The 40,749-nt window shown below is 58.1% G+C and carries 32 protein-coding genes, 11 pseudogenes and 1 riboswitch; of the genes and pseudogenes, 29 read left to right on the top strand and 14 right to left on the bottom strand.

From position 1 onward, the window contains the following. Positions 1-101 precede the first annotated feature (101 nt). Positions 102-1,583, top strand: a complete 1,482-nt coding sequence (locus B4967_RS04905; protein ID WP_083023958.1) for a glycoside hydrolase family 32 protein — start codon at positions 102-104, stop codon at positions 1,581-1,583. Between the two features lie 21 nt (positions 1,584-1,604). Here B4967_RS04905 and B4967_RS04900 read toward each other — a convergent pair whose 3' ends face one another. From B4967_RS04900 to edd, 4 genes and pseudogenes are all read right to left on the bottom strand, one after another. Further along, the gene (locus B4967_RS04900; RefSeq protein ID WP_083023956.1) at positions 1,605-2,570 is read right to left on the bottom strand and encodes a carbohydrate kinase family protein; all 966 of its coding nucleotides are present in this window, start codon (positions 2,568-2,570) and stop codon (positions 1,605-1,607) included. A gap of 44 nt (positions 2,571-2,614) precedes the next feature. Continuing rightward, the gene (locus tag B4967_RS04895) at positions 2,615-3,484 is read right to left on the bottom strand and encodes an aldo/keto reductase (protein ID WP_083023955.1); all 870 of its coding nucleotides are present in this window, start codon (positions 3,482-3,484) and stop codon (positions 2,615-2,617) included. Positions 3,485-3,499: 15 nt separating this feature from the next. Continuing rightward, a pseudogene (gene glk, locus B4967_RS04890) lies at positions 3,500-4,465 on the bottom strand (glucokinase). Next, positions 4,465-6,353, bottom strand: a pseudogene (gene edd, locus B4967_RS04885) (phosphogluconate dehydratase). Before edd ends, glk begins: the two co-directional pseudogenes overlap by 1 nt. 348 nt (positions 6,354-6,701) lie before the next feature. Here edd and cobT point away from each other — a divergent pair. The 11 genes and pseudogenes from cobT to B4967_RS04830 form a co-directional block, all read left to right on the top strand. Continuing rightward, positions 6,702-7,705: pseudogene (gene cobT, locus B4967_RS04880) on the top strand (nicotinate-nucleotide--dimethylbenzimidazole phosphoribosyltransferase); the annotation flags it as partial. After that, positions 7,702-8,691, top strand: coding sequence for an adenosylcobinamide-phosphate synthase CbiB (gene cbiB / locus B4967_RS04875; RefSeq protein ID WP_243470327.1), 990 nt, complete (start codon positions 7,702-7,704; stop codon positions 8,689-8,691). The pseudogene cobT and the gene cbiB, both read left to right, overlap by 4 nt. After that, entirely contained in the window at positions 8,688-9,779 is a 1,092-nt protein-coding gene (gene cobD / locus B4967_RS04870; RefSeq protein WP_083023953.1) for a threonine-phosphate decarboxylase CobD, read from the top strand. Before cbiB ends, cobD begins: the two co-directional genes overlap by 4 nt. Beyond that, positions 9,763-10,329 carry a bifunctional adenosylcobinamide kinase/adenosylcobinamide-phosphate guanylyltransferase gene (locus tag B4967_RS18760; protein ID WP_083023951.1) on the top strand — a complete coding sequence of 189 codons (567 nt, stop codon included), beginning with the start codon at positions 9,763-9,765 and terminating at the stop codon, positions 10,327-10,329. The genes cobD and B4967_RS18760 overlap by 17 nt, the downstream gene beginning before the upstream one ends. Before the next feature lie 46 nt (positions 10,330-10,375). Then, positions 10,376-11,101 carry an adenosylcobinamide-GDP ribazoletransferase gene (gene cobS, locus B4967_RS04860; protein WP_243470326.1) on the top strand — a complete coding sequence of 242 codons (726 nt, stop codon included), beginning with the start codon at positions 10,376-10,378 and terminating at the stop codon, positions 11,099-11,101. Beyond that, positions 11,056-11,691, top strand: a complete 636-nt coding sequence (locus B4967_RS04855) for a histidine phosphatase family protein (RefSeq protein ID WP_243470328.1) — start codon at positions 11,056-11,058, stop codon at positions 11,689-11,691. Before cobS ends, B4967_RS04855 begins: the two co-directional genes overlap by 46 nt. Further along, entirely contained in the window at positions 11,643-12,074 is a 432-nt protein-coding gene (locus tag B4967_RS04850) for a bifunctional adenosylcobinamide kinase/adenosylcobinamide-phosphate guanylyltransferase (protein WP_083023946.1), read from the top strand. The genes B4967_RS04855 and B4967_RS04850 overlap by 49 nt, the downstream gene beginning before the upstream one ends. Before the next feature lie 32 nt (positions 12,075-12,106). Further along, positions 12,107-12,341, top strand: a riboswitch (cobalamin riboswitch). Between the two features lie 141 nt (positions 12,342-12,482). Further along, positions 12,483-14,297, top strand: coding sequence for a TonB-dependent receptor domain-containing protein (locus B4967_RS04845; protein WP_083023945.1), 1,815 nt, complete (start codon positions 12,483-12,485; stop codon positions 14,295-14,297). 4 nt (positions 14,298-14,301) lie between these two features. Next, positions 14,302-15,209, top strand: a pseudogene (locus B4967_RS04840) (cobalamin-binding protein). After that, positions 15,209-16,181, top strand: a pseudogene (locus B4967_RS04835) (FecCD family ABC transporter permease). The pseudogenes B4967_RS04840 and B4967_RS04835 overlap by 1 nt, the downstream one beginning before the upstream one ends. Further along, a pseudogene (locus tag B4967_RS04830) lies at positions 16,181-16,952 on the top strand (ABC transporter ATP-binding protein). Before B4967_RS04835 ends, B4967_RS04830 begins: the two co-directional pseudogenes overlap by 1 nt. A 9-nt stretch (positions 16,953-16,961) precedes the next feature. On the opposite strand, the gene B4967_RS04825 reads toward B4967_RS04830, so the two are convergent. Continuing rightward, positions 16,962-17,846: an NAD-dependent epimerase/dehydratase family protein gene (locus tag B4967_RS04825; protein WP_083023943.1), complete on the bottom strand. Its 885-nt coding sequence runs from the start codon at positions 17,844-17,846 to the stop codon at positions 16,962-16,964. Positions 17,847-17,989: 143 nt separating this feature from the next. Between B4967_RS04825 and B4967_RS04820 the strand changes: the two genes are divergently transcribed. From B4967_RS04820 to rho, 6 genes are all read left to right on the top strand, one after another. Continuing rightward, complete coding sequence (locus tag B4967_RS04820; RefSeq protein WP_083023942.1) at positions 17,990-19,297, top strand: cobyrinic acid a,c-diamide synthase CobB; 1,308 nt, start codon at positions 17,990-17,992, stop codon at positions 19,295-19,297. A 251-nt stretch (positions 19,298-19,548) separates the two neighbouring features. Further along, on the top strand, positions 19,549-19,989 hold the full coding sequence (locus B4967_RS04815; RefSeq protein ID WP_083023940.1) for a YtoQ family protein: 441 nt from the start codon (positions 19,549-19,551) through the stop codon (positions 19,987-19,989). Between the two features lie 19 nt (positions 19,990-20,008). Further along, positions 20,009-20,620: a cob(I)yrinic acid a,c-diamide adenosyltransferase gene (gene cobO / locus B4967_RS04810; protein ID WP_083023938.1), complete on the top strand. Its 612-nt coding sequence runs from the start codon at positions 20,009-20,011 to the stop codon at positions 20,618-20,620. 964 nt (positions 20,621-21,584) lie between these two features. After that, the gene (locus B4967_RS04800) at positions 21,585-22,337 is read left to right on the top strand and encodes an endonuclease/exonuclease/phosphatase family protein (protein ID WP_083023935.1); all 753 of its coding nucleotides are present in this window, start codon (positions 21,585-21,587) and stop codon (positions 22,335-22,337) included. Positions 22,338-22,597: 260 nt separating this feature from the next. Then, the gene (locus B4967_RS04795) at positions 22,598-23,290 is read left to right on the top strand and encodes a Fic family protein (protein WP_192859196.1); all 693 of its coding nucleotides are present in this window, start codon (positions 22,598-22,600) and stop codon (positions 23,288-23,290) included. A 50-nt stretch (positions 23,291-23,340) separates the two neighbouring features. Beyond that, complete coding sequence (rho, locus tag B4967_RS04790) at positions 23,341-24,297, top strand: transcription termination factor Rho (RefSeq protein WP_083023933.1); 957 nt, start codon at positions 23,341-23,343, stop codon at positions 24,295-24,297. Positions 24,298-24,356: 59 nt separating this feature from the next. Here the strand turns inward: rho and B4967_RS04785 are convergent, their stop codons facing one another. Beyond that, positions 24,357-25,556 (bottom strand): DEAD/DEAH box helicase, encoded by a 1,200-nt coding sequence (locus B4967_RS04785; RefSeq protein ID WP_083023962.1) that lies wholly within the window; start codon positions 25,554-25,556, stop codon positions 24,357-24,359. A gap of 231 nt (positions 25,557-25,787) precedes the next feature. On the opposite strand from B4967_RS04785, the gene B4967_RS04780 reads away from it, so the two are divergent. Then, positions 25,788-26,210: a Replicative DNA helicase gene (locus tag B4967_RS04780; RefSeq protein ID WP_083023931.1), complete on the top strand. Its 423-nt coding sequence runs from the start codon at positions 25,788-25,790 to the stop codon at positions 26,208-26,210. Positions 26,211-26,220: 10 nt separating this feature from the next. Beyond that, positions 26,221-26,689 (top strand): annotated as a pseudogene (locus B4967_RS04775) (YehS family protein). 12 nt (positions 26,690-26,701) lie between these two features. Here the strand turns inward: B4967_RS04775 and B4967_RS04770 are convergent. Next, positions 26,702-27,442: pseudogene (locus B4967_RS04770) on the bottom strand (class I SAM-dependent DNA methyltransferase); the annotation flags it as partial. A 219-nt stretch (positions 27,443-27,661) separates the two neighbouring features. Between B4967_RS04770 and B4967_RS04765 the strand changes: the two are divergent. Then, positions 27,662-28,069 (top strand): annotated as a pseudogene (locus B4967_RS04765) (DUF4019 domain-containing protein). A 63-nt stretch (positions 28,070-28,132) separates the two neighbouring features. On the opposite strand, the gene B4967_RS04760 reads toward B4967_RS04765, so the two are convergent. The 4 genes and pseudogenes from B4967_RS04760 to B4967_RS18750 form a co-directional block, all read right to left on the bottom strand. Then, a complete protein-coding gene (locus B4967_RS04760; RefSeq protein WP_083023929.1) occupies positions 28,133-28,735 on the bottom strand; it encodes a YqaA family protein in 603 nt (200 codons plus the stop codon). 7 nt (positions 28,736-28,742) lie between these two features. Continuing rightward, a complete protein-coding gene (locus tag B4967_RS18755; RefSeq protein ID WP_340638686.1) occupies positions 28,743-29,054 on the bottom strand; it encodes a DUF1206 domain-containing protein in 312 nt (103 codons plus the stop codon). After that, positions 29,052-29,144 (bottom strand): annotated as a pseudogene (locus tag B4967_RS20080) (DUF1206 domain-containing protein); the annotation flags it as partial. The gene B4967_RS18755 and the pseudogene B4967_RS20080, both read right to left, overlap by 3 nt. A gap of 15 nt (positions 29,145-29,159) precedes the next feature. Continuing rightward, the gene (locus B4967_RS18750) at positions 29,160-29,552 is read right to left on the bottom strand and encodes a DUF1206 domain-containing protein (RefSeq protein ID WP_243470323.1); all 393 of its coding nucleotides are present in this window, start codon (positions 29,550-29,552) and stop codon (positions 29,160-29,162) included. Between the two features lie 212 nt (positions 29,553-29,764). Between B4967_RS18750 and B4967_RS20660 the strand changes: the two genes are divergently transcribed. Beyond that, positions 29,765-30,211 (top strand): AraC family ligand binding domain-containing protein, encoded by a 447-nt coding sequence (locus B4967_RS20660; RefSeq protein ID WP_340638684.1) that lies wholly within the window; start codon positions 29,765-29,767, stop codon positions 30,209-30,211. A 20-nt stretch (positions 30,212-30,231) separates the two neighbouring features. After that, complete coding sequence (locus B4967_RS20655) at positions 30,232-30,672, top strand: helix-turn-helix domain-containing protein (protein WP_340638685.1); 441 nt, start codon at positions 30,232-30,234, stop codon at positions 30,670-30,672. Here B4967_RS20655 and B4967_RS04745 read toward each other — a convergent pair. After that, positions 30,567-31,175 carry a LysE family translocator gene (locus tag B4967_RS04745; RefSeq protein WP_083023927.1) on the bottom strand — a complete coding sequence of 203 codons (609 nt, stop codon included), beginning with the start codon at positions 31,173-31,175 and terminating at the stop codon, positions 30,567-30,569. The genes B4967_RS20655 and B4967_RS04745 overlap by 106 nt on opposite strands. Before the next feature lie 168 nt (positions 31,176-31,343). Here B4967_RS04745 and B4967_RS04740 point away from each other — a divergent pair. After that, positions 31,344-32,199 (top strand): annotated as a pseudogene (locus tag B4967_RS04740) (bifunctional transcriptional activator/DNA repair enzyme AdaA). 9 nt (positions 32,200-32,208) lie between these two features. Here the strand turns inward: B4967_RS04740 and B4967_RS04735 are convergent. Continuing rightward, positions 32,209-33,129: a glutaminase gene (locus B4967_RS04735; RefSeq protein ID WP_083023925.1), complete on the bottom strand. Its 921-nt coding sequence runs from the start codon at positions 33,127-33,129 to the stop codon at positions 32,209-32,211. Between the two features lie 196 nt (positions 33,130-33,325). On the opposite strand from B4967_RS04735, the gene B4967_RS04730 reads away from it, so the two are divergent. From B4967_RS04730 to B4967_RS04720, 3 genes are all read left to right on the top strand, one after another. Further along, positions 33,326-34,687, top strand: coding sequence for a cytochrome P450 (locus tag B4967_RS04730; RefSeq protein ID WP_083023924.1), 1,362 nt, complete (start codon positions 33,326-33,328; stop codon positions 34,685-34,687). A gap of 14 nt (positions 34,688-34,701) precedes the next feature. Next, the gene (locus B4967_RS04725) at positions 34,702-35,568 is read left to right on the top strand and encodes an alpha/beta hydrolase (protein WP_083023922.1); all 867 of its coding nucleotides are present in this window, start codon (positions 34,702-34,704) and stop codon (positions 35,566-35,568) included. Positions 35,569-35,700: 132 nt separating this feature from the next. Next, positions 35,701-37,200: a cobyric acid synthase gene (locus tag B4967_RS04720; protein WP_083023920.1), complete on the top strand. Its 1,500-nt coding sequence runs from the start codon at positions 35,701-35,703 to the stop codon at positions 37,198-37,200. Here the strand turns inward: B4967_RS04720 and B4967_RS04715 are convergent. Next, the gene (locus B4967_RS04715) at positions 37,157-38,062 is read right to left on the bottom strand and encodes a LysR family transcriptional regulator (RefSeq protein ID WP_192859195.1); all 906 of its coding nucleotides are present in this window, start codon (positions 38,060-38,062) and stop codon (positions 37,157-37,159) included. The two genes, B4967_RS04720 and B4967_RS04715, sit on opposite strands and share 44 nt — an antisense overlap. A 148-nt stretch (positions 38,063-38,210) precedes the next feature. Here B4967_RS04715 and B4967_RS04710 point away from each other — a divergent pair, with 148 nt between their 5' ends. Then, entirely contained in the window at positions 38,211-39,335 is a 1,125-nt protein-coding gene (locus B4967_RS04710; protein WP_083023919.1) for a 4-oxalomesaconate tautomerase, read from the top strand. Between the two features lie 52 nt (positions 39,336-39,387). After that, positions 39,388-40,494, top strand: a complete 1,107-nt coding sequence (locus B4967_RS04705; protein WP_083023917.1) for a type 2 periplasmic-binding domain-containing protein — start codon at positions 39,388-39,390, stop codon at positions 40,492-40,494. Positions 40,495-40,749: the final 255 nt, after the last annotated feature.

Genomic DNA, 40,749 nt, shown 5'->3' with positions numbered 1-40,749 from the left:
AGGCGACTCCCCTTCCTACTTGATTCTACACCTAAAGGGGATGGTTCAGAACATAAGCAGTCGTGATACGCTAACTTAAACGATTAAGTTAAGGTTTAAGCATGACGTTAGTGGATTTTGAGCCCCAGCGCCCGGCGGTGCATTTTGCGCCGCCGATGGGGTGGATGAACGACCCCAATGGGCTGGTGTTTTTCGATGGAGAGTACCATCTGTTTTATCAGTTTCACCCGTTCAGCACCGTTTGGGGGCCAATGCACTGGGGACATGCGGTAAGCCGTGACCTGTGCCACTGGCAGCATTTACCCATTGCGCTGGCACCCAATGAAGAGGGTGCCTGCTTTTCGGGTAGCGCCGTGGTGGATGAGCACGATGTCACGGGGCTGTTTGACGGCCAGCCGGGGCTGCTGGCGTTTTACACCTGCCACCGGGTGCTCTCAGATGACCCAGAAGATTACCAGCAGTCCCAGTGCTTGGCGTATAGCCGCGATAAGGGCCGTACCTGGCAGCGCTACGAGGGGAGTCCGGTTCTGCCACCGCCTGGATTTAAAGATTTCCGCGACCCTAAAGTGGTTTGGCATGGCCCTAGCCAGCGCTGGGTGATGGCGCTGGCCTGTGGGCAGGAGATTCACTTCTATCCCTCCCACAACCTGCTGGAGTGGCAGTTTGCCAGCGCCTTTGGCGAAGGCGAGGGCGCGCATACTCAGCACCCCTGGGAGTGCCCGGATCTGTTTGAGCTGCCGGTGGACGGCGCTGGGCCGGATGAGCCCGCCACGCGCTGGGTGCTGGTGGTGGGGATTGGCGCCACGCCGGATAACCCGTTTGGCTCGTTTACCCAGTACTTTATCGGCGAGTTTGACGGCCAGCGTTTCACCAATGACAACGCTTCTGACGCCGTGCTGATGATGGACGAAGGGCGGGATTTTTACGCGGTGCAGAGTTGGTCTAACACGCCTGGTCGGCAGCTTGCGCTGGCGTGGTTGAACAACTGGCAGTACGCCAATCATGCCCCCGAAACGGGCTGGCGAGGCACCATGAGCCTGCCCCGAGAACTTACCTTGCGCGCGACTTATTGTGGGGTGCGGTTACATCAGCGTTTTGCTCGCGAAGCAGCTCAAGCGCTCAGCGCCCTAAGCCACATATCGCCTCGCTCGCTTCAAACGGCAGGGGAGCACTGCATTGCTTTGCCAAAGGGCGCGGCGGTTTACGGCCAGCTGACGCTGGTGCTTAAAGCAGGCACAAGACTGGCGCTATCGCTGCAGCAGGGCTATCAGCAGCGGCTATGGCTGACCGCAGGTGAATCAACAACGTCGCTACACTATGAGCGTCAAGGGAGTAACGGTCAGGCCGCCTTTGATGAGCACTTTGCCTGCGATCACGCGGCGGGAAGCGTCGATGGGTTAACGGTGACGGTGAGGTGGTGGTGCGATCATGGCACGCTGGAAATGTTGATCGAAGGAGCCACCGAGCAGCGCAGCATCACCCAGGTGAGCTTTGTCGATCATCGCCGTCAACCGGTTATGCTGGAAGTCGTCAGTGGGCGGGTGGATGTGGCGGAAGGGGTTACCCAGAGCGTCGTCGAGTAGCGAACTCGACGACGCTGAGTGCTAGCCTGCCGAACTGCGCAGGGCTTCAATATCAGCGTGGGTGGGCAGTGCGGCATACGCGCCGGGGCGGGTGACCGCGTGGGCGCCGCAGCGGCAGGCAATGTCCACTGCGCGGGTGAGAAACGCGCTGTCCTGGTGCCAGCTCTCGCTGATGCCGTAGCTTGAAAGCTCCGCGAGCAGGCCGCCAATAAAGGCATCGCCACCGGCGGTGGTGTCCACCGCCGTGACGCTGGGCGGCGTCACGGTTTGGTCAATGCCGATGCCTTTGAGTACCACATTATTGGGGCCGTCGGTAATCACAATCACCTTCACCCCTGCGGCCATGCGCTCGGCGAGCCACGCCTCCTTTGGGTGGTCGCCGCGCAGGTAGTCCAGCTCTTCGAGAGATACTTTCACCAGCTCGGCGCTGTCGATCAGCTCGGTGACCAGCCAAGTATCCGCAGCGCCCTCTGCCCATAGGTTGTGGCGCAGGTTGGCGTCCACGCTCACAAGGCAGCCTGCGCGCTTGGCCATGGCGGCAATCGCGAGAGTGGTCTCGGCAATTTCGGGGTCGGTCAGGCTGTTGCTGCACAGGTGAACGATGGCGGGCTGCTCGAACACGCCGTGGGGAAGGTGTTCCAAGCGGTAGAGCAGGTCGGCGGCCGGTGGGCGGTAGAAATCGAAGGTGCGCTCGCCGCTGCTGTCGCGGGAAACAAACGCCAGCGCCGTGCGCGCCTCTTTGGTGAGCACCACGCCCTGGGTATCTACACCGTGGCTTTTCAGCTCACGAATTAGAAAGTGCCCAAAGGTATCGTCACCTACCATGCCCAAAAACTGGCTGGGCACGTTGAGCCGCGCGCAGGCCACCGCCACGTTGGCGGGCGCGCCGCCAGCGTAGGGGGTAAAGGTTTCCGGCCCTGTGTTATCGCCCAAGCGGCTCGAAAGCATATCAATCAAGGCTTCACCGAAAGCAATCACCGGCGTCATAGGTCTTTCCTTGTCATTATTAGCATTAATGTTGAGTGGGCGTACTAAGCGACGCAGTGGCCGCGGGCGGCCTCCAACAGTTCATACCAGGCTTCTCTGGGCAGCGTTTCCGGGCCGTTCAGCATATCGGCGATACGCTCTGGTTTCACGCTGCCTACCACCGGTGCCGGGCGGCCGGGCAGGGTGCGCAGCCATGCCATCGCCAGCGCGCCGGGGGTGCTGTTAAGCTCGCCTGCTAAACGGTTCAATACGCGGCTCACCTCGCCCTGCATCAGTTGGCCGCCCGCCAGCGGGGACCACGCCATGGGCGCATGGCTATCGGCACCCAGGTCGTCAAAGCTGCCGTCAAACAGCGGCGCGCTATGGGCAATGGAGAGTTCGATCTGATTGGCCTGAAGCGGGTGATGCATATGGCGTTGCAGCCGGCGCCACTGGCGGGGAAGATGGTGGAAACCCCCCGCCGCGCCAATTTTACCCGCCTCGATGGCGTCATCCAGCGCGCGACCCGTGGCAGCGGCATCCATCAGCAGGTCCGGGCGGTGAATCAGAAAGTGATCCAGGCGCTCGACGCCCAAGCGGCCCAGCGCATCGTCAATGGCGCGGCCTAGGTAGTCCGGGCTGGCATTGTAGTGCTTTACCTTGCCGGAACCCGGTGCCGGGTTGTCGTTGGCGATGCTGGCTTTGGTGACGACATTTAGCCGCTTAGCCAGTGCCGGGCGGGCGCGCAGCGCTTGGCCAAACAGTGTTTCGCATGCTCCGTTGCCGTAAATGTCGGCATGGTCGAACCAGTGCAAACCCTGCTCTAAGCGAGCTTCGATCCAGTCGGCCAAATGGCTCGCTTGGTGCATCTCTTGTGCTTCATGCAGGCGCATCATGCCGAGTACAAACGGCACGTTGAACGTAACAGCAGCCATGGCGTTTCCCATCAATTAAAAGACTTCTTCGTTATGTAGCGCTTCGGCGGCCACCAGCAGGCCGGTCCACGGGTGAGTCACAATCCACACCGGGATGTCGGCGTTGTAAGCGCCCATGCGCCCTTTATTGACGAAGCTTGCGCGCAGCTCGCACTTGGGCAGCCAGTCCAACAGGCGGGGCAGAATACCGCCGCAGAGATACACGCCGCCGCGCGCACCCATGGTCAGGGTGGCATCGCCGCACACGTCGCCGAGAATTTTCAAAAAGCGCAGCAGGGTAGCCGTGGCCAGGGCATCGCCCTGGTTGGCCGCCTGGGTCACCTCGGCGGGGGTCTCTCAGCGCGGCGTTTGGCCTTCCAGGGTGCAGTGGGCTTGGTATAGCTCTAGCAGCCCCTGGCCGCACAGAATGCGCTCGACGCTCACCCGCTGGTGGCGTTGTAAGAACACGTCCAGCAGCGCGCGTTCGGTGGTGTCGGTAGGCGCAAAGGTGACATGACCGCCTTCGGTGGGCAGCGGAATCCAGGCGTGCTGGCCGGGGAACACCCCGGCCACGCCTAAACCGGTACCAGGGCCAATGAGCAAGCGGGTCGAGTGCGACTGGGCTTCACCAGGCTGCACTTCCACCAGGTTATCTTCCCCCACGTGGGGAACGCCCAGTGCTTGGGCGGTGAAGTCATTGATGACTTTAAACAGCGACAGATTCAGCGCCTGCTGAACGTCGCTTTTCATAAAGTCCCAATGGTTGTTGGTCATTTTCACCCGCTCGGCGTGCACCGGGCAGGCGAAGGCCAGGCACGCTTCTTGCGGGGCGTTATCGCCCGTTGCGCCTACCCGAGCGAGATAGTCCTGAATCGCTTCGATCACGCCGGGGTAATCGGCGCAGGGCAGGTTAAGAATGTCGTGGGGCGTGACCTCACCCGGCGTGACCAACGCCAGGCGAGCATTCGTGCCGCCAATGTCCCCGATTAATGCCGGTCGCATCAGGCGTCCTCTTGAAAAATCTGACCTTCTTGACGAGCGAGATCGTCGGCTTCAAAGCCGCCCAACGAGCCCGCGCCCTCTTCGCCGCGCATTGCCAAGTGGCGGAAGCCCGAGAACAGCTCGCGGCCCAGGCCAACGTGGTAGTGGTCAAGGTTCGCCACTACGCGCTCGCGGTCGGCCCAGGTGGCCGCATCCACTTTGGCTTCCAGCGTGCCGGCGTTGGCATCCAGGCGCACCACGTCACCATCGCGCAGCTTGGCCAGCGGGCCACCGTCCAGCGCTTCCGGGCTCATGTGGATGGAGGCGGGCACTTTGCCCGACGCGCCGGACATGCGGCCATCGGTAACGAGAGCGACCTTGAAGCCACGGTCCTGGAGTACGCCCCGGAAGGGGGTGAGTTTGTGCAGTTCGGGCATGCCGTTGGCTTTGGGGCCTTGGAAGCGAACCACCACAATGACGTCGCGGTCCAGGTCGCCCGACTCAAACGCCGCTTTCATTTCGTTCTGATCCTCGAAGATCTCCACCGGCGCTTCTACTACACGGTGCTCTTCGGCTACCGCCGAGACTTTGATGACGCCACGTCCCAGGTTGCCTTTCATCACGGTCAGGCCGCCGGTGGGGGCGAAGGGTGTAGCGACCGGGCGCAGCACTTCTTCGTCCAGGCTGTTTTCCGGGCCTTCGCGCCATACCACTTTGCCATCTTCCAGGAAGGGCTCTTGGGTGTAAGCGGTCAGGTCGGTGCCAAACACCGTGGGAATATCGCCGTGGAGCAGGCCCGCGCCCAGCAGCCCGCGGAACAGGTAGCTCATGCCGCCCGCTGCCTGGAAGTGGTTAATATCCGCCTGGCCTTTGGCGTACACCTTCATGATGCTGGGCGTGACCGCTGACAGATCGGTGAAGTCGTCCCAGTTGAGGGAAATGCCCGCCGCTGCCGCCATAGCAATCAGGTGCATGGTATGGTTGGTAGAGCCGCCAGACGCAAGCAGGCCGACCACGGCGTTGACGATGGCGCGCTCGTCGATTTGCTTATAGAACGGACGGTACTCGCCGCCGGGTTCGGTGTTGCGAATGGCCTGCTCGGTGGCGTAGCGGGTGAGCGCTTCGCGCATCTCGGTGCCCGGGTTGACGAACGAGGTGCCCGGCAGGTGCAGGCCCATCACTTCCATCATCAACTGGTTGGAGTTGGCTGTGCCGTAGAAGGTGCAGGTGCCGGGGCTGTGGTAAGAGTCGGACTCCGCCTGCAGCAGCTCCTCGCGGCCCACTTTGCCTTCGGCGTAGAGCTGGCGAATGCGCGCTTTCTCTTTGTTCGGCAGGCCGCTGGGCATTGGGCCAGCGGGTACGAACATGGCGGGCAAGTGACCAAAACGCGCCGCGCCGATGAATAGTCCGGGGACGATTTTATCGCATACGCCGGGGGAAAGAGCGGGATCAAACATGTTGTGCGATAGGCCCACGGCGGTGGCCATGGCAATCACGTCGCGGGAAAACAGCGAGAGTTCCATGCCCGGCTGGCCTTGGGTTACGCCATCGCACATGGCGGGTACGCCACCGGCAAACTGCGCGGTAGAACCCATGGCGCGGGCGGCCGCTTTAATGGTTTCCGGGAAGGTTTCAAACGGCTGGTGGGCCGGGAGCATGTCGTTGTACGAAGAAATAATCCCTAGGTTGGCGCTGTTCATCAGCTTCAGGGAGTCTTTCTCCTGGGCGCTACAGGCAGCAAAGCCGTGGGCCAAGTTACCGCAAGAGAGTTCAGAGCGGTGAACGCCGCGCTTGTGCTGGTCCGCCATGCGGCGCTCATACAGGGCGCGTCGCTCGGCAGAGCGCTCACGAATACGTTGGGTAACCTTGCAACCGTAGGATTGAGTGTGGCGGGTGTTGAACCAGGCATAGAGACCTCTGCATGTGTAGAGACGGTGAATCCAGATTTGTAGTTATTTTACATCTTATGGCGTCGATATAAGAGACTTTACGGCAATAAAAACGCTATTTATAGCTTAAGTTGTAGTTTTATTACCCTAATGGATAACAACTATCGCCGTGGCACATGATGCTTTGATGAATGATAGAAAAAAACGGTGCGCAAGCGCCTGTTTGGCGTTTAAAGCGCAAGTATAGCAGTCCTGCTTTTGCTACTATCTTGCGCCACCAGCCTGGGGGGAATTGCGATGGTTAACGAGCCGACCGCTGAACAGCGGCTTCAAATACTGCTGGCACGCATCAATGCGGTGGACCCGCCGCCGCTGAGTGCAGCCGTGCTTATAGCGATACGCTCACCAAGCCCCCCGGTAGTTTGGGTCGGCTCGAAGCGCTGGCCATTCAGCTTAGCGCCATCACCGGCCAAGCCGCTCCTTTCGTTTCGCCGCCGGGCGTGGCGGTATTTGCGCCGACCACGGCGTGGCTGAAGAAGGGGTGTCGGCTTTCCCTCAAGAAGTGACCGCGCAAATGGTGGTTAACTTTGCTCACGGTGGGGCAGCCATTAACGTCTTCGCCCGCCAAATTGGCGCGCAGGTAGAAGTGATTGATGTGGGCGTGGTGTCATCGCTTTCATTGCCGGGCGTGGTCGATGCCAAAGTGCGCGCCGGTACCGCCAATATGGTGCAGGAAGACGCCATGAGCCGTGAGGAAGCCCTGAGCGCTATCAATGTTGGTGCCGATTCGGTAGGGCGCTTGGCTGAAAAGGGCGCGAAAAGCATCATCGTCGGAGAAATGGGTATTGCCAACACCACCGCCAGCAGCGCGATGCTGGCGGCGTTCACCCAAGTGCCAGTCGCAACAGTGGTAGGGGCAGGAACCGGCATTAATAGCGCCCAGCAGGCGCATAAAGTGGCGGTGATTGAGCAGGCGCTTCACGCCCGCCAAGCCGATAGCAACGACCCTTTAGATGTGCTGAGTAAACTCGGCGGGTTAGAGTTCGCCGCCATGACGGGGGCCTATTTGGCCGCTGCCGCCCATCGGCTACCCGCCATTGTGGATGGTTTTATTGCTACCGTCGCCGCACTAACGGCCTGCCGGCTGTGCCCAGCGGTGCGAGGCTATCTCATTTTTGGCCATCGTTCTGAAGAGCCGGGCCACGCCACCGCGCTAGAAGCGCTTCAGGCCGAGCCGTTGCTGGCGCTGGGTATGCGTTTGGGTGAAGGCAGTGGGGCGGCGCTGGCGTTCCCGCTGGTGCAGGCGGCGGCCGCCATGCTGAAGGAGATGGCCACCTTTACTCAGGCCGGTGTTAGCAGTCACACCGCATGAGTTTTATTACTGATGGGATGCCTGCCGCAGTTATCCTCGTCGCCGTTGCCATTCTCATTGATCTGCTAGTGGGCGACCCGCGCTGGTTGCCACATCCTGTGGTGATCATTGGGGGGATGATTAGCAGCTATGAGCGGCTATGGAATCGGGGCACGGCGCGGCAGCGCAAGCTAAGCGGTGCTTTCCTAACCGTGACGGTAGTGGGGGGCGTGTGGTTGTTTAGCTGGCTGTTTCTCTTAGTGCTTGCCAGGCTTCACCCTGGGTTGGCGTTGATAGCCGAGCTGTGGCTGCTTTCTACGACGCTTGCGATAAAAGGTTTGGGCGATGCGGCCCGTGCGGTGTCAGCACCGCTTAGCAAAGGCGATTTGCCCGCTGCACGCCAAGCGCTGGCAATGATTGTAGGACGCGATACGCAACGCGTAGAGGAAGCAGGCATCACCCGTGGCGCAGTGGAAACCGTGGCTGAAAATACCGTAGATGGCATCACGGCACCGCTGTTTTTTGCGCTTATTGGCGAGGCACCGTTAGCGCTAGCGTACAAGGCGGTGAATACCCTGGATTCGATGGTGGGCTACCGTAACGAACGCTTTAACGACTTTGGCTACGCATCGGCAAAACTGGATGATGTGGCTAATTGGCTGCCCGCACGGCTGACGGCGCTCTGTTTATGGCTAGCGGGCAGCGGCTTGATAGGGCGAGGTGTCACCGTATCACGCTGGCGAGGCGCGCTGGCCGCCACCTGCCGGGAAGCGCCGCGCCACCCCAGCCCCAACGCCGGTTGGCCGGAAGCGATGGTGGCGAATTTGCTGGGCGTACAGTTAGGCGGCACTAATTTTTATCAGGGTGTGGCCTCCCATCGGGCGACCTTGGGGAGCGGGCAAATGCCGCTCAACGTGGCGCATATTTGCATGACGCTGCGGCTGATGCACGGCGGGTGGCTGCTGTTCTTCACCTTAGCCGCGTTGACTCTCTGGGGGCGGATATGACTTCCACTCCCTGGCCAAACCATGGCGGCGACGCAGCGGCGCTATTGAAGCGCTTTGGGCTGCCTGCGGGACACCCGTTCGAGGATGTGAGTGCTAACCTCAACCCGCTGGGGCCGCCGCCCTGGTTGACGGATTGGTTGGCTGATCATATTAGGGGGTTAAGCCGCTACCCAGAGCTCACCTACCACGCCGCACGACAAGCCATTGCCGAGCACGAGGGCGTGGCGCCAGAGCAAGTGCTGCTCACCAACGGCGGGGCGGAAGCTATTTTTCTTGCTGCTGCCCACCACGCTGGCCAGTGCGCACTGATTGTGACACCAACCTTTGGCGAATACGCCAGAGCCTGTGCAGCGCATAGTCTTACTGTGACGGAATATGTGCTTGAGGCACCGCGGTTTGAGGTGCAACCGGCGGCGTTAAACGTGCGGGCTGCTAAAGCAGATGTGGTGTTTCTATGCCGCCCCAACAATCCCACCGGCACGCTGATCTCCGCTGTGGAGATTGAGCGTTTGCTCTCGTGCATGCCTACCACGGCAACGCTGGTGGTGGATGAAGCCTTTATTGATTTAGCCATAGACGCTGAGCCGCTCACGCCGCTGCTAGCCCGCTATCCGCAGCTTATGCTGCTGCGCTCCATGACCAAGTTTTACACCCTGCCCGGGCTGCGCCTGGGTTATGTGTTGGCCAGTGCCGCGCACATTGCCGCCCTGGCACGCCATCAGCCGCCCTGGAGCGTCAATCACCTCGCCGCCGAGCTAGTGGCACCGCTGCTGGCCGATGTGGTATTTGCTCAGCGTACCCGGCAGTGGCTTGCCAGTGAGCAGCCGCGCATGGGGCAAGCGCTGGCCGCCATGGGGCTTGAAGTGGTGTCTAGCCACAGCTGCTTTTTTCTCGTGCGCCCTGGAGCTGAGCTGTGCCAGCGCGGTATTTCCAGCGTGCTGCTGCTTGAACGCTTGCTTTATACCGGTATGCTGGCGCGGCATACCTATAGCTTTTCAGGGCTAAACGGTGGTTGGCTGCGGCTGGCTGTGCGCGATAGTTCGGCAAATGATCGATTGTTAAAGGTGTTACATGATTGTGTTTGTTAGTGGGGGCGCGCGCCCCGGTAAGAGTCACGTCGCTGAACAGTGCGTCCTGCAAGCCGCCAACGGTAAGCCCTGTTTCTATGTGGCCACCGCCAGTGTCTATGATGATGAAATGGCTGAGCGGGTAGCGCATCACAAAGCGGAACGGTCCACCTCCAGCTCGGTGTCTTCTTGGGTAACGCTGGAAGCACCTTTGGCAATTGATCAAGCGGTGTCCCAAGTGCCGGACGGTCACGCTGCCCTGTTAGATTGCCTTACTCTGTGGGGTAGTCAGGTCATGTTTCATGAGGAAGACGACGAGAGCGAGCCGCTTTCCACTACCGAAGGCTTTTCTCTTTTAGTGCGCTGCCTACAAGATGCCCGAGCGCGGAATATTACTTCAGTGATTGTCTCCAATGATCTTAACGAAGCGCCGCTGCCGAACGGGTCCGAAACGCTGCGCTACGTGGAGTTTTTGCAAATGCTTCACCGTTGGTTGGCCACCGAGGCAGATAGCGTCATTGAGGTCGTCGCGGGCCAGCCCATCGAGTGGAAGGCGGTCGCAAATTTGTGAACAACGTCATGTATGGCGGGCGCTCGCCCTACAATTTCTCACTCGCTTGCCCATTCCGGTGGCCTGCCCCTGGGCACCCGATACCCGACGCTGGGCTATTCGCGCCTACCCGCTAGTGGGCCTGCTGGTGGGTGGCGTGCTAGCACTGGCCGCGCTGCTAATAGGGCAGCTGCATACACCTACGCCGATCACCGCGCTGCTGTTGCTTAGCGTGTGGGTGGCGTTAACCGGCGGCTTGCACTTGGATGGCGTGATGGACCTGGCCGATGCGCTGGGCAGCAACCAGCCGCTGGAACGGCGCTGGGAGATCATGAAAGACCCACAAATCGGCAGCTTCGGTATGCTGGCGCTGCTGTTTTTGCTGGCCTGGAAGGGCGTGCTGCTCTGGGCGCTGCTGCAGTATCACGCGCCGCTGTGGTGGCTGGTGATCGTGCCTGCGCTAGGGCGCTGGGCAGGTGTGGCGCTACTCATACTCACCCCGTGTGCCCAACCACGCGGCCTGGCTTGGAGCTGGCAGCAGTCGCTTAGTCGTCGTAATGTTGGGCTAGCGCTGGTGCCGCTTCTACCGCTGGCGTTGGCATGGCCCACGATGGCGCTATGGCTGGTCGCAGTCGCGTGTTGGTTAGCGCTGACGCGTGCGGCACTGCTGCGTCTATTTAACGGCATTAACGGCGATATGGTCGGTGCCACCATTGAAGGAGGAGAGCTTTGGCTACTGGTCTTAATGTGGAGTTGGTGGCAGTTCGTCACGGTATCACCGCCTGGAATTTAGAGCGCCGTTACCAGGGCCAGCGGGATATTCCGCTGCTGTTTCCCGATGCGGAGGAGGGGCTGCTAACGCTTCGGAAAGCCCTGATGGATGAACGCTTTGACGCGATTTATGCCAGTGACCTTGGCCGCTGCCAGCAAACGCTGGCGTGGTCACAAGCAGCAAAACCGGGTATACCCATCTATGCCGAACCGCGCCTACGAGAGCTTGATTTTGGCGAGTACGAAGGCAAGGTTTACGATGAATTAAAAGAATTGCCGCACTATCGCGCCTGGATTGATAGCGCCGGAGAGCTGCAAATTCCCGGTGGAGAGTCTTCTGGCCAGCTGCGCGAACGTCTAGATGCTTGGCTCGACGATGTCGCGGCACACACTCAGCAGTATGGCTATCAAAAAGTGTTAGTGGTGACCCACGTCGGTGTGATTCGTGAGCTACGCCGCCGTTTTGAAACCCTCGATTTTTGGGAGAGGATTGTGCATCAGGCCCAAGGACGGCGCTGGCAGCTCGCGTATCAGGCAGGTGAGGATGGAAAAGGAGAATGGCAATGCAACTATTCATCGGCGGTGCCAGTGCAGGTAAGCGCGATGCTGTAAAACAACGCGTTCCCGGTGCGGGATGGTGGCGCTTAGCCCCTGGCCAGCGCCTTCCCGAGGTCGCCCACGTCATGCTGCCGAATACGCCGCTGGTGCTCCACGGCTTGTTTGAGTGGCTCACCGCCGCGCTGGATTCTGACTTCAGCAGCGACGAGTGGCGAGCCCAGTGGCGGGAAGATTTACAGCGCCTAAACCAAACCGCCGCAGAGGATAACGTCGCGCTGGTGATTATTGCCAACGAACTGGGTCGTGGCCTGGTGCCCATCGCCCGAGACCAGCGCCGCCTGCGCGATTTAAGCGGCTGGTTCACCCAGGATGCCGCCGCCCACGCTGAGCAGGTATGGTACGTGCGCCACGGCCTATTACAGGCGCTGAAAGGCTAAACGGTAAATTGACCAACCTCTAACAAGTTGCTAGTTTACGCGCACTCTCAGGTGCTGGTGGCACTAACGCCATCAGTTAAACGGGAAGTTGGTGAACGCTTTTTGTGAATCCAACGCTGCCCCCGCAACGGTGATCGAGATAAGAACGGCTAGAGACGCCACTGTGCTTACGCATGGGAAGGTGGTCGTTCGGAAAGGTATGGCGCTTACGTTAAGCCGCCCCTTTCGCTCGTCAGCCCGGAGACCGGCCTAAGAGTGATGGCTTAGAGAAGCCACGAATTACCGGCATGCGGAGGGCATGTGCAGGGCGAATACCAGAGGCGTTCAGCCGCTGCTTTCCCTTGTGTGCCCCTGCCCGGTCACTAAAAACACGCTGTGCGGGTGAGCACAGCGAGCAAGGGACCCACCATGTTTAATCGTTTTTACACCCCCGTCACTCTGGCGGCGTTCGCCATGGCCGCTTTGCCAATGGCCGTCCAGGCGCAGGCGCAAACCTCGACGCAAACGGCAGGCACTGTCAGCTCGCTTAATCCAGTGTCCGTTACGGCTGCACTGGCACCGCGCACCGCCAATGAAAGCCTCTCATCGGTCACGGTGATTGATGAAGCCACCCTGCGCCGCCAAGACCCCGTGAGTATTACCGACCTGCTGCGCGGCCAGCCGGGCGTGGACGTTTCCAGTAACGGCAGCTTTGGTAAGAACAGCAGCGTCTTTATTCGTGGCACGGGCAGTGCCCAAAACGTACTGCTGATCGTTGGTATTCGCCTGAATTCAGCCACCAGCGGCGGTGCCGCCTGGCAATCGCTTGAGCCGCGCATGTTTGAGCGCGCTGAAATCGTGCGCGGCCCCCGTGGCAGCCTCTATGGTGCCGACGCCATTGGCGGTGTCATTCAACTTTTTACGCCAGAAGGCCAAGAAGACAGCCCCCAGCCGCGTATCTCCGCAGGCGGCGGCTCGTTCAATACCCAGCGCCTAAGCGCGGGGATTAGTGGGAAAGAGAGCGGCACCCGCTACAGCTTCTCTGGTAGCCACTTCAATACCGACGGCCAGCCAGTGCGTCGTGATGGCGACGACAAAGGCTACGACAACACCTCTGCGCTGGCACGGGTCTCTCACACGTTTGATAACGGGGCAGAAGCGGGCGTATTGGCCCTGCGTGCCCGCGGGCACAACGAGTACGACGGTGGGGAAAACGATTTTGTCCAGCAGGTCGCAGGCGTGTACGGCGAGCTGCCGCTGGCCGACAACTGGCGCAGCCGGTTAACGCTCAGCGAAGCCCGGGATGAAAGCGATAACTTCGCCGAGTTTGGCGACTCCGTTTTTAACACCAAAATTCGCACCGCCCGCTGGGAAAATACCGTGACTGCTGGTGCCCACGAGCTAGTGGCTGGCGCCGAGTACAGTGAAGACCGTGTAGACAGCACCACCTCATACGATGAAACCAGCCGTAGCAATGCCGCCGTCTTCACGCAGGCGCTGCTGAATTTCTCGCCCTTTATGCTACAAGGCAGCCTGCGCTTTGATGATAACGAATCTTATGGTGAAGAAGTCACCGGCAGCGTCGGCGTGGGTTATGAGCTAGATGGCCACCACACGCTGCGCGCCAACTACGGCACGGCGTTTAATGCCCCTACCTATAACCAGCTTTATTACCCCGGTTTTGGCAACCCGGACTTAGAATCTGAAACCTCCGAGTCGGTTGAAGTCGGTGTGCGCGGCCAGTATGCCCGCTGGTTCTGGGATGCGGCGCTTTACCAAACCGATATCGACAACCTGATTGCGGGCCAAGGGCTACAGTTTAACGTGCCGCAATCTCGTATTCGCGGCGCTGAGCTTAGCACTGGCGTAGAAGTGAATGAGTGGACGCTGGCCGCCGCGCTGACCTACACCGACCCTGAAAACCGCCTGACCGGCAAGCGCCTGCAAAACCGCGCGTCACAAAGTCTGCGCCTAGACGTAGACCGCGAGCTGGGGGAGTGGTCCGTGGGTGGCTCTTGGGTCGCGCAAAATCATCGCTACCGCGACGCGGCCAACGAAGATCGCCTGAGCGGGTATGGTTTAGTGAATCTGCGTGCAGGTTGGCAGTTTGCGCCGCTGTGGAGCGCTCGGGTAACGTTAGAGAACGTGCTAGACCAAGACTACGTCACCACGCGCTCGTTTGACGGCGCTGACTACATCAACGCAGGCCGGGCAGGGTTCTTGAGTGTTCACTTTGGCCAATAAGCTAATGCAGTTCGGCGGCGCCCTTGGCGCCGCTTTGTTATGGCTGGGTAGCGGGTTTGCTAACCCGCTGCACGGGGATAACCCCAGCCGCTGCGCGGTAGACGACCGTGGGCGGGAAGTGTGCTTGCACGCTTCGGCCAACCGCATTGCCACGCTTTCACCCGGTGCGACGGAACTCACCTACGCCGCAGGCGCAGGAGATCAGGTGGTGGCCGTAGTGAGTTACAGTGGCTACCCGCCGGAAGCCCAGGACGTGGCCTGGTAGGCAGCCATACCCGAATCGATTTGGAAGCCCTGGTCGGGCTTGCGCCTGATTTAGTCATCGGCTGGGTCACCGGTAACCCCGCCGAGCAGATGGAAACCCTCGAAGCGCTAGGTATGCCGGTGTTCTACATCGAGCCGCGTAGCGTGGAAGACGTCGCCCACACCATTGAGAGACTGGCCCGTTTAGCGGGAAGTGAACCAACGGGGCGGCAGGCGGCTAGCGAGTTTAGAGACGGCATGGTCGCGCTTACCTCTCGCTATAGCGAACGCGATCCGGTCCCAACCTTTTATCAGGTGTGGGACGAGCCGCTGATGAGCGTTAATAACGAACATCTGATTGGTCAGGTAGTAGAGCTTTGCGGCGGCGAGAACGTCTTTGGCGATCAGCACCGTTTAGTACCGCGTTTAGACGATGAAGCCGTGCTGGCAGCCAACCCCGAGGCCATTATTGCCGGAGGCATGGGGGAGGAGAACCGCGACTGGCTCACCCACTGGGAACAGTCCCCCAATCTTGCCGCCGTAACGGGCGATAACCTCTATTTTGGGCCCCCTTCTTTAATTCAGCGGCCCACGCCGCGCCTAATGGAAGGCGCACAGATTCTGTGTGACAAGCTTGAACAAGCCCGCCAAAAGCGCGGGGCCTCTTAATGGTGGCGCGCCTGTGGCAACCCCTAGGCCTGCTGGCGCTGATTGCCGTGGCCGCCATGCTGTTTTCTCTGGCAGTGGGCAGCGCGCAGCTTTCGGCAGCGCAGCTCTGGGCGGTGGTGCAGGGCCAGGGCGATGCGCTGGCGCGCACCATGGTGATTGAACTTCGCCTGCCACGGGCGCTTTCCGCCTTTGCGGTAGGCGGGCTGCTGGCGGTGGCCGGAGCTTTAATGCAGGTACTTCTGCGCAACCCGCTGGCGGACCCCTACGTGCTGGGGCTTTCCGGCGGGGCATCCATCGGTGCGCTGGCGGCCATGCTGGCAGGCGTGGGCGGCGTGCTGATGTCCGGCTCGGCATTTATAGGCGCGCTGCTTTCCACGTTCTTAGTGTTTGGCTTAGCCCACGGCAGCGGCGGTTGGACGCCTTCCCGGCTGTTGCTGACTGGCGTGGTAGTAGCAGCGGGGGGGGGCGCGGGGGTTACCCTGATGCTCGCGCTAAGCCCCGCCGATCGGCTGCCGGGAATGCTCTATTGGCTGATGGGGGATTTATCCTACGCCCGCACGCCATGGCCGCCTTTGCTGCTGTTGATGGCCACCTGCGTGCTACTGATACCGCTGGGGCGCAGCCTCAACGTGCTGGCCCGAGGCCCGCAGCAAGCGGCTGCCCTTGGCGTAGATGTTCGCCCGCTGGAGTGGGGCGTCTACATTGTCGCCAGCCTATTAACCCGCCGCCGCCGTGACCACCGCAGGCAGCATTGGGTTTGTGGGGCTGGTAGTGCCCCACATGCTGCGCCTGCTGTGAGGCAACGCCCAGCGGTTGATTTTACCCGCCTGCGCCCTGGCAGGCGGCACGCTGCTGGTACTGGCCGACACCTTAGCGCGAACGATGATTGCCCCTGAACAGCTCCCCGTGGGCGTGATTACCGCGCTGCTGGGCGTGCCCACCTTCCTCTTTTTGCTCTACCGGAGCCGCTGATGACCCGCTTGGCGACTCAAGACCTGATCATCAACGTGCCGGGGCGCAGCGCAGGCACGGCGCTGAACCTCACCATCGAGCCAGGGCAGGTGTGGGGCGTGCTTGGCCCCAACGGGGCGGGCAAAACCACGCTGCTGCATACGCTGGCGGGGTTAAACGCCCCCCGTTCAGGGCAGGCGCTGATAGGCAACACGCCGCTTAGCCAACTGCGCAGGCGGCAAGTGGCGCAGCAGCTAGGGCTGGTGTTTCAAGAGCGTCTAGACGGCTTTCCCGCCACGGTGCTAGAGACCGCGCTGATTGGCCGCCACCCGTACCTTTCCCTGTGGCAGATGGAAGGTGCCGACGCCTACGCCCGCGCCGAGGCCGCCCTGGAAGCGCTGGATGTGGCGCATCTTCGCCACCGCTTGGTCAACACGCTTTCCGGCGGTGAACGCCAGCGGGTAGCGATGGCGACGGTGCTTACCCAAGCGCCCAATATTTGGCTGGCGGACGAACCCCACCAACCACCTGGATTTACACCACCAAAGCGCAGTAATGGCGCTAATGGCCGAGCAGGCCGCCCAGGGCAGCGCGGTGATGATGTGCCTGCACGATTTGAATTTAGCCGCCCGCTGGTGCGACCACATTCTGCTGCTCTACCCCAGCGGCGAAGCCTGCTGGGGCTCACGGGACACCATGCTGGTGCCCAGTGCGTTAGAAAGCCTCTACCGCCAAAAGCTCGCGGGGGTCGAGGTGGAGGGCGCGCCAGTGTTTGTGCCGATAAAAGGGTAACGCTTAGTGCTATAGCTCTTCCCGCCACGTATGGCGGGGCGCGAAGCCGACTAGTCGACGTGCTTTTTCGTTGCTGTAGAACGTCTCGAATTCGCCCATGTCTTGCTTGATGGGGACGCCAGCATAGAAGCGCTCGATCACTTCAGCGTTGGTTAGGCCAACCGAGAGATCGTCGTTGGCGACGTTGAACACTTGGTAGCCCAGGCCGTCCGTTTTCAGGCAGCAATCGACCATCTGGCCCAGGTCGCGGGCATCTATGTAGGCGAAAATATTGCGGCGACGTAGGGCCGGGTCATCCATGTAGGCCGGAAAATTCTGACGGTACTCGTGGGGCTCAATAACGTTGTTGATGCGTAGGCCGTAGATGTCGATGCCCGAACGCGCCTGGAAGGAGCGTGCGGTCACCTCGTTGACCACCTTGCTCATCGCATAGCTATCTTGAGGCACGGTGGGGTGCTCTTCATCGACGGGGAGGTAGTCCGGTTTCTTCTCGCCATCGGCAAAACAAATGCCATAGGTGGTCTCGCTGGAAGCGAAGATCACCTTAGGAATGCCCAGCTTGGTGGCGGCATCCAGCACGTTGTAGGTGCTCAGCGTATTGATGCGGTAGGTCTCATTATCCGGCCGATGCAGGATGGCGGGAATGGCGGCGAAATGAACAATGGCATCGTAACGCGGCACGCCGGTGCCCGGTTCAAGCACTTCGAAACCTGCGTAGGCCTGGCACGCATTGAACACTTGGCCTGCATCGGTCAGGTCGGTTTTTAGAGTCGTGATGCCGGGCACGTCGGATACTGCCCAATCCAGATTGGTGACGCGATGACCTTGATCGCGAAGATAAGCAGTCGCATGGCGGCCAGCCTTGCCGCTGCCGCCAGTAAACAGAATACGCATGCGGAAAACTCCGGTGAGTGAAACAGAGCGGAACATAGAATCAAACGAAGACCTTCACCTTAGCAAAGAAAGGTTCGACCCGCAGACACTCAGCCGTTAACGCATGGACATGGAATCACCATTAACCGATAAACAGGATCGTTATGTTCCAGGGAAAAGCACACGCAGCGCTCATCAGCGCCCCCGGTTCGGGCCAGGGAAAATCTATGGTGACGGCGGCGCTGGCGCGGCTGCACCGCAACGCCGGGCGCACCGTGCGGGTATTCAAGCACGGCCCCGACTACCTAGACCCCATGGTGCAAGAGGTCGCTTCCGGCCAGCCGGTGTATCAGCTTCACCCCTGGATGACCGGCGAGCATGAGTGCCGCTGGCGCTTAGCCAAAGCCGCCCAAGAAGCCGACGTGATTTTGGTGGAAGGCTCTATGGGGCTATTCGATGGCTCGCCCTCCAGCGCGGACTTAGCCATTCTGGCGGGCATCCCCGCGCTGCCGGTGATCGATGCTTGGGGCATGGCACAAACCTTTGGCGCGGTAGCGCAGGGCTTGGCCAACTACCACCCCGATCTCGCCATTCACGAAGTGATCGCCAACCGCATCGGCAGCCCCGGCCACGGCAAGCTGTTGAATGAGGGCATGCCGGAAGGCATTGCGCTGTTGGGCGCGATTCCCCGTAATGACGCCATGAAAATCCCCGACCGCCACTTGGGCCTAGTGCAAGCCAGCGAGCTGAGCGGCCTGGATGCCCAGCTAGACGCCGCCGCCAACGTGTTAGAAGACGCCGGGCTAGGCCGCCTGCCCAAAGAAGTAACGCTAAGCGCTGATGCCCCCAAGCCCGTACCGGACTATTTGCGCGGCGTGCGCATTGCCATCGCCAAAGACGACGCCTTCGCGTTTATCTACCGCGCGAATCGCGATGTATTAGAAGAGATGGGCGCGACGCTGCACTTCTTCTCACCGCTCAACGACGCAGCACTACCAGAATGCGACGCGCTCTGGCTGCCCGGCGGCTACCCGGAGCTGCACGCCGCCCGCTTCAGCGCTAACCAGCCCATGCTAGAGGCGATCAGCGCCCACCACCGCGCAGGCAAACCGATACTGGCCGAGTGCGGGGGGCTCATGAGCTGTGTTGAGCAATTAGTCGATGGCGAAGGCAGTGCCCACGCCATGCTTGGGCTGCTGCCCGGCACCGCCAAAATGGCCGGTAAGCTGACAGCACTTGGGCTGCAAAGCCTACACACCCAAAGCGGCGAACTGCGCGGCCACACCTACCACCACTCGCTGTTGGAAACCTCCATGCAGCCGCTGGCCCGCACCCGCAAATTGGCAGGCAGCGAAGCCGAACCGATCTACCGTGATGGCGCGCTGGTAGCCAGCTACTTCCACGGTTACTTCCCTTCAGCGCCTAAATTGGTGGCGGATATCTTCACCGGCCAAGCGATAGGCTCTGTCTGAAAACTGGCTGCGCTCGGCCATACGGCGTTAAAAATCGGCTCAAAGTACTCATTTACAACATGTAAACTCCGTCTTTTCGCCGATTTTTGCCTTGTCTGACCTTCGCTCGCCGACTTTTCAGACAGAGCCTAGCGTAGTTATAGATAGGGGAAAGCGCAGCGACCGGCCTAAAAATATGGAAGGTTTTTCCATAAAGCAGCAGTGGGCTATCATAGAGCGGCGAGACACTCCCCAACCCTAAAGGAGCTACCATGAGCTTTTACGTCTACCTTTCCGGCGAGATTCACACTGACTGGCGTGAAGAGATCCAGCGCGGCGCAGAAGCGGCGGGCCTGGATGTGGGGTTTACCGCCCCGGTGACTGACCACGACGCCTCTGATGCCGCAGGCGACCACCTGGGCAAACCGGAGAACGGCTTCTGGCGCGACCACCAGTCCTCCAAAGTGAACGCCATCCGCACCCGCACGATGATCGAACAGGCGGATTTAGTGGTGGTGCGCTTTGGCGACAAGTACAAACAGTGGAACGCCGCCTTTGACGCAGGCTACTGCGCGGCACTGGCCAAGCCCTACATCACGCTGCACAGCGAAGATATTGTTCACCCGCTGAAAGAAGTCGACGCCCAAGCACAAGCCTGGTGCACCACCACCGATCAGGTCGTGGAAACTCTGCGCTACGTGCTGAAAGCGTAAAACACCCCAAGGAGACCCCATGCGCGAAAATGCCAAAACCCCAGAACGCCATGCCCAGCGCATGGCGGCCAAGCAGAAAATCATGAACGAGCGCATTGCCCGCGCCGATAAAGAGCAGGGCATCTTGCTGGTGCTTACTGGCCCCGGCAAAGGCAAAAGCAGCTCCGGTTTTGGCATGCTCGCCCGCGCCCTTGGCCACGGCATGAAGGTCGGCGTGGTGCAGTTCATCAAGGGCGCGTTCAGCACCGGCGAAGAAGCCTTCTTCCGCAACCTGCCCAACGTGGACTACCACGTAATGGGCGAAGGCTACACCTGGGACCCCCAAGACCGCGAACGCGACGTCGCCGCCGCCAACGCCGCCTGGGAACAAGCCAAGCGCATGCTCCAAGACGACAGCTACCACATGGTGCTGCTCGACGAACTCAACATCGCCCTACGCTACGAATCCCCCGACCTAGACCAAGTCCTCGACGACCTACAAGCCCGCCCCGCCATGCAACACGCCATCGTCACCGGCCGCTACGCCCCCCAACAACTCATCGACCTCGCCGACACCGTCACCGAAATGAAAGTGGTCAAACACGCCTTCAAAGACCAAGGCATCAAAGCCCAGAAAGGGATTGAGCTTTAAGGGGCAGTGGAGAATCGTAAGTGGAGAATGGTGAGGGGATGATAATCGAACCCTCATTACCCTGTGCTATGGCTATGGCTATGGCTATGGCGGCCTGAAGTTGTAGGAGGGAGCTTCAGCTCGCGATGATAAAGCCACATAGCCCAATCCTGTAGCGCGGCGTAACGACTGAGCGAGAGCAACGAGCGAAGAAGGCACCCGCGAAGGCGGCGTTCAGCCGCCCATCCACCACGCCATAAGAAACCACCCACCTCAAGTGCCGCACTCACTAAACCATCCACCCCTTAACCCAGCACAATTTCCCCAAAAATCTGCGTGACCAAAGCAAAATTTATGAATAGTGTATGATCAAATCGTAAAAACAAGCGGGTACGCGAATTTTGTATATGCTGATATGCGCGATAAATAGTGTAATTTAAACAGCAGTTTACGGTCGTTAGGGTGGCTATGTAACATCAATTATCATGTTGGTACGTTCATTAGTATTATGCGGAAGGTTATATAATCACTCTTAGCTGGCTAAAGAAGGGGTCGAATATGATCAGAGGAACGATATACCTCGATTACAATGGTGAGCCTCAGTTTAAGGTTGATGTGAATCATTTCATATGGCGGGAGAATGAGGTTGTATTCGATTTTTCGGGTTCTGATGATGGCGCCCAGTACTCGGGTAGCTGTCGGCTGGTACGAAATAGCAAAGCATTTGAGGGCGGCGCATCTTATTGGTATGACGGAGAATCGAATGAGCATAAGGCTAGGGTAATACTCACCTTGGGCGTAGACGATGGCGTAATCTCAGCAACTGGAGCCTGGACCGATGATGGAGAAACTGAGCCATATGATCTTGATGTTGAGCTCCTTAATGACTGTAGCTAACAAGGTCAGTCACGGTGACGTCTTTTTTATTGCGGCTTTGCCTCCATTACAAAGCCGCGCTTGCTAGCGACAATAACTGTCCGAATCTATGAGAATCGTAACCTGGAACTGTAATGGAGCACTGAGGCGGAAACTTGTGCAAGCAGATAGCTTACAAGCTGACATTTTGGTGGTACAAGAGTGTGAAGACCCTGGGCTATCGACTCCCAGCTATAGGGAGTGGGCCGGTTCGTACCTGTGGTTGGGCGATTCAAAAAACCGTGGTATAGGCATTTTTCCCCGTAACGGTCATCGGATTGAAAAGGTAGATTGGAACGGCAGATTTTCTGTACCTGGGCTGTTCAGCGAAAGTGAAAGCCTAAACTGGAGTACGGAAGACCTCAGGCTCTTCCTTCCCTTTACCATCGACGGAGATTTCACTGTGCTTGCTGTCTGGACGAAGGGGCGCAATGAAGAGGTGTTTGGTTACATAGGTCAATTATGGAAGTATCTACAAATCCATCGAAAAGATCTAAGTGGGTCAAAGACAGTTATTCTCGGTGATTTTAATAGCAATGTGCGCTGGGATAAGCCTGACCGTTGGGGGAATCACTCGGACGTAGTTGCCGAGCTTGGTGAGATGGGGTTCAAAAGCCAATATCACCGAGCCTTCGAGGAAGAGCAGGGTAGTGAGACCAGCCCAACTTTTTTCTTGCAGCGAAACCGCCAGAAGGCTTACCACATTGACTACGTTTTTACCTCGGCCGATCTCACGGAAAAGTGTTCTCTGCAGATCGGCCAGCACGATGACTGGATTTCAACAAGTGACCATGTTCCATTGACGCTGTGCATCAATAGTTAATCAAAATTATCTGTAGCTCTCATGGTGCTCATGGTTTTAATGTCAGGGGAAAAGTCAAGGCGGCGTAAGTCGTCTGGGTAAGCTAAGGCGTTAATTGAGATTGCGTTTCGTCATCCTGAAGTTATTCGTGAGGATTTCGGGCTTAGCGCTAACAAGACGCGCAACAGTAAAATTCTCTTTAAACCGTGACCAAAGAGCCGCAAGCCGTCTTGAGAGCCTTAGCGTAAACCACCACCTTATGCCACCCATCAGGAGCTAATATGTGGGACATGAAACCCAATTTACCTCTGGCCGTACAGCTGGCTAAAAGAGATGTGCCTGCTCTGGTTTACGATGCGGTGAATCTGGAAGGCGTTGCCATGACGCTGCCTGAGGTGCAGACCATTCTTGATGGTATTACCGTAGGTGGGCATCGCATCAGCGATCAGAACATGGCGATCAACCAAGCCAAAGCGTGGGCGTTCATTTTTGATTTGGTCGAGCAGGGTGAGTTTACATTCGACAAAAAAACGGCTCTGAGTATTCACGAGATCGCCGGAAAAGAAGAAGCGTTAGAGTGGGGTAAGTTCCGTTCAGGTTATGTCACTATCGCTGGCTCTGAGTATGAGCCGCCTGCTCCCGATGAGTTAGATGCAACATGGCGAGAAGTTGAGCAACAAGTCTACGGTGAGACGGATGTTTACGATCAGGGCATCACGGCATTTTTACAAATGGCTCGCGCTCAGTTTTTTTGGGACGTCAACAAGCGCACTGGCCGTTTCATGATGAACGGTATCTTGTTGGCTAACGGCTTCCCGGTGATCAACGTGCAAGCGAAGCGGCAGCAGGAATTTAATACATTGATGCTCGATTTTTATTCATCGAACGATATGCGAGCGATGAATACATTCCTGCGAAGCTGTTTAGATGAAAAAATTACTCGTAACTTCACGCTAGGCCTCAACATGGGTTAGCACGGGGGTTAATCATGAACACCCAAATTTAAAAGGCAATCCACCCTACCATGACCCGCAAAACCCTAAGCCTAAAAACCAAAAGGCCACCAGAGCCCAAACCCACCAACGACGTCGAAGACCCAACCACCAACGACCCCATAACACGCTTCCTAAACGGCACCGCCATCCATCCTTCCCCACGCCTGTATCTAGCGCCTAGTGATCAGCCGCGCACAGTGCGGGCGATGGATTTGATCACGCCCATCGGCATGGGGCAGCGGGGGTTGATTGTGGCACCGCCCGGTTCTGGCAAAACGACGCTGTTAAAGCATATCTGCCAAGCCGTGGCGGAGGCTTACCCGGATATAAAACTGTACGCCTTGCTGATTGATGAGCGCCCGGAAGAAGTCACCGATTTTAAGCGCAGCGTGTCGGCGGAAGTGCATGCCTCATCGTCCGATGAAAGCTATGCGAACCATGTGCGGATGGCTGATCAGCTGCTGGATACGGCGCGTCAGCAGGCAGGCGAGGGGCATGATGTGATGATCGTGATCGATTCACTCACCAGGCTTTCGCGGGTTCATAACGCCGAGCAGCGGGGCAGTGGGCGCACGATGTCGGGTGGGTTGGATGCCCGGGCGATGGAAATCCCTCGCAAGCTGTTTGGCGCGGCGCGAAAGATTGAAAACGGCGGCTCGCTCACTATTCTGGCCACCGTGCTGGTGGATACGGGAAGCCGTATGGATCAGGTGATTTTTGAGGAGTTCAAGGGCACAGGCAATATGGAGCTGGTGCTATCACGGGACGTGGCTAATCAACGAATTTTCCCGGCGATTGATATTGCAAAAACCAGTCCCCGCCGTGAAGAGCTGTTAATTGATGCAAAGGAGATTGAAAAAGTACGCACGCTGCGCAGAGCGTTGACACCGCTTAAGCCTGTTGAAGGCGCGCAGAAGCTGCTTACGCTGCTGGAAAAATACCCGACGAATGCGGAGCTGTTGAGCGCTTTTTCACCTGCTGAGTAACGTAGAAGCTCACCCATGACTCCTGAATTTAACTAATAGGTGAGCTTCTTGGTTAGCGCTTAACGGCTGCTTTTTTTAACGTGGTTCAAGTTAGACGCGGGCACGGCTTTTTTGACCGGGAAGCCTTCCACTTCTTTACGCTCAATCGTGTTTTTCAAGCGCCTTTCAATCGCACACAGGTTTTTAAAGTCGCTGATATCGACCAACGAGATAGCTTCACCGGAGGCACCCGCTCGGCCGGTGCGGCCAATGCGGTGGATGTACTCTTCTGGCTGGAAGGGTAAATCGTAATTCACCACACGGCTGAGTTCACCAATATCCAACCCCCGCGCGGCGACGCCCGTAGCTACTAGGTACTTCAGCTCGCCCGATTTGAACTGATCCAAAACCTTTTCACGCATGGCCTGGCTTCTGCCGCCATGGATGGAATCCGCTTGAATACCGCGTTTTTCCAACTGAGCCACCAGCTTGGCCGCGCTGTGTTTTTTCTCGACAAAAATCAGCGCCTGATCCCACGCTTGCTCGGTGATTAGGTGGCTCAACAGGGCGGACTTAGTGTCTTTGTCGACTGTGATCAGCCACTGTTTGATGGTGGCGGCGGCGCGGACGTGGGGCGTAATGGAGATGTTCGCCGCCATATCGGTCATTTTGCTGTCTGAAAACGCGTGGGCGATGGCGCGAACGTCGTTGGTCATGGTGGCCGTGAACAGCAGGTTCTGTCGGTTCTCCGGCAGGCGCACGATGATTTTGTGGATATCATCCACAAAGCCCATATCGACCATTCTGTCTGCTTCGTCCAGCACCATGACTTGCAGTTCATCAAAGTGGAGCGCGCGCTGATGCGCCAAATCCAGCAGCCTGCCCGGTGTGGCGACCAGAATATCCACCCCTTCAATCAAGCGCTCTTTTTGCGGAGCGGTATCTACACCGCCATACGCGGCCATTGAGGTGAGCTGGGTATGCTTGGCGTATTGCGCCACGCTGGCTTCCACTTGAACCGCCAGCTCGCGGGTGGGCACAAGGATGAGTGCGCGAATGCGTTTACCGCGCAGCGGCTCTGCGGCTTTACTGAACTGCTCCAGCAGCGGCAGCACAAAGGCAGCGGTTTTGCCCGTGCCGGTTTGTGCGGTGGCGATTAAATCTTTGCCCGACAGAATGGCAGGAATCGCTTGTTCTTGGATGGGCGTTGGCGTTTTGTAACCGAGTTCGGTAATCGCCTGAACGAGAGGGCTGGATAAGCCTAGTTTTGAAAAGGGCATGAGAAGCTCTGACAGAGTGTCGTAAGGGGTGTCGAAAATAAAAAGTGGTGCAGCATAGCGTAAAATCAACCGTTCGTTGCTCGAATACGCGTTTATTTCCATCCAACCTTTCCCCCGTACCCCCATCCCCACAAGGTATAATCCCCCCATTCACCCAGAAGCTCACGCGTGCTGGGTTTGTTATGCGTCTGTTTTGCGTCATCTGTTACTGAGCAATAGGGGTAGTGGTCCATGATTAACACCAAAATTTACAAGGCAGTGTACGAACTCGCCGAAAAGCTGATGAAGGCCGCTGCCAAAGATGACCGTGCCACCTTTGAAGCGCTGTATGCTGAGCTGCAGGCGATCTGCACCGAGCACGAGAACACCGAGAAAGACCACCCGGAGCAGTGGGAAACCCTGGCCGACTTCACCGAAGAGCTAGAAGACGCGCTGCCCATCTACCAAAAAGCGCTGGATAAGGCGGTAGCGAAGCAGTCTAACGACCACATTGCCTCGATTGGTTTTTCCATGGCGGCCCTGCAAGTGGAGCTGGGCGACACCCAGGCGGCGATTGAACGCTTGCAGCAGGCCCAGGCCAGTGCCCACACTATTGAAGATAACGAACTCAAAGCAGAAATTGATGAGCTGCTGGCAACATTAACTACCGGTTAGGAACCTGATTTTGACCAATAACGATATTTTTCGCCGTATCCGCTACACCTTTGATTTAAAAGACAACACCATCGTGGATATCTTCGCGCTAGCAGAAGTGCCCGTTACCCAGCCGCAGGTCACCGCGTGGCTGAAAAAAGACGAAGACGATGCCTTCGTCACGATGAAGAACCGCGAGCTGGCCGCGTTCTTGAACGGTTTCATCAGCTTTAAGCGCGGCAAGCGAAGGCCCGCAGCCTGCGCCACAATCGCAGCTGAACAACAACATGGTGTTCCAGAAGCTGCGCATTGCGCTGAACATGAAGGCCGATGATGTGCTGGAAGTGTTTGAGCAGGTGGGACTGCCGCTAAGCCACCATGAGCTCAGCGCGTTTTTCCGCAAGCCGAGCCATAAGAACTACCGTGAGTGTAAAGACCAAATGCTGCGCAATTTCCTGATGGGCATTCAGCTCCAGCTGCGCCCGAACGATAAAGGCTAAGCGCGGACCTTCGCGCTTCACACACACGAAGATCGCATTACCTGAGACGTTATCCCAGGGCGTGATGGTCTGGTAATCATGCTCGAACACGTGCACCTCGAAGGTAGGCTCCAGCAGGGCCATAAGTTCGCTAAAGCTGACCGCCACCATGGGGTGCTCGTGGTTCCACACCTGCGTTGCGCCTGCCTCTGTTTTCTCAATGCTCAGCCGTAACGACTGCCGTGCCCCTTGCCCGCTGTAGTGCCACCCCGAGCGGAAGGTGAACGCGGCGTCTGCCTGTTTAGCCGTGTGCCTAACGAACAGCTCGTTATCGATCCGCTGTTTATCCACTACGTTGAAGTAGAACACGCCGCCCTCGTTTAAGGCGCGGTGGGCGCTGGCGATGCAGGCGCTAAGCTTTTCCAGGCCATCGTTATAGTGGATGGAGTAAAGAAAGCAGGTGATGAGATCCAGCGGTTCGCTGGCTTCAAAGCTGCACATATCTTGCAGTGAGAAGTGTGCCTCTGGGCAGCGCTGGGCGGCGATATCCAGCATCGGCTGGTTGATGTCCAATCCGCTGCTGGTGAAGCCAGCATCAAGAAAGTGGCGCACGTGGGGGCCGGTGCCGCAGGCTAACTCCAGGTGCTGCTTGCCTCCGTTACCAAACATCTGATGCAGGCGATGGATGGCATTACTTTGGGCGTGGTAGTCGATGTCGACGCACATCAAATCGTAATAGCCAGAAAGGTCGGTGTAGAGTGCGTTGACGGACATAGTGGCCTAATGGTGAGGGCTGAAATAAATTGGGTGGCGCATAGTAAACGAGCGGTTGTGGTTTGAGAAGTTGCTTTATGGCGAGGCGGCTCACCTAGCGATTTTGCATTCTTTAACATTGCTAGGACGACTTTATGGTTATTGTTCCTAAAGAAATAGCGTGGTTATCCGATAACTACTTAAGTCGCACAAGATCCTTTTCCGCAATAAGAGACCGTTATGCCCAAGTTACTTGCCCTGTTTCTCTTTGCCATACTGTTTGCACTCTCTTCCCAGGTTCACGCAGCTTCCGAGTCCGCTGAGGAAGCAGCGCTGGCGTGGCTGGAAGCGATTGACCAGGGAAAGTATGAGCAGGCGTGGGAGGCCGGTTCCCCGCTGCTGAAAACGCCACTCTCCCCGAGCATGTTGCAGCGCGTTGTGGCGCTGGCCCGTGGCGAAGTGGGCAGTGTAGAGTCTCGGCGGCGTATCCGTATGTCGCAATAAACCTCTATGCCGGGCGCTCCCCGTAACGATTACAAAGAGTTCGCTTTCCAAACCCGTTTCTCGGATAACCAGCGAGTGGTTGAGGTAGTAACACCGCATTTGGAAGAGGGCATCTGGCGGGTCAGTGGGTACTATGTTCAATAGCGCTGTTCAATAGCGCTGTTCAATAGCCGCCAGAAGCATGGGCGGCTACCCAGGCTTTCTCTTTTATACTATCAGCCCCGCCAACCCCTGCATCCCCAGCACCAATAGCAGCACTGCACTGCCTAGTGCCAGGCTGGTTTTCAGCGCGTGGCGTTTCCACATGTTTACTACCCGGTATCCAAAGCGGTAGACCAACCAAGCTAAACCGTAGTAACGCAGCCCACGGGCAATAAGCGCAGCAAGCACAAACAACGTAATCGGGTAGCCGGAAAGCCCGGCGGTAATCATCGCGACCTGAAACGGAATCGGCAAAATGCCAATGGCGAGAATGGCGGCAAAGCCGTACTGGTCAAAGAAGCCTTGAAACGCCTGATAGCTCTGCTCCATCCCCATAAATTCGATAAACCACGTGCCGAGGGATTGGTAGAGCACCATGCCCACGCCGTAGCCCACTATCGAAGCCACTAAACAGCCCAGCGTGGTAACGGCGGCAATAGCCCAGATGCGCTGCCGGTTCACTGCCATTAGCGGGATTAATACCAGTTCAATGGGAATCGGCAGAATAATGGTTTCTAAAAAGGAGAGGGTGGCGAGCAGCCACAACATATTTTTCGAGCCGTTAATACGCTCAAACCACTGCTTCGTACGCGTTGACGTAAAGGCCATAGGATCGCTATAGGGAGGGGTTAATACGGCGGTAAACAGCGGTTAATAAGCTATACACGCCAAACGCAAATAGCCCAACAGCCACAAACGCGAGCAGCCACTGGCCGAAGGCTTGGCCCCTTAACGTGCTGAACACTTCGGCCGGGACGCCCGCTTGGTTAGGGTTGAACTGGTAAGCCGCTAGGATAAAGAAACTGCCAACCATGACAAATACCAAGCCACGCACCGCTAACCCAAAGCGGCATACTGGGTAAGCCCAGCGCTGCACTTTGGCAGGCATTGAGAAGTGGCGGTCGAATTTTGCTTTCCAACCTTTAATGGCATGGGCGATGCCCGCGCCAATCAGCGCAACGCCGACTGCCGCCACCAGCCCGCGCCCGAAGGGCTGCTGCATCAGCCAACTGGCCGCACTTTCAGAACCATCTCAAGAGCCGCTAGAGCCGCCGATATGAACAACAAGCTTGGCAGCAAAAAAGGCCAAGAACGTATGCGTAACGGCGCTAACCAGCAAGCCCCCGCGAATCGCCAGCCCTTTAGTGCCGCTGCCGTGGTGATCAGTATCCTGAAGGGCTTGCAGCGTGCGCCATACGGCATAGCCCACTAACCCCAATGCAATAATGCCCAGCAGCACTTTGCCGAAGGGGGCGGTTAGTACGCTTTCAAGCGCGCCGCGGCTGCCTTCGGTTTGGCCGCCTTGGCCAAGCGCCGCCAGTGCCGCTAATCCACCCACCAGCAGATATACCACGCCTCGCGATGCGTAGCCTAAGCGGGCGAGCAGTTTTACCGCATCCCGTTGGTTCGGGGGGTTACTGTCCATGATGTCCTCCTGACGTAAATGGCAATGGCGATCCTTCCAGCGGCCCATACTGTGGGTGTGAAGGGCTATTGTCCAGCGTAGACTATCCGGTGCGCTAGTTTGTGTGTTTGCCATGCGTTGGGCTGAAAAGCAGCTAAAATGGCGTTCAGCTTGGGGTGGTATTTCCACTGGAAGGCAGAGTAATGCGGTATCGCGGGAGTGGATTAGCAAAGATGAATAATAAAGCGCACCCTGTTTTTTGGCGTGATGAGCGAATGCCTCATGTGGAGCTGCGCAAGATAAGCGATGCGCGGCAAGTCTGTTATGCGCCCCATAGCCATTCACACTGGTCGGTAGGAGCGGTGACATCCGGCGCCAGCACCTTTATGTATCGATATACGTCTTATCAGATTCGCGCCGGTGACTTAGTGATGATGAACCCTCACTGGGTGCATGCCTGTAACCCCATTGCTAACCAGCCGTGGGCGTATCTGATGCTCTATGTAAATACACGCTGGTTGAGTGAGCTGCGTTATGAGCTTGGCTTGTTACCCTCGGCTGAGTGGCAGGACATTGCTACGGCGGTGATCCATCAACCGTCTCTCCATTCCCAATATTGTGTCATGGCAGACTGCTTGTTTGATAAGCAAGAGCGATTACCCATAAGCAGCAGGTGCTAGAGGCCTATTTAACGACACTGATGACCCAGTTGGCGGAAGAAGCACCGATAGCGCCAACGCCAACGCCCTATGTTTTAGCGCACGTGGCGCGCCATTTACGTGAGCACTGTGCCAGCGATATTTCACTGGACGATTTATCCCAACAAACGGGATACAGCGCAGGGCATTTGATTCGTGCGTTTAAGCAGCACTATGGCTTAACGCCCCATGCCTATCTGATTAATCAGCGTATTCAGCTAGGGCAAGCGGCGCTAAGACAAGGCCAACCTATTGTAGAAGTGGCTTTAACAGCGGGTTTTAATGATCAGCCTCATTTTCAGCGCACTTTCAGGCGGCTGGTGGCCGCCACTCCGAATCAGTACCGACCCCGTTCCTCAAAAAGTAAAAATAGAGCACTTCCCGCCAAGCCTACCGCTAGGCAGCGATTGATCGTCAGGAGGACGGCGGGGCGGTGCATGTAGCGTTTGAGAAACGCCCCTGCGTAGACCCAGCTTGCCAGCGAGAGCCAGCAAATAGGCAGATAAAGAGCCGCAAACAGACCGATGAGATAAGGATCGTTGCCGTTGGTGTACGCGGCAATGCCCGCCGCCGAGGCCAGCCACGCTTTTGGGTTTAGCCACTGCATCGCAGCCCCTGTAAAAAAGCCAGGGGCTTTATGTGGGTTATATTCCCCCAGGCGGCCATCGTGTTGTATCAGGCGAACGCTGAGATAGAGTAAGAACACGATGCCGGCCCACTTCAGTGCCTCCTCCAGCCATGGCATCACATGGAGCAGCGAGTAGAGGCCCGCGCCAATGCCGAGAAACAGTAAGATAAAGCCTAAGGTTGCCCCTGTAACAAACGTGAGCCCTTTGTGCACGGGGTAGTGCGTGCCGCTGCTCAGACAAACGATATTCACCGGCCCAGGTGAAATAGACGCAGCAAGGGCAAAGGCAGACATAGGTAACAGTAACGATGTGCTCATGATGATCCTCCTGAAGGGAGTGCGCAGTGTGTGATGAGTCACATTCGGCGTATTGCACAAAATTGATGTGTGATTTGCGCAAGATTCGGGTGGGGTTTGGCGCTTTAGCTGAGTAAGCTTGCATGATCATGCACGCGATCCCGTCACTTTCCCCGTGAGATAGAAGCAATGAACGACTATGCCCGCATCGAAAAAGCCATGGCCTTTATGGTGGCGAATGCAGCCCAACAGCCCAGTTTGGACACGATCGCGGCGCAGGTGCATTTGAGCGGCGTTCCATTTTCAGCGGCTGTTTTGCCGTTATGCGGGCGTCAGCCCAAAGCGCTTTTTACAGGCGTTGACGCTGGCGCGGGGTAAGCAGTTGATTGCCTCTGCCCAGAGCCTCACCGATACCGCCCAGGCGCTGGGGTTGAGCGGCGGCTCGCGGCTTTACGATCATTTTGTCACGCTGGAAGCGGTGACCCCTGGGGAGTTCAAGCGCCAAGGGGAGGGCGTGGAGATTGCTTACGGCATTCACCCCACGCCGTTTGGTGAGGTGCTGGTCGCCACCACGCCTAGGGGCATTTGCCGGATGGGCTTTCTGGCCGCTACACCTGAGGCGGATATTCTCGCCCTGTTGGCCGCCGAGTGGCCGCGCAGCACGCTACGCCACCAGCCAGATGCCACCCGTTATGCGGTTGAAGCACTGTTCGAGCCAAGGAACAACGCTGCGCCTGGGGCGCTCTCGTTGCATGTGCGTGGCACTAATTTTCAACTGAACGTGTGGCGAGCGCTGCTGATGATTCCTGATGGCCAACTAGCTAGCTACTCGCATATTGCCCAGCTATTGGGGGCACCGAAATCGTCGCGGGCGGTGGGGAATGCAGTAGGGGCGAACCCGGTGGCGCTGTGGATTCCTTGCCACCGGGTGATTCAGCAAAGCGGCGCGCTAGGCGGCTACCGCTGGGGCCTAGAGGTGAAACGCCAAGTGCAGGCCTGGGAAGCCGCCCAGCACCTTGAATCGCAAGAGAGCGCTCGGAGCTAGTGCCCAAGCCTAGTGACCAAACACAGACCAGCCGGTGCGTTGCACGAACATCTCCAGCGCCCGCGCACCGAGCAAGCTGTTGCCATAACGGTCCAGCCCTGGCGACCATACCGCCAGCGAACCGCGCCCCGGCGCGATGGCTAAAATGCCGCCACCCACGCCGCTTTTGCCCGGTAGACCCACGCGGAAGGCGAACTCCCCCGAGGCATCGTAGTGACCGCACATCATCATGAGTGAGTTGATCCGCCGCGCCCGCTGGGGTGATACCACCCGTAGGTTGCTAGGGCGGTTGACCCCATCGGAAGCCAGAAACAGCCCGGCGTGGGCAAGCTGATCGCTGCTCATGGCGATGGCGCACTGGTGGAAGTAGGTGCCGAGCACTTTATCAACATCGTGTCGCAGCCGCCCGAAGGCTTTCATAAAGTGGGCCAGCGATGCATTGCGGTCTTTGTGCTCCATTTCCGACGCGGCGACTTGATGATCAAAACAGATGCTGTTGTCGTCAGCGATGTAGCGCACAAAGCTCAAAATTTCGGCCAGGGTCTCTTTGGGTTCGTGGCCCATCATAATGGCATCCACCACCGCAATGGCCCCGGCATTGATAAACGGGTTACGCGGTTTGCCGCTCTCATGTTCTAGCTGAACGATGGAGTTGAACGGGTCGCCGGAAGGCTCGCGACCTACTTTCGACCACAGCCCATCGCCCCATTTGCCTAGCGCAATGGTCAAGGTAAATACCTTGGAAATACTCTGAATCGAGAAGGGCGTGGTCGCGCAGCCCGCCGAGAAGCGCTCTCCCTCGACCGTGGCCAAGCTAATGGCGAATTGGCTGGGGTCTACGTGGGCTAGCTGCGGAATGTAGTCGGCCACTTTGCCGCGCTCGGTCTCTTGCGCAAGCTCGGCGACTATCTCGTTCAGTATCTCTTGCATATCGGGCGTAATCGGTTGGTGGCGGGAGCCGCTACCCTAGCGGAATTTGCCGGGCCTGTCTGCCGTGGAGAAACCCACCTTCATTAACCCTTAGCTTGATTTAAGTGCTGGTTGACGCGGGTTGAGGGCTATTCCCTTGCGTATGGGGCGGCGAATTCTAGACTGAAGCGTTAGCCGTGCATTTCAAGGAGCAGGAATGGATAGGAGATCCAACCCAGCGCCGTTACCGACGGCCACGCTGAGCGAAACTATTGCCATTGTTTGCCGTGTGATAGCGCCTAATGTGGCGAAAGGGGTGATACGCCGCCGCCCGAAAATCGTAGGGGTAGTGGAGCGCTTCGCCCTGGATGCCCAAGGTGTGCAGCAGCTTCAAGCGTTAAGCAAAAAGTATGGCCGTGGGCCGCTGATGCTGAAAGTGCCTGGCAAGCCGATGGCGGTGGTGCTGGACCCCGCCGATGCCAACGACGTGTTGGAGCACACCCCCGAGCCGTTTGCGACCAATGAGCGGTTAAAGCGCAGCGCCCTGGGCCACTTTGAACCGGAAATGGCGCTGGTTTCCAGCGGCGAGGCCCGTGAAAAACGCCGCGCCCTGAACGAGCGGGTTCTACAGAGTAGCTGCCCCCGCCATACCCTTGCCGAGGCGTTTACCAGGATTGTGGAAGAGGAGGCCGAACAGCTAGTAACGCGGGTAGGGACGCGCTTCGACGAGCTGGATTGGGCAACCTTTCACGTTACCTGGGAGCGTATTGTGCGGCGCATCGTGCTTGGGGATATCGCCCGCTACGACCGCACGCTCACCAAAGAGCTTGCTGCCCTACGTAAAGCCGCCAACTGGGGTTTTATGCACCCTAAACGCAAGCGGTTGCAGCAGCGTTTTGAACGGCACCTGGCGTTTTACTACCAGCGGGCGGAACCGAACAGCCTGATGGCGATGCTCTCGGCGCAAGGCGCGGAAAACGAGCAGGCGCCGCTGCAGCAGGTGCCCCAGTGGCTGTTCGCATTTGAACCCGCAGGCATGGCGGCGTTTCGTGCGTTAGCGCTACTGTGCGCGCACCCCGAGTTCGCGGCACGGGCGATGGCAGAGGCCGATGGCACGTCGCCGCCCGCCGTGGATCGGTTAACAGCCAGCGTTTTAGAGTCCCTGCGTTTATGGCCCACCACCCCACTGATTTTAAGGCAGTCGACTAGGCTTACCCAGTGGAAGCAGGGCACCCTGCCAGCCCATACATCGCTGTTGATTCATACGCCCTATTTTCACCGTGATGAGCGCTACTTACACGCTGCTCACCAGTTTACGCCAGAGATGTGGCTAACCCCTGACGGACCAGGTCAGTGGCCGCTGGTGCCGTTTAGCGGCGGGCCAGGGATCTGCCCCGGCAGGCATATCGTGCTGCTCGTCACCAGCCGATTGCTCGCCGCACTTCAACGGCGTGCCCGCTGGACGCTGCAGCCACCGGAGAAACTCAACGGCCAAGTTCCCATGCCGAGCTTGCTTAGTCCGTTCCACTTACGGTTTCGGCGGGAGCACCTCCAGCCAAACAGTGCCACCACGGCTTAGAAGGAGACAACGCAATGCCACAAGCGCAAGCTTCCAACGGCTTAAACTTCGATGTGCTGGTGAATATTCTGCCCTCCGCAGAGGATATCCCGCCGCTGCAATCCTACACCGCGCGGGATGGTAGCACCTTGGGTTACCGCTACTACCCAAGTGCCGACGTTGCCGGGCGGGCCACACCGCCCACGCTGTTAGTGCTGTTGCACGGCTCATCGGCCAGCAGCCACTATTTGGCCCCGATGGCGGAATATCTGGCGGAGTTTGCCGGTTTCGACGTGATTACTCCCGATTTACGCGGCCATGGGCCAAACCCTGCGCAGCGTGGCGATGTGGATTATATCGGCCAGCTGGAAGATGACTTGGCCGACCTGATTGAGCACGCTCAACAAGAGCACGCCCCACACGATAGGGTGGCTATTGGCGGGCACTCCTCCGGCGGTGGGCTGGCGCTGCGTGTTGCGGCGGGTAGTCAGGCGGGCAAGCTTGCTGGTGTGGTGCTGTTGGCACCGTTTCTAGCCTATAACGCCGCCACGGTGCGTAAACAGGCGGGATGGGCCACGCCGAACCTTTGGCGCATCGTGCCGCTGGCGCTGCTCAATCAGATGAACGTCACCCGATTTAATCACTGGCCAGTACTGCACTTTAACCTGCCGCTGGCGTACCGCACCGGCTCGGACACCCTGAGCTACACCTATCGAATGATGGAGAGCTTTGGCACCGCACATTATAAAGCCGATCTTGCCAACATCCGCGCGCCGATTTTGGTGCTGGTGGGGGATAGGGATGAGGCGTTTTATGCCAAGCAGTTTAGCCCCCCATACACCCCCACGCGCCCCAGGCGGAGTTTTAATTTATTGCCGGTGTGTCGCATCTGGATATCGTAATGAATACTACCGTAGCCCAGCGTATCGCCCTCTGGGCAGAAACCCTCGGGCTGTAACCGCCTGCGGCGCGACTGGGTTGCGCCGCGCTTGAACGCCCGCTAAGGTTCGTTCTTTTAGCCAGGGCGGCCACGCATGACCACACTGATGATTCAAGGCACCACCTCGGATGCGGGTAAAAGTACCGTGGTGGCGGGGCTTTGCCGTGTTCTCCAGCGCCGGGGTATCTCGGTGGCCCCGCTTAAGCCGCAAAACATGGCGCTGAACAGTGCGGTGACCAACGATGGCGGCGAGATTGGCCGCTCCACCGCGCTACAGGCCCAGGCGGCGGGCGTTATTCCCCATAGCGATATGAACCCGGTACTGCTAAAGCCGGAAACCGACCGGGGTGCCCAGGTAATTCTGCGCGGCAAGGTGTACGGCCATATGGACGCGCTGGACTACCACGTCTTCAAGCGTACGGCCCAAGAGAGCGTGATGGCAGCGTGGCAAGCCCTAGAGCAGCGGTTCGATGTGATTATTGCCGAAGGGGCCGGCAGCCCGGCGGAAATCAACCTGCGCAAAGGCGATATTGCCAATATGGGGTTTGCCGAAGCCGCGGACTGCCCGGTGCTGCTGGTGGGCGATATTGACCGTGGTGGCGTGTTTGCTCAGCTGGTCGGCACGCTTGCGCTGCTGAGTGACAGCGAACAGGCCCGCACCAAAGGCTTTATCATCAACCGTTTTCGGGGCGATATTGCGCTGTTAGAGCCAGGGCTCGAGTGGTTGGAAGCGCGCACCCAAAAGCCGGTGCTGGGCACGCTGCCGTATCTACAAGGACTGCTGCTGGATGCCGAAGATAGCATCGGCACCGTGCAGGCGGAGAAAGAGAGCCAAACGCTCAAGGTCATCGTTCCTGCACTGCCGCGCATCAGTAACCATACCGATTTCGACCCGCTGCGCCTGCATCCACAGGTATCGCTTAGTTTTATCGGCCCAGACCAGCCCATTCCCCCTGCTGATGTGATCGTACTTCCCGGCAGTAAAAGTACCGCGAGCGACTTAGCCTGGTTAAAGCGCCAGGGCTGGGACGCGGCGATTACCCGCCACCTGCGCTACGGCGGCAAAGTGCTGGGCATTTGCGGCGGTTTTCAAATGCTGGGGGAGTGGGTCGATGACCCCGGCGGGCTGGAAGGGGGCCCCGGAAAAATCGCCGGGTTGGGGCTATTACCGCTGACCACGCGCATGGTGCCCGGCAAGCAGCTTCGCAATGTGAGCGGCGTACTGGTAGGGGAAGAGGCAAAGGTAGAGGGGTACGAGATTCATAACGGCGTTAGCGAAGGCCCCGCCCTGAACAAGCCACTCTTCGATGTAGGCACCCACTTGGATGGGGCCATCAGCGAGGACGGCCAAGTGATGGGCACTTACCTACACGGCCTATTCGATCACCCAGAAGCCTGCCAAGCGCTGCTCACCAAGCTTGGCCTAGCCAAAGCAGGCAGCGTCGATTACAACGCCCACCGCGAACAAGCCTTGGAGCGCTTGGCCGATACGCTCGAAGAACATCTGGATATTGACGCGATCCTGGCGCTCATTGCGTCTTCAAGCGTTGCTAAACAGTCTCTTTGCCCCAGTGCTCTAACAGAAGATCGATAAACAGCTGTGCCGTGCTGGATAAGCTGTGCGAGTTGCTGCGCACCAACCCAATTGAGCGCTGAATGCGTGGCTCGGGTAAATCGCGAGAGCAGAGCGTGTCGTGGTCCGGGCCGGGCATGGTCATGCGCGGCAAAATAGCCACGCCAAGGCCCGATTCCACCAGCCCCAACGAAGTAGAGAGATGCTGCACCTCGTAAAAGCTATTGAGATGAATACCCTCCGCCGAAAGCGCGTTATCCAGCAGCGTGCGGTTGCCACTATCGCGGCTCACGGTGATGAGCCGCACATCTTCTAAATCGCTCCACTCAATCTGCTTTTTGCTGGCAAGCGGGTGGTCTGAGCGCAGTGCCAGCACAAAGGGATCTCGCAGCAGCGGCGTAAAGCGCACTTCCGAGCTTTGCGCGCTGATCATGTTGATGCCGAAATCCGCCTCGCCATTAATAACTTTTTCCAGCCCTTCGTTAGCGCTGACATCCAAAATCCGGATGCGAATGCCCGGCCACGCCTCGCTAAACACGCGAATGACACTAGGCAAAAAGTAGAAGGCCGCCGTGGGCAGGCAGGCAATCGTCACCGTGCCTTTTTGGTGGGTGACGAGCTCTCGAATGCCTAAGATGGAGGACTCGTACTCCTCTAGCATGCGTCTGGCGCGGGGCAGAAAATCGGCCCCCATCGGCGTTAACCGAGTACGCCGTGTAGTTCGCTCAAGTAGTTCAACTTCAAGGAGTTCTTCGAGTTTTTGGATACGCCGAGTGAGCGCTGGCTGCGACAAATGCAGGCGCTGCGCCGCCTCATGAAAGGTGCCCAATTCAGCGACCAAAATGAAGGCCTGGAGGTCAAGAAATTCGAGTCTATGCAGCATAGGATTGTTGCGCTAAAAAGTTGGATTCATAACCAAAACACATTAATGCACAAAACGGATTTATAGCAATCCATATTTGCATTTGAGACATTAAACATTGGCTGACATTCTCCGTTCATACAGTCATCGCGAACTATGGCGGAGCGATATGAACAGCATTGCTTGTGTCGTTATGCGGGGCGGCACCTCTCGAGGCCCCTTTATTCGCATGAAAGATCTGCCCAGTGATCAGGCTCAGCAGGCTGATATTCTGCTGAGCCTGATGGGCTCCGGGCATGCGCTACAGATCGATGGTATTGGCGGCGGCGACCCGCTCACTAGCAAAGTGGCCATTGTGGAGCGCTCGTCGCACCCGGATGCCGACGTTGACTACCTGTTTGCTCAGGTGGACGTAGTGAATAAGCGCGTCGACTTTAACCCGAACTGCGGCAACATGCTCTCTGCCGTTGGGCCCTACGCTATCGAAACAGGGTTGGTGGAACCGCAGGACGGGACGACCGTGGTGAAGGTGCATAACCTGAACACCCAGCGGCTGATTGAGTGTCATGTACCCACGCCGGGTAAGCAGGTGCAGTACGAAGGCAGCGTTACCATTAGCGGCGTTCCTGGCACTGCGGCGGGCATCCAACTCAGCTTTTTAGACATCATGGGCAGTAAAACGGGCCAGCTGCTACCCACAGGAAACGCCTGCGATGAGATCGAAGGTGTCGAGGTGAGCTGTATTGATGCCGCCACGCCGATTATGCTGCTGCGCGCGGAGTCGGTGGGGCTAACCGGCCATGAAGCGCCTGCGGAGCTGGACAATAACCCGGCCTTGTTAACCCGCTTAGAAACCCTACGCCGTGAAGCAGGGCGACGGATGGGAATGGGCGATGTAAGCCAGAGCGTGCTGCCCAAGGTGGTACTGATTTCAGAGGCTGAAGCGGCATCGCACACGCTGAATGTGCGCTATTTTGTGCCCCATCGCTGCCATAAAGCGATTGCCGTGACAGGGGCAATGGCCGTGGCGGCGGCGATTAACGTGCCCGGCTCGGTGGCCAATCACATGGCCATAAGCACTCAGAAGCTTTCTGCCGGGCAACTGTTATCACAGATTACATTAGAGCATCCTTCTGGTTCGATTGAGCTAACGGCGGAATATCGCCAGCAGAATGCTTTTGACCTAGCGCGCGTATCGCTTATTCGAACCGCTCGCAAAATTATGAGCGGGCAAATTTTTTACGCGAGCCCTTCAAATGTAGCGGGGCATCACGCCATCGAAACCGTTGATTAAATAACGTTACCACAATAACTAACCGACAATAATCAATAACAGGAGTATCGCCATGACCACCCTGAAGAACACTCCGTTTACAACGCTCAAGAAAGCGCTACTGTTCGTTGCTTGTTCCACGCTAGGCGCTATCAGTGTGAATGCTCAAGCTGACGATGTGAGCGTGCCTGACACCATTCGCTGGACCATTCCCTTTGGTGTGGGCGGAGGAACCGACGTATGGGCACGCTTCTTCACCACCTGGATGAGTGACCATATTGAAGGCAACCCGACGCTGGTGATTGATAACGTGCCCGGCGGCGGCTCTATCAATGGCAGCAATTTGTTTGCTATGCGAGCGGACTCGGATGGCAGCCAGTGGATCGGTACCTCTGCCTCCACTCAATACCCTGCCATGCTGCAAGACCGCCGGGTTCGTTATAGCTACGATGATTGGACACCGATTCTAGCCACGCCCACCGGCGGCGTGGTTTATGCCCAGCCTGGCTTAGGCGATAGCGCAGAGGAGGTGCTGAACGCGGTAACTAACCAGCGCGTTAAGTTTGCCGTGCAGAGCCATACCGGGCTAGAGCTACCGGTATTGATTGCGCTTGATTTGCTGGGGGCCGATGTGCAGGCCGTGTCGGGCATGCGTAGCCGTGGAGAAGGGCGGTTAGCCTTTGAGCGTGGCGAGGCTGATATCGACTTCCAAACCACTTCTGCCTATTTCAGCAGCGTAGAACCACTGGTAGAGAGCGGTCGAGCGGTGCCGCTGTTTTCGCTAGGCGTGCTTAACGACAGCGGCGAGATCGAGCGTGACCCTGCTTTCCCTGACTTGCCGACCTTCAATGAAGTGTACGAAACCCTGCATGGTGAAGCACCCAGCGGCCCTGGTGCCGAGGCATATCGTAAGTTCTTTGCTTCCGGGTTTACGCTGCAAAAATTGATCTTACTGCCAAACGATGCCCCAGAAGCGCTGATTCAGGAGTATCGCGACGCGGCGCGCAGTTTTGTCGATACGGAAGCGTTCAAAGAAGCCGCCATGGCCCAGCTTGGCCCCTACACGCCGGTGGTGGGCGAGGTCGTCGAGCAACATCTGCAGGATGCCATGTCGCTGGATGATGCCACACGCCAGTGGCTGGTCGAGTGGCTGCTAGAGCAGCACGGCGCTCGTATTTAACACGCCAGCTAACACTAAAAAGGCACGGCTCAAGCAGTGCCTTTGGGCTCCCTTACATTAAACAACATAAGAGCCAAGACAATGACAGATGTCTTATTTTCCAGTTTGGGGCAGTTGTTTACTGTTCCCCATATGCTGTACATGGTGATTGGTGTCCTCATCGGTCTAATTGTGGGCATCATTCCTGGGCTTGGTGGCATTGCGGGTATGTCGCTGCTGTTGCCCTTTCTCTATCCTGAATCCGTGAGACCGGCC

Source organism: Vreelandella lionensis, assembly GCF_002087295.1.
Classification (GTDB): Bacteria; Pseudomonadota; Gammaproteobacteria; order Pseudomonadales; family Halomonadaceae; genus Vreelandella; species Vreelandella lionensis.
The sequence above is the reverse complement of the archived record's forward strand: the minus strand, read 5'-3'. Positions and strand labels throughout refer to the sequence as shown.

What these genes read in the sequence shown, in the direction of transcription:
- B4967_RS04785 (WP_083023962.1), bottom strand. Translation starts at nt 25,556, where the DNA reads ATGCCCTTTTCAAAACTAGGCTTATCCAGCCCTCTCGTTCAGGCGATT.
- B4967_RS04795 (WP_192859196.1), top strand. Translation starts at nt 22,598, where the DNA reads ATGTGGGACATGAAACCCAATTTACCTCTGGCCGTACAGCTGGCTAAA.
- B4967_RS04850 (WP_083023946.1), top strand. Translation starts at nt 11,643, where the DNA reads ATGCAACTATTCATCGGCGGTGCCAGTGCAGGTAAGCGCGATGCTGTA.
- B4967_RS04905 (WP_083023958.1), top strand. Translation starts at nt 102, where the DNA reads ATGACGTTAGTGGATTTTGAGCCCCAGCGCCCGGCGGTGCATTTTGCG.
- B4967_RS04725 (WP_083023922.1), top strand. Translation starts at nt 34,702, where the DNA reads ATGCCACAAGCGCAAGCTTCCAACGGCTTAAACTTCGATGTGCTGGTG.
- B4967_RS04710 (WP_083023919.1), top strand. Translation starts at nt 38,211, where the DNA reads ATGAACAGCATTGCTTGTGTCGTTATGCGGGGCGGCACCTCTCGAGGC.
- cobO (WP_083023938.1), top strand. Translation starts at nt 20,009, where the DNA reads ATGCGCGAAAATGCCAAAACCCCAGAACGCCATGCCCAGCGCATGGCG.
- cbiB (WP_243470327.1), top strand. Translation starts at nt 7,702, where the DNA reads ATGAGTTTTATTACTGATGGGATGCCTGCCGCAGTTATCCTCGTCGCC.
- B4967_RS04900 (WP_083023956.1), bottom strand. Translation starts at nt 2,570, where the DNA reads ATGACGCCGGTGATTGCTTTCGGTGAAGCCTTGATTGATATGCTTTCG.
- B4967_RS04825 (WP_083023943.1), bottom strand. Translation starts at nt 17,846, where the DNA reads ATGCGTATTCTGTTTACTGGCGGCAGCGGCAAGGCTGGCCGCCATGCG.
- cobD (WP_083023953.1), top strand. Translation starts at nt 8,688, where the DNA reads ATGACTTCCACTCCCTGGCCAAACCATGGCGGCGACGCAGCGGCGCTA.
- B4967_RS20660 (WP_340638684.1), top strand. Translation starts at nt 29,765, where the DNA reads ATGAATAATAAAGCGCACCCTGTTTTTTGGCGTGATGAGCGAATGCCT.
- B4967_RS04780 (WP_083023931.1), top strand. Translation starts at nt 25,788, where the DNA reads ATGATTAACACCAAAATTTACAAGGCAGTGTACGAACTCGCCGAAAAG.
- B4967_RS04845 (WP_083023945.1), top strand. Translation starts at nt 12,483, where the DNA reads ATGTTTAATCGTTTTTACACCCCCGTCACTCTGGCGGCGTTCGCCATG.
- rho (WP_083023933.1), top strand. Translation starts at nt 23,341, where the DNA reads ATGACCCGCAAAACCCTAAGCCTAAAAACCAAAAGGCCACCAGAGCCC.
- B4967_RS04715 (WP_192859195.1), bottom strand. Translation starts at nt 38,062, where the DNA reads ATGCTGCATAGACTCGAATTTCTTGACCTCCAGGCCTTCATTTTGGTC.
- B4967_RS18750 (WP_243470323.1), bottom strand. Translation starts at nt 29,552, where the DNA reads ATGGACAGTAACCCCCCGAACCAACGGGATGCGGTAAAACTGCTCGCC.
- B4967_RS18760 (WP_083023951.1), top strand. Translation starts at nt 9,763, where the DNA reads ATGATTGTGTTTGTTAGTGGGGGCGCGCGCCCCGGTAAGAGTCACGTC.
- B4967_RS04815 (WP_083023940.1), top strand. Translation starts at nt 19,549, where the DNA reads ATGAGCTTTTACGTCTACCTTTCCGGCGAGATTCACACTGACTGGCGT.
- B4967_RS04800 (WP_083023935.1), top strand. Translation starts at nt 21,585, where the DNA reads ATGAGAATCGTAACCTGGAACTGTAATGGAGCACTGAGGCGGAAACTT.
- B4967_RS04705 (WP_083023917.1), top strand. Translation starts at nt 39,388, where the DNA reads ATGACCACCCTGAAGAACACTCCGTTTACAACGCTCAAGAAAGCGCTA.
- B4967_RS04760 (WP_083023929.1), bottom strand. Translation starts at nt 28,735, where the DNA reads ATGGCCTTTACGTCAACGCGTACGAAGCAGTGGTTTGAGCGTATTAAC.
- B4967_RS04730 (WP_083023924.1), top strand. Translation starts at nt 33,326, where the DNA reads ATGGATAGGAGATCCAACCCAGCGCCGTTACCGACGGCCACGCTGAGC.
- B4967_RS04745 (WP_083023927.1), bottom strand. Translation starts at nt 31,175, where the DNA reads ATGAGCACATCGTTACTGTTACCTATGTCTGCCTTTGCCCTTGCTGCG.
- B4967_RS20655 (WP_340638685.1), top strand. Translation starts at nt 30,232, where the DNA reads ATGACCCAGTTGGCGGAAGAAGCACCGATAGCGCCAACGCCAACGCCC.
- B4967_RS04895 (WP_083023955.1), bottom strand. Translation starts at nt 3,484, where the DNA reads ATGGCTGCTGTTACGTTCAACGTGCCGTTTGTACTCGGCATGATGCGC.
- B4967_RS04820 (WP_083023942.1), top strand. Translation starts at nt 17,990, where the DNA reads ATGTTCCAGGGAAAAGCACACGCAGCGCTCATCAGCGCCCCCGGTTCG.
- B4967_RS04720 (WP_083023920.1), top strand. Translation starts at nt 35,701, where the DNA reads ATGACCACACTGATGATTCAAGGCACCACCTCGGATGCGGGTAAAAGT.
- B4967_RS04735 (WP_083023925.1), bottom strand. Translation starts at nt 33,129, where the DNA reads ATGCAAGAGATACTGAACGAGATAGTCGCCGAGCTTGCGCAAGAGACC.